The following is a 49,625-nucleotide window of genomic DNA, read 5'->3' as shown; positions in this document are numbered from 1 at the left end:
GGACCGGGTCTCCGGCGGGCGCGCCGTCTGCGGGGTCGGCGCCGGATGGTACGAGCCGGGAGGCGACGGCTCGTCGCACCGACAGCGACACCGGCTCCGGCTCGGTGGCGTCGCACGGCGGGTAGTGCGGCGACACCCGCCGTTCGGTGACGTCGATGTAGTCGCGCAGGGCCTCGCGGGAGCGGCTGAGCGTGTCGATCCGCTCGTCCAGCCCGTACAGGCGGGCTCGCAGGGTGTCCAGGAGCTCGGGGCAGGGCTCCAGGTCGGGGGCCGGACCGGTGACACAGGGCAGCAGGTACGCGATCTGCCGGCTCGACAGGCCCGCCTGGAGCAGCTTCCTGATCTGGGTCACGGTCAGGACGGCGTCGTCGCCGTACTCGCGGTAACCGCTGGAGGCACGCTCCGGCTCCAGCAGTCCCTGCGCCTCGTAGTAGCGCAGTTGATGCGTGTGGACACCGGTCCGCCGGCTCAGCTCCCCGATCAGCATGACCGCTCCCCCTTGACCTTCACACCGGTATGAACGTTGAGGATTCTGCCATGAGCACCGATTCTCCCCACTCTGCCACCTCCCCCACCTCCCCCGCGAAGAAGCACGCGACCCAGGATCGCGACGACGCCCCCCCTCCCGTGACGGTCCTCGGCCTGGGACTGATGGGACGGGCGCTGGCCGAGGCGTTCCTGCGCGCGGGGCACCCCACGACCGTGTGGAACCGCACCGCGGCGAAGGCCGAGCCCGTCGTCGCCCAGGGCGCGAAGCTCGCCGGCTCACCCGGCGACGCCGTCGCGGCCGCCCCGCTCGTGATCGTCTGCGTCGCGAACCACGACGCCGTACGGGAGATCCTCGATTCCCTCGGTGACGTCCTCGACGGCCGGGTCCTGGTGAACCTGACCTCCGGCACGTCGCGGACGGCCCGCGAGACCGCGGAACGGGTGGAGCGGAAGGGCGGCGCCTATCTCGACGGCGCGGTCCTGGCCGCCCCGCCGGGCATCGGCGCCGAGGCCGTCATCCTCTGCAGCGGGCCGCGATCGGCCTTCGACCCGCACGAGCCGGCCCTGAAAGTTCTCGGCACGGGCATGACGTACCTCGGTGAGGACCACACCCTGTCGTCGCTGTACGACGTGGCCGTGCTGGGACTGATGTGGGGCATCCTGAACGGTTTCCTGCAGGGTGCCGCCCTGCTCGGCGCCGCGGGTGTGAAGGCCACGGCGTTCGCCCCGATCGCGACGACCGGGATCGCCACCGTGGCGGACTGGGTGGCCGGGTACGCGCGGCAGATCGACGACGGCACGTACCCGGCCCCCGACGCCACCATCGGCACCCACCTGACCGCGATGGAGCACCTCGTCCACGAGAGCGAGTCCCTCGGTGTCAGCACCGAGTTCCCCCGGCTGGTCAAGGACCTGGCCGAGCGGGCCGTGGCCGACGGGCGCGGTGGCGACGGCTACGCGGCGATGATCGAGCAGTTCCGCCCGCCCGCGGCGGCGCGGTCGTGAACGGCCGGTGATCATCTACGCTGGGGCATCGTCGATTCCCCCACCCCGTTCGAGAGGCTCCCATGTCCGGGCCGTACAAGACCGAGCCGATGCCGCAGGAAGTCAGGACGGCTCGGGTGATCATGTGGATTCAGATGGCGATGCCGCTCCTGGGGTTCGCGGTTCTCCTCATCTTCCTCGGCGGCACGATCGACATCGGTGACGCGGGGAGGCTCCCCCTCCTCGTTCTCGGCGTCGGTGTCACGGTGCTGATCGGCGTGCTCGCCGCCTGCTGCCGCACGCGCAGGAAATGGGTCCGTATCACCGCGTTCGCGGTCGAGGGCCTCGTGATCCTCGAAGAGGGGTACGCCTTCGTGGCCGGCTCCAGCGTCAACGGCCTGATCAGCCTGTTCCTGGCCGTGGTCGTCGTGTTCCAGCTCTCGCGTCCCGCCGCTTCGGCCTGGTTCGACCGTTAGACCGGATCATTCCTTGAGGTGCAGGGCGATCTGGATCCGGTCACGGAGGCCCAGCTTGCGCAGGACGCTGGAGACGTGGTTCTTGACCGTGCCCTCGGTGATGAACAGCCGGGCCGCGATCTCCCGGTTGACGGCTCCCTGGGCGACCATCCTGGCCACCTCGATCTCGCGGGCGGAGAGCAGCTCCTGCCCGCGGAAACGGGTGGAGAGCAGGTCCTCCGCCCGCGATCCGCCGCCGGCCGCGGGGGAGTGCCGGATCTCGGCGACCAGCCTGGCGGCCACGGGGGCGCCGAGCACCGTCTCCCCCCGGCCGACCCGGTGGACGGCCGAGACCAGCTCCTCGGGAGAGCAGTCCTTGAGCAGGTAGCCCAAGGCGCCGCCGCGTAGCGCACCGAAGATGTAGTCGTCCTCGTCGAAGGTGCTGAGCACGATCGCGGCCACCCTCGGGTGTTCCGCGGAGAGCCGGACGATCAGCTCCACCCCGTCCATCCCGGGCATGCGCGCGTCCACGAGGGCGACGTCCGGATCGGTCTCCCTCACCACCCGCAGCGCCTCCAGGCCGTCGGCCGCCTCCCCCACCACCTCGATCCCGGGCTCGACCTCCAGCAGCTTGCGCAGCCCCTGGCGCATCAGCTCCTGGTCGTCGACCAGGATGATCCTGATCGAGCTCATCATCGCCTCCCCACTCCAACCGGCGCGACCGGCAGCTCCGCCCGTAACGCGAACCCGCCCTCCGGGGCGTTGCCGCCGGTCAGCGTACCGCCGAGGGCCCGGGCCCGTTCGGTCAGCGACGTCAGCCCGAAGCCTCGCCTGGAGCGTTCGTCGGCGCCCTTGCCGTCGTCGGTGACCACGAGCACGGTCCGCCCGTCGTCGAAGACGAGTCTGACGGTCACGTGCAGCGCCTGGGAATGCCTCAGCGCGTTGGTCAGCCCTTCCTGCAGCACCCGGTACAGCACCAGCTCGGCGTCGGCCTCCAGCCGGTGCTCGGTGCCCTCGATCTCGAAGGCGACCGTGATGCCCGTGCCGTCGAACGAGGCGGCCAGCCGTTCCAGCGCCGCGCTGCCGACCCGGCCGTCCAGCGCCAGCGGACGCAGCGCGCGCACCCAGCGCCGGGCGTCGGCCAGCGCCTCGACGGTCAGCTCCTTGGCCTGGCGCACCTCGGCCCAGGCCGCCTCCGGTCGGCGCTCGCGGAAGCGTTCGGCGTTCTCCAGGTCCATTTTGATGACGGTCAGGTGGTGCCCGATCGAGTCGTGCATCTCCGCGGCCATCCTCGCCCGTTCCTCCGCGACCGCGAGCTCCCTGATCCGCCCCAGCAGACGCCGCGTCTCCTCGCGGCTGCGCCGCGCCGTCAGCGTGGAGGAGGCCAGGCCCAGCACGAACGCGGAGAACATCGCCATCTTCGTGACCTGGGCGAGCCCGTCGAGGACGGGCTTGCCGAAGAACAGCGGGACGGCCGCGAACAGGCACACCGCCAGCGACGTCAGGATGACCGACGCGGCGCGCATGCCGTACAGGAAGGCGAGGTTGGCGACGGCGATGAGGGGGAGCAGCGTGTGGGTGCCGTTGGAACCGGTGATCCCCAGCAGCAGGGTGGCCACCAGGAACATCGGGGCCACGAAACGGCGGCCTCGCGACAGGTCCCAGGGCAGCACCAGCCAGAGGCCGGCGACCAGCGCGAGGTTCAGCCCGATCAGCACGCGGGCGAGCGGGCCGCTGGGGGAGAAGGCGTGGGCGACGGCGGTGGTGACGAGCACCCCCCAGAACAGGACGCTGAACAGGAAAGGCCGATCGTCGTCGCGTAACCAGTCCAAACGCAGCATGCCACGACCCTAGGCCGCCGGCCCCCCGCGGGTGATCCCCCCAAAGGCACCATGACCACGGTCATGGTCGTTTCTATCCGTCGCTCGATGCGCCACGCGGTGCCCGTTTCTAGGGTTGTCCTCCATGAGAGCCACCCGCCCCGTCTGGGCCGTGCCGATAACGATGGCCGCCATGCTCGTCCAGGTCATGATCGGGACGTTGCCCGTCGTGTTGCTCATGGACCGGACGAATCCGTTCTACAGGCCGCTGGGCATGCTCGGCACCACGGTCGCCTCGATCGTCCTGGTGTACGCGATCCGTCGCTACCTGGGTCACCAGAGCTGGTCGGGGGTGCGGCTGACGCGGTCGTGGTCGGCCGCGTGGCATGTGCCGGCCGGCCTGCTCATCGGCGCCGTGCCGGTGATCGCCGGGAACGCGCTCTCGGTGACACTGGACGTTGCCACCTGGACCTCGTGGCAGGAGGCGGTGGCCCCCTCGCTGCCCTACCTGGCGCTCACGGTCGCGTTCGTCGTGCTCGGACAGGCGTTCCCCGAGGAGTTGCTCTGGCGGGGGCACCTGTTCGACACGCTCTCGGACCGCCTCTCGCCGCGCATGGTCCTGTTCGTCGTGTCGGCGGGTTTCGGCGTCATGCACATCGTCTCCCAGAGCTCGGCCGACAGCCCCGTCGAGAAACTGCTCTATGTCGTGCAGGCGACCGCCCTGGGCTTCGCCTGCACGGCGGCACGGGTGCGCAGCGGCGCGGTCTGGATGGCGGTCGGCGTGCACACCGGCTTCCACGTCGGCAACATGCTGACGCCCACCAAGGATCTTCGCTACGACCTGCAGCTCATCCTGCTGACCTGCGTCCTTTTCCTGGTCGGGTTGGCCGTCCTGCCCCGATCGGGCAAGAGCCCGCGCCGGGCCGACGCGGAACTCCCCTCCCGCCTGTGACGGTCCCGCGTGTGACGGCCCTCGGGGTAACGGCCCTGGGTGTGACGACCCTCGGAGTAACGCCCCTCTGAGGTGGCGGCCCTCCGGGGTGGTGGCCCTCCGGGGTGTCGGCCCTCCGAGGTGTCGGCCCTCGGGGGAAGGGCCCTCCGGCGTCCGCGCCGCCGCTCGCCGGTCCTGGGTCCCGCGACGGTTCGCGCGACCCGGGACCGGCGAGAAAGGCAGGGAAAGGTCAGCTCACCCGTTCCCGGACGGCCCTGGCCACTCCCGGGTCGTCGGCGAAGACGCCGTCCAGGCCGAGGCCGTAGAGCTTCTCCAGCCAGCCCATCACGTCTCCGGTGGCTCGCGGGAAGGCCGGGCTGGCCGGGTTGCCGAGCCGGAAGTCCACCGGAAGCTGCGCGTTCTCGTTCCTGACCGTCCAGGTGTGGACCTTCAGGCCGGCGCGGTGAGCGTCCCTGACGAGCGTGGTGGGCTGCAGGAGCCTGCCGTCCGGGCCGACGGGCACGAGGCGCCGGGTGTCGACGCCGATACCGGCCGCGTAACCGGCGATCTCACGCAGTCCGGCGGGGGTGACCATGGTGTCGTAGGTGCGCGGGTCACCGGCCGCGATCCAGTCGTACGGGGCACCGGTGGCGGTGATCAGCTGGATCAGCGGCACCCGGGTCTTCCTGCTCAGCTCACGCAGGTTGGCGGTCTCGAACGACTGGATGAAGACCGGGGCGCGCCGCCCGTTCCAGCCGTGCCGGCCGAGCACCTCCAGCAGCGGCTCCTCCAGGGAGAGGCCGATGGAGTCGAAGTAGCTCGGGTGCTTGGTCTCGGGATAGACGCCCACGCCGTGGTGCCGCGCGAGCCGGACGACCTCGTCGAAGGTGGGGATCTGCGCGAGGCCGTCGAAGGCGGTGTTGCCGGGGCGCAGGTCGGGGATGCGCTCCTCGGCCCGGAGGGTCCTCAGCTCGGCGAGCGTGAAGTCCTCGGTGAACCAGCCGGTGACCGGGACGCCGTCGATGGTCTTGGTGGTGCGGCGACCGGCGAACTCGGGGTGGTTCTCGACGTCCGTGGTGCCGCCGATCTCGTTCTCGTGCCTGGCGACGAGCACGTGGTCCTTGGTCGAGACGAGATCGGGTTCGATGTAGTCGGCGCCGAGCGCGATGGCGGCCTCGTACGAGAGCAGCGTGTGCTCGGGCCGGTGCGCGCTGGCGCCGCGGTGGCCGATGACGAGGGGGGCACGTCCGCGCAGGTCGGCGGAGGCGGGTTCGGGTCGTTGCAGCACAACGGCGACGGTACCGGTCGTGAGGACCGCCAGCGCCGCGGCCAGAAGCCTACGGATCATGTTCAGGACGGTAGAAGACTCAGGTGGCCGGGGGGACAACGACGCGCGAAGAAAGCGGGTCGTCCGGGACGGGCACCGTGACCGGGCGGCCCGCCGCGAATCCGGCTGCCAGTTGCAGGCCGCACGCGGCCAGACCGGCCAGCAGCGGCAGGGTCCAGCCGCCCGAGCTCTCGCGCAGCGCGCCGACCAGGAGCGGGCCGAGGGCGGCCAGCGTGTACCCGAAGGACTGGGCGACGGCCGACAGCGCGGTCACCGAGACCGGGTCGGGGGCGCGCAGCGTGATGATGAGCAGGGCCAGCGCGATCGAGGCGCCCTGCCCCACCCCCAGGATGATCATCCAGAGCCACGGCAGGGTGGCCGGGGCGACGAGTACGCCGAGGTACCCGGCCACGGTCAGCACGGTCGCGGCCGTGACGTAGACCACCTGCGAGCGCGCCCGGCCCGCCAGGACGGGAACGGTGAGGGTGGCCGCCACCTGGGCCAGATTGGTGAGGCTGAGCAGGTATCCGGCCTGGTCGGCGGGCAGCCCCGCCTCCTGGAAGATCGTCGGCAGCCAGGCCAGCATGATGTAGAAGGTCAGCGACTGCAGGCCCATGTAGGCGGTGACGTACCAGGTAACCCGGGTGCGCAGCAGCAGGGCGAACGGCCGGGGGGCGGTCTCGGGGCGGACGGGGCGGCGCAGCGCCTGGGGCAGCCAGAGCGCCGCCGCCGCCAGCGCCGGGATCGCGGCCATGGCGGTCACCTCGCGCCAGCCGTACCCGGTGGCACGCTCCAGCGGGACCGCCAGCCCGGACGCGGCGGCGGCACCCAGTACCAGACCGGAGACGTAGACCGCGGTGAACGGCCCGACCCGGCCGGGAAAGTGCTGCTTGACCACGCCGGGCATCACGACGTTCATGACGGCGATGGCCGTACCGGCGACGGCCGCGCCCGCGTACAGGGCGGGCACGCTTCCCGTGCCGCGCAGGATCACCCCGGCGGCCACGAGCAGCAGTCCGGCCAGGAGCGTGCGGTCCAGGCCGAAGCGGCGCGCGAGCAGCGGCGCGAGCGGGCCGAGCACGCCCAGGCAGACCACCATGACCGTGGTGATCGCCCCTCCCCCGGCGGCGCTCAGCCCGAGATCGCCCATGATCTCGTCCAGCACCGGGGAGATCCCCGCCAGCGCGGGCCGCAGATTGAGCGAGGCCAGTACGAAGCCCGCGACGAGTACCGGCCACGACAGCCAAGACATGCGTGACATTTGCGACAAAACGCCCCCCTCCTCCGGCACCGCCCCACCCTCCCACAGCGCGCCGACCGGCCCGGAGAAGGGTGGGGTTGATGCTCAGACCGGCGTCGCGGCGCACTCGCGGCCGATCAGGACCGTACGTCGAACGGGTCGACGACGGCCTCCCGGGTCCGGTTGACCGTCCGAAGTCGGCCCGGATATGTTCGATGGAAGAACATACGTACGCATGGCGAACAAGGAGGGACGATGGCCACGGTGGTTCCGCTCGCCGAGGCGGTGGCCGAGCTCGTGCACGACGGCGACAGCGTGGCCATGGAGGGGTTCACCCACCTCATCCCCTACGCGGCCGGTCACGAGATCATCAGGCAGGGGCGCCGTGACCTGACGCTGATCAGGATGACCCCCGACCTGATCTACGACCAGCTCATCGGGATGGGATGCGCCCGCAGGCTGGTCTTCTCCTGGGGCGGCAACCCCGGGGTGGGGTCGCTGCACCGCTTCCGTGACGCCGTGCAGAACCGCTGGCCCGGCCCGCTGGAGATCGAGGAGCACAGCCACGCCGGCATCGCCAACGCCTACGTCGCCGGGGCCTCCGGGCTCCCCTTCGCGGTGCTGCGCGGCTATCGGGGCACCGACCTGCCCGGCAGGACCGCCAACATCAAGCCCATCACCTGCCCGTTCACCGGCGAGGAACTGACCGCCGTCCCCGCGATCAACCCCGACGTGGCGGTGGTGCACGCCCAGCGCGCCGACCGGCGGGGCAACGTGCAGTTGTGGGGCATCACGGGTGTGCAGAAGGAGGCCGTCCTGGCCGCCCGCCGCTCGCTGGTCACCGTGGAGGAGGTCGTCGAGGAGCTGGAGCCGCGGCCGGGCGCGATCGTGCTGCCGGGCTGGGCGATCACCCGCGTCTGCCGGGTCCCGGGCGGCTCGCACCCGTCCTACAGCGCCGGCTACTCCAGCCGCGACAACGACTTCTACCTCGCCTGGGACGAGATCAGCCGCGACCGGGAGACCTTCGCGGCCTGGATGAGGGAGCACATCCTGTGACGACCGCCCCCGCCCGCGACGACCACGACCACGACGATCGCGACGGCGGCCGCGACGGACGGGCCGCCGGCGCGCCCCCCTCCGGCGAGACCGCGTACACCTCCGACGAGATGATGACGGTGGCCGCGGCCCGGCGCCTGGACGACGGGGCGTGCTGCTTCGTCGGCATCGGCCTGCCCAGCACCGCCGCCAACCTCGCCCGCCGCACGCACGCCCCCGGCCTGGTCCTGATCTACGAGTCCGGAACCATCGGCGCGAAGCCGGACCGGCCGCCGCTGTCCATCGGGGACGGCGTGCTGGCCGAGACCGCCGACGCCGTCGTCAGCGTCCCGGAGATCTTCAACTACTGGCTCCAGCCGGGCCGCATCGACGTCGGTTTCCTGGGCGCCGCCCAGATCGACCGGTTCGCCAACATCAACACGACCGTGATCGGCCCGTACGACGACCCCCGGGTCCGTCTACCCGGCGCGGGCGGCGCCCCGGAGATCGCCGCCTCCTGCCGCGAGGTGACGGTGATCGTGCGGCAGAGCCGGCGCGCGTTCGTCACCTCGGTGGACTTCGTCACCTCCGTGGGCTTCGGCTCGGGGCCCGGAGACCGCGAGCGCCTGGGCCTGCGCGGCGGCGGCCCGCGTACGGTCATCACCGACCTGGGCATCCTGGAGCCCGACCCGGACACCTGCGAGCTGGTCCTCACCCACCTGCACCCCGGCGTCACGCTGGAGGCGGCCCGCGCCGCGACCGGCTGGGACCTGCGGGCCGCCCCCCGCCCGCGCGAGACCGAGGCCCCGTCCGCCGCGGAACTCGCCGCCCTGCGCGAGCTCACCGAACGACGTCCCCCGGACAGGAGTGCCCGATCATGAACGATGTCCACATCCTCGACGCGGTCCGCACCCCGATCGGCCGGCACGGCGGCGCGCTGTCCGGCGTGCGCCCCGACGACCTGGCCGCGCACGTCGTCCGGGCGCTCGCGGACCGCTCCCCCTCCCTGGACCCCGCCGCGATCGAGGACGTGTTCTTCGGCGCGGCCAACGGCGCGGGCGAGGACAACCGCGACGTCGCGCGGATGGCGGTGCTGCTCGCCGGGCTGCCGGTGACGGTGCCCGGCACCACCCTCAACCGGCTCTGCGGGTCCGGCATGGAGGCGGCCGTCGCCGCCTGCCGTGCGGTGGCCGTGGGCGACGCGTCCCTGGTGATCGCCGGGGGCTCGGAGTCGATGAGCCGGGCGCCGTGGGTGATGCCCAAGCCGGCCCGCGCCTTCGACCGGGGACCGGCGACCCTGCACGACACGTCCCTGGGCTGGCGCATGGTCAACCCCCGGATGCCGAAGGAGTGGACGGTCGCGCTCGGCGAGGGCGCCGAGATCCTCGCCGACCGCTACGGCATCGGCCGCGAGGCCCAGGACCGGTTCGCGCTGCGCAGCCACCGGCGCGCGGCGGCGGCCTGGGAGCGCGGCGTCCTCGCCGGCGAGGTCGTCCCCCTCGACGCCCTCGACCACGACGAGTCGATCAGGGCCGACTCGACCGAGGAGTCCCTCGCCCGGCTCAAGCCGGTCTTCCGCGCCGGCGGCACCGTCACCGCGGGCAACTCCTCGCCGCTCAACGACGGCGCCACCGCGCTGCTGCTGGGCGACGAGGCCGGGGCGGCACGGGCGGGGCGGGCCCCGCTGGCCAGGATCGTCTCGCGCGCCGTGGTCGGCGTGGAGCCGCACCTGTTCGGCATCGGGCCGGTCGAGGCCGCCCGCACGGCGCTGGATCGGGCCGGTATCGGCTGGGGCGACCTGAGCGTGGTGGAGCTGAACGAGGCGTTCGCCGCCCAGTCGCTGGCCTGCCTGGCCGAGTGGCCCGACCTCGACCCGGGGATCGTCAACGTGAACGGCGGCGCGATCGCGCTCGGCCACCCCCTGGGTTCCTCGGGCGCGCGCATCCTGGGCACCCTCGCCCACGAGCTGCACCGCAGGGGCGGCGGGTACGGGCTGGCCGCCATCTGCATCGGCGTCGGCCAGGGACTGGCCGTGGTCCTGGAGGGGGCCGGGTCCTGAGCGGGTACACGAGCGGCAGGCGCACGACCGGCACCGGAGGGACCGGCGCCGGAGAGCACGCGGAGGTGGACATGGGTCCTCCGGCGGACGACGGGCCGTCCCCCGCGGCATCCCCGGGGGGCGGGCTGTTCTCCGGGACGACCGCCAGGGGCGGGGCCGCGGCGCAGGTGTCGGACGCCGCCTGGCTGGCCGCCATGCTGGACGTCGAGGCCGCGCTGGCCGTCGCGCAGGCGCGGGTCGGTCTGGTCCCCTCCGAGGTGCCCGCGGCGCTGGCGGCCGCCTGCCGTCCCGGGCTCTACGACCTCGCGGAGCTGGGACGCAAGGCCGCACGCACCGGCAACCCCGTCATCCCGCTGGTCGCCGCCCTGCGCGAGCGGGTCGATCCGGACCTGCGGCGGTTCGTCCACCACGGCGCCACCAGCCAGGACGTCAACGACACCGCGGCGATGCTCGTCGCCCGCCGCGCCCTGGAACCGATCCTGGCCGACCTGTCCGCCTGCGCCGGCGCGTGCGCGCGCCTGGCCGCCGGGCACCGCGACACCGTCATGGCCGGGCGGACCGTGCTGCAGCACGCCGTACCGATCACGTTCGGGCTGAAGGCGGCGCTCTGGCTGAGCGCGCTGGACGGTGTCCGGGCCGACCTGGCCCGGACCCCGCTGCCGGCCCAGTACGGCGGCGCGGCCGGCACCCTGTCGGTGCTCGGCGATCGGGGCCACGAGGTGCCGCCGCTGCTCGCGGCCGAGCTCGGACTCGCCGAGGCGGTCGTGCCCTGGCACACCGACCGGAGCCCGGTGGCCCGGCTGGCCTGCGCGCTCGGTGTCTCCGCCGGGACCCTCGCCAAGATCGCGAACGACGTGAAGCTGCTCTCCCAGACCGAGGTGGCGGAGGTGGCCGAACCCACCGGGCCGGGACGGGGCACCTCCAGCGCGATGCCGCACAAGCGCAACCCGGTGGGCTCGATGTCGGTGCTCGCCTGCGTGCAGCGGGTGCCGGGGCTGGTCGCCTCGATCCTCGGCGGCATGGTCGCCGAGCACGAACGCGCGGCCGGCCCCTGGCAGGCCGAGTGGGAGACGCTGGGCGAGCTGCTCCGGCTCACCGGCAGCGCCGCCGCCTGGCTCCGCGAGGTGCTGGAGGGGCTGACCGTGGACGCCGCCCGGATGCGCGCCAACCTCGGCCTGACCCGGGGGCTGCCGATGGCCGAGCAGGTCGTGGTCAGGCTGGGCGGCACCCCGCAGGCCCGGCGCACGGTGGACGCCGCCTGTGCCCGCGCCGTGGACGAGGGACTGTCGCTGCGGGAGGCGCTGCTCGCCGACCCCGCCGTCGCACCGGCCGCCGAGGAGATCGACGCGGCCCTGGACCCGGCGGGCGGCCTCGGGTCCGCCGCCACCTTCGTCGACCGGGCGCTCGCCGCCCACCGCAACGGCACGGGAGCAGGTCCATGAACGCGAGACGGGACACGGGCACCGGTACGGGACCGACCGCCGGCACCGGCACGAGCGGCGGCACGGGTACGAGCGGCGGCACGGGTGCGGGCGGGGACCGGAGCGGGTGGGACGCCGGGGACGCGACGCGACGGGCCGTCCTGGGTGACGAGCACGTGGACCGTGCCGCCGCGGACGGCACGCCGTTCACCGCGGACTTCCAGGAGTTCATCACCGCCTACGCCTGGGGGGAGATCTGGACGCGTCCCGGCCTGGACCGGCGCGTCCGGAGCTGCATCACGCTGGCCATGCTCGCCGCCCTCGGGCACGAGCACGAGCTGGGCCTGCACGTGCGGGCGGCGCTGCGGATCGGCCTGACCGAGGAGGAGATCAAGGAGGTGCTGCTGCAGACCGCGATCTACGCGGGCGTGCCCGCGGCCAACAGGGCGTTCGCGGTCGCGCGGGCGGCGCTGGAGTCCGACCGGGACGAGGAGGACGAGAATGATCGAACCGGTTGACCGCGGCTCCGACCACGTGCAGTCGCTGGCCCGCGGCCTCTCCGTGATCAAGGCGTTCAGCGCCGCGAGCCCCGAGCTGACGCTCAGCGAGGTGGCCCGCGCCACCGGCCTGACCCGGGCGGCGGCCCGTCGCTTCCTGCTGACGCTCGTCGACCTCGGCTATGTCAGGACCGACGGGCGGCTGTTCGCGCTCTCCCCGCGCGTCCTGGACCTCGGGTACGCCTACCTGTCCAGCCTGTCGCTGCCCGAGGTGGCCGAGCCGCATCTGGAACGGCTCGTCGCCGAGGTGCACGAGTCGGCGTCGGTGGCGGTGCTCGACGGCGAGGACGTCGTGTACGTGGCCCGGGTGGCGACGAGCAGGATCATGCGGGTGAGCATCAGCATCGGTACCCGCTTCCCGGCGTACTGCACCTCGATGGGCAGGGTGTTGCTGGCCTGGCTCGCCCCGGACGACCTCGACGCCTACCTCGGGCGCGTCGAGCTCCGCAGGCTCACCGCCAGGACGGTCGCCACCCCCGCCGCCCTGCGGGCGGAGCTGGAGCGGGTCCGCGCCCAGGGGTGGGCCATGGTCGACCAGGAGCTGGAGGAGGGCCTGCGCTCGATCGCGGCACCGGTCAGGGAGCGGTCGGGACGGGTCACCGCCGCGATCAACATCTCCTCCCACGCCAGCCGTACGAGCGCCGACTCGGCACGCCGCCACCTGTTGCCCCCGCTGCTGGCCACCGCCGCGCGGGTGGAGGCCGACCTGCACGCGACGGGCGCCGGGAGAGAGTCGACCGGCCGATGACAACGTTGTCGGCACGGGGAACCTGGGTGATGATCGAAGACGTGACAGAGAGCGCGCGGGGACGTCCCACCATGAAGGACGTCGCGACGGCGGCCGGAGTGGCGCTGAAGACCGTCTCCCGGGTCGTCAACGACGAACCCGGGGTCACCCCGGCCACCGCCGGACGGGTCTCCGCCGCCATCGAGCGGCTCGGCTACCGGCGCAACGAGAGCGCCCGCGTCCTGCGCCGGGGCAGGACGTCGAGCATCGGCCTGGTGATCGAGGACGTGGCGGACCCGTTCTACTCGGGATTCGGCCGCGCGGTCGAGGAGGTGGCACTGGGACACGGCTCGCTGGTGCTGAGCGGCTCCTCCGGGGAGGACCCCGGGCGCGAGCGGGAGCTGATCCTCACCTTCTGCTCCCGCCGGGTGGACGGTCTGATCATCGTGCCCTCCGGGACCGACCACGGTTATCTGCGTCCCGAGCTGGACGCGGGAATCGCCGCGGTCTTCGCCGACCGGCCGGGAGGGCTGGGCACCGATAACGGCACCGGCACCGGCACGGAGACCGGCAGCGGCACGGGCACGGGCCGTGACACCGATTCGTGCGACACCGTCCTGTGCGACAACGCCGGGGGCGCGTACGCCGGGGTGAACCACCTGATCCGGCACGGGCACCGGCGTGTCGCCTTCGTCGGCGACAGGGCGTCCGTCTTCACCTCGGGAGAACGCCTGCGGGGCTACCGCCGCGCCCTTGAGGAGGCCGGCCTGACCTTCGACGGATCACTGGTCTCGAACGGCCCCGCCGAGGAGGCGGGGTCCGCCCTGACCCGGATGCTCCGCGGCGGTGACCCGCCCACCGCGGTCTTCACCGGCAACGGCAGGATCACCGTGGCGGTGCTGCGCGCCGGGCACCGCCAGGCCCTGGTGGGCTTCGACGACTTCGAACTGGCCGACCTGCTGGTACCCGGGGTGACCGTGGTGGCCCAGGACCCGGCCGGGCTCGGCAGGACCGCCGCGGAGCTGCTCTTCCGGCGCCTGGCCGGCGACCGCGGCGCCCCCGAGCGGATCGAGCTGCCGACCAGGCTCATCCCCCGCGGGTCCGGAGAGCTCCCGCCCTGACACCCGCCCGGCCGGGGTCCCGCCCGCATGCGCGCCGGGTGCGCCGGAACCCCTCCCCCGGCCGGGGGAGGCGTTCGCCCGTGGCGGATCCAGCCGGGGGGGCATCGCGCGGCGACCAGTATGAGACGTATGAAAATCACCAAATTCGGACACGCGTGCGTGCGGTTGGAGAAGGACGGGCGGGCCCTGGTCATCGATCCCGGCGCGATGACCCCGGAGGCCGACGCCCTGACCGGCGTGGAGGCCGTGCTCGTCACGCACGAGCACTTCGACCACTTCGAACCCGATCGCCTGCGCGCCGCCGCCACCGCCGACCCGGGTCTGGTCGTGTACACCTGTCCCGGCGTGGCCCGGCATCTGGAGTGGCTCGGCGACCGCCTGCACGTCGCCCAGGAGGGGGACGCGCTGTCGGTCGCGGGCTTCGAGGTGTCGGTCGTGGGGGACAAGCACCACTTCAGCCACCCCGACGTGCCGCCGGTCGACAACATCGGGTTCGTCGTCGACAACGAGGTCTTCCATCCCGGTGACGCGCTGACCGTGATCGAGGTGCCGACACTGCTGCTGCCCGGCCAGGCCCCCTGGATGACGGTGCCGGACATGATCGCCTACCTGCGGGCGATCGCCCCCCGGCGCGCGTACGCGATCCATGACGGGCTGATCAACGAGTGGGGTGTGCAGGTGCTGGAGAGCGTGCTCGCCGCCGAGGCCGAACGCCTGGGCGCCGACGTCCGGCGGCTGGTGCCGGGCGAGAGCGTCGAGATCTGATCGCCGGGGTCCTACAGCGCGGCCGCGATCCTCTCGGCCCCCGGCCCCGACACGCCGGCGAGCCCGGCCGGTCGCCCGGTGGCCAGGAGGAGCAGGTCGCACACCTTCCCTCGTACCTCGTCGGGCCCCTTGCCCGCGGACCACTCCAGGTCGGTGGCCACCAGCCTCGTGCCGGCGAGGCGCTTGCGGGCGCCGTAGAACGGGCTGGCCATGACATGCTCGATCGCCGCGACCGCGGGCCGCACGGGCATCTCCCGTACGCGTCCGAGGGGGCGCGCGATGTCCTGCCCGTGGACCAGTGCGTCGACGAGCGGATCCACCGGGCCGGACAGGACCATCCGGCGGGCCGAGCCCGCCGTCTCGCGGATCTGCGCGACGAGCTCCGCGGGCTCGAAGGCGACCGCCCTCTCCCGTGCCAGGTCGGCCTCCATGCGGTCGAAGTCGCCGCGTGCCCGGATCGCACTCCTGATCGTGCCGAACAGGGTGGCGCGTGTGGACAGCGTCAGGTGCGCGGCCACGTCACGAACGGTCCATCCGGCGCAGAGGGAGGGGGCCGCCCATTCGTGATCGTCGAGGTCGTCGAGCAGGTCGGCGAAGGCGAGCCGTTCGGCCTTCACCCACGCGAGAATGCGGTCGCGGTCCATGTTGTGTCGTTCTCCTCGGTCGGATGCCGTGTCGGGCACGGGTGCGGGTGCGGGTGCGGTGTCGCGTGCGGCGTCGGGTGTGCCTGCGGCGTCGGGTGTGTGTGCGGCGTCGGGCGCGGCGTCGCGTGCGGGTGCGGTGCCGGGGGTGGAGCCGGGTCCGGCCGTGGAGCCGGACATGGGGGTGGCGGTCATGCGGATGACGGCACGCGCCGGTGACGCGGCGGGACGCCCGCCGTCACGGGCCGATCCCGGTGTCCGCGCCGGAGGACTCGATCTCGTCCAGCCTGCGCCGCAGGTGGGCGCGTTCGGGTTCGGTACCCGCCAGGGCGAGCGCCTCCCGGTAGGCCGCGGCGGCCTCGGGAAGCCGGCCGAGCCGTTGCAGCAGGTCGGCCCGTGCCATCGGGTAGGGGTGGTAGCCGCGCAACCGCTCCTCGCCGGCCAGGTTCTCGAGCAGTGCCAGCCCGGCCTCCGGGCCGTCGCGCATCGCCACCGCGGCGGCGTGGTTCAGGGCGACGACCGGGGACGGCGCGAGGGTGAGCAGCACGCCGTAGAGCGCCACGATCTGCGGCCAGTCCGTGGTCGCGAGGTCCGCCGCCTCGTCGTGCAGGGCGGCGATCGCGGCCTGCACGCCGTACGGGCCGGGTGGGCCGCCGGTCAGCGCGACGGGCACCAGGGCGAGCCCCTCCTCGATCATCGTGCGGTCCCATCGGCCGCGGTCCTGGTCCGCGAGCAGCACGAGCTCCTCGTCCGGGCCGGTCCGGGCCTCGCGTCGCGCGTGGACCAGCAGCATGAGCCCGAGCAGCCCGGCGACCTCCCGCTCTGCGGGCAGCAGCCTGCGCAGGATCCGCGCCAGCCGGAGGGCCTCCTCGGCCAGGTCGAGCCGCTGCAACCGGGAACCGGCGCTGGCCGCGTACCCCTCCGTGAAGATCGAGTAGAGGACCTGGAGCACACCCGGCAGACGGCCGGGCAACTCGTCGGCGCCCGGCACCCTGAAGGGGATCCGGGCCTCGCGGATCTTCTTCTTCGCCCGTACGATCCGCTGGGCCATCGTCGCCGGTGGGACGAGGAAGGCGCGTGCGACCTGCTGTGTGGTCAGTCCCGCCAGGCAGCGCAGCGTCAGCGCGTCGCGAGCCTCGGCCGGCAGGGCCGGATGGGCGCAGGTGAAGAACAGTTGCAGCCGCTCGTCCGGGAGGTCGGCGTCCTCACCCGCGGGCGGGACCGCGGGCGCCCGGTCCGCCTCCACCTGCAGGACCGCGAGCCGGGCCGCGTACGCCTGGTCGCGCCGCAGCCGGTCGACGGCCTTGCGCCGGGCCGTCGTCAGCAGCCAGGCACCGGGCCTGTCCGGGACGCCCCGCTCCGGCCAGTGCACCAGCGCGGCCTCGATCGCCTCGGCGGCGACCTCCTCGGCCAGGTCGAGATCACCGAATCGGCGGACGAGGGAGGCGAGCAGCCGGCCGTGCTCCTCGCGGAACACCGACTCCACGGCCCTGTCCGTGCCGGCGCCGGTCTCCCGCTCCGGCATCCCCGGCATCCCCGTCATCTCCGGCATCCCGTCGGGCCCCCGAGGTCCGGCGGATTCGCCAGGCCCCCGAGGTCCGTCGAGCCGCTGAGACCCGCCCGATCCGTCAGGCCCGTCAGGCCCGTCATGCTTCTCAGGCCCCGAAGTCGGCGACCGGCCGTACCACGACCGATCCGCTGCCGCCGGCGCCGGGGCAGCGGGCGGCCCAGTCGAGCGCGGCGTCGAGGTCCGCCACGTCGATGACGTAGAAACCGCCGAGCACCTCGCGGGTCTCGGCGAACGGCCCGTCGGTGACGGTCCGCTCGCCCCCGGCCCCCACCCGGACCGTCGTGGCGGTGACCAGATCCGCCAGCGACTCCCCCGACACGTAGATCCCCGCGTCCCGCACGGCCTTGTCGTAGGCCGTCCAGTCCTCGACGCTGCACTCCGCGGCCCCGCCGTTCGCGTCGGTCGCACCACTGTTGATCAGCAGCATGTACTTCATGGCCGGCTCCTCCGGATCTGTGGTCTCCTCGCGCGGCGGGTCACCGCACACCATGACGACGAACGGGATGCGACCCCATCGACAGCACCCCCGTGATTTTCCTCCTCAGGTGGGCCGTTGCCCGCCGACCCTGAGCGACCGGTGGAGGAGGAGCGAGCACACGAGGGTCGCCACCCCCGCGACGACGACGGCCATCGGCGGAGAGGTCAGCTCGGCGGCCACGCCGACCAGGGCGGCGCCCATGGCCTGACCGGTCATCATCCCCGCCGACGCCAGGCCGAAGGACTGCCCCCTGACCGGTTCCGGCACCGCCTCCACGAACCACCGCTGCAACCCCAGCTCGAAGGCCGCCAGGGCGGCCGTGGCGAGCAGCACGAGCAGGGCGGCCCCCAGGAGTCCCGGCCGGAGGGCGAACGCCAGGAGGGGAAGGCCCGTCACCACCGCGAGAGGGAACGCCAGCCGCTCCCTGCCCGCGGGCGAGACCAACCGGCCGGCGGCGAAGCTCCCGAGCGCCATGCCCACCGAGGCGGCGGCGAGCGCGAACCCGGCCTTGTTCCCCAGATAGGGAATCAGCATCGCCTCGGCGCCGGCCACGAGCGAGACCGGCAGCCACTGCGCGAACAGCAGGCCGCGCACCCGCGCGTCCGCCAGCAGGAGCCGGTTGACCCGCAGCGTCTCCCGCACGGCGCCGCCCCTCACGGGCGCACCCACCCGCTCGTCGCCGTCCGCGACTCCCCCGGGCAGGTCGGCGTCCCCGGCGTCCCCGGCGTCCCCGGCGTTCCCGGCGTTCCCGGCAGGCAGGTCGGCGTTCCCGGTCTTCCCTGCGGACGGGTCACCGTCCCCGCGCGTACGCCTTCGGGCGGGGCCGGCGTTCCGGGCGGGGAAGTCGGGCATGCCGTAACGCAGCACCACGGCGGCCACGACGGACAGCGCGGCGGTGACGGCCAGCGCCCCGGCGGGCCCGGTGACGGCGAGGATGGCGCCGCCCGCGGCCAGGCCGCCGATCTGGGCGCCTGCGGACGTCACGTTCAGCACGGACCTGCCCAGCACGAACGCGTCGCCGGGCAGCAGGTCGGGCAGCAGCGCCGTCCGCGCCGCTCCGAAGACCGGGGAGAACAGTCCCGTGACGAGGACCAGGGTCAGCATCGCCCAGACGGGCATCCCGGTGAAGGCGAGCAGCAGGCAGGTCACGGCCCTGACCCACTCACCGGCGACCATCAGGGCGCGTGGCCGGATCCGGTCGGCCAGCGAGAGCAGGAACGTCCCGCCGACGATGTAGGGCAGGAACCCCAGCATGTACGCCGCCGCCGACAGCCCCGGCGAGCCGGTCCGCGCGTAGACCAGCGCCGACAGGGCCAGCATCTTGATCTGGTCCCCCGCGACCAGCAGGGTGAAGCCGCCGAAGAGGATACGGAACTCCCGGCTCGCGAAGACCTCCGTGTAGGTCGCGCCGCGTTCTTCCGCCGTCGTCGCGTCACGTTCTTCCACTGTCATGGACACGATGGTGGAAGGCCCTCGCCCGCCTGGCTAATCTTTCGGATATACCCGAAAGGTCAACCATGGTCTTCCGCATCGAGGTCACCCCGCAGGACATCATGGCCAGCAGGTTCGCCATCTCCCCGCTCATCGTGACCAAGCACGCGCTCTGGATCCTGTCCGGCAAGAGGGAGGTCGGACCGTGGCGGGCGTGGGTGAACCGGGTGCGGGAGCCGTACGAGAGACTGCTGGTCACCCAGCCGGGGCTGGTCCTCATGGTGACGCTGTTCCGCGAGCGGGAGTACAACGCCGACTTCCCCGCCCCGCCGCCGACCGGGGTGAACACCCCCTTCGAGGCGGAGCTCGCGGTGGTGCGCGCCACCCCGGTGGCGCGGGCGCACACCGAGATCGCCAGGAACCTGGAGGGGATGCCGCGCCCTCCGGAACACGTCATGGACCTGTTGTTCTCGCCCGACGTGGTCCGGCTGTTCGCCGACGCGCTCCAGGCGACCTGGGACGAGATCGTCGCCCCGGCCTGGCCGCGCTTCCACGCGATCATGGAGCGGGACGTGATCCAGCGGGCCGGCCGCCTGGCGACCTACGGCTGGGCCGCCGCGCTCGACGACCTCAGCCCCCGGGTCCGCTGGCGTCCCGACGGTGTCATCGAGGTGCTCTCCGAGAGCGCGGACGAGAGCTACCGGCTCGACGGGCGCGGCCTGCTCTTCATCCCGAGCGTGATCCCCGTCGGGGTGGGCTCCTACCTGGAGACCCACTGGCCGTACGCGATCAGCTATCCGGCCCGGGGCACCGCCGTCCCGCCCGAGACGCCGGACGGCCTGGCCGGGCTGATCGGCGGCACCAGGACCCGGGTCCTGCTCGAACTGGCCGCCCCCGCGACGACCACGGGGCTCGTCGCCCTGCTGGGGCTGAGCCTGGGGACCGTGGGCGGCCACATCGCCGCCCTGCGCCGGGCGGGCCTGGTCACCGGCAGCCGCACCGGCCGGGGCGTCCTCTACCACCGCACCGCGCTGGGCGACGCGCTCGTGAACCCCGGCCAGGGAACATGATCACTTGCCTGCGTGCGGTCGTTCCCCGTCGGCCCCGGTGACACACGACCTCACGGGGAACCGTCGTACCCGGCCCCGCGCAACCGCTCGGCGATGCCCGCCAGGCCACAGGGATCGGCCCAGCGGGAGGCGGGGACGACGTCCTCCCTGCCGCCGACGACCCTCAGCCCCTGTTCGAACAGCACTCCCTGGGGATGGGTCGCGTAGAGCACCGTCCCGGCCGGAAGGCGCGCCCGATCCTTGATCGTGGGCCACGCGTGGTCGGGATCGGGGGAGCGGACCCGCGGGTGGAGGAACAGCAGGACCCTGGTGCCCCTGGGCACGGCCCGCCGGAAGTCGGCCACCGAGTGGACCGGGACCCGGTTCTTCCACGTGCCCCCCTGGAAGAACCTCACGTGGACCAGGCCGCCGGAGATCCGTCCCTTGAACCGCTCGGTCACCCGCACCGGCATCAGGACGTGGTGCGTACGGTCGCCGGGAAGCCCCTCCTCGATGACCGGTCCGGGCCGGAAGTCCTCGGTGGTGCCCGCGACGACCAGCGGGACCTTCGCGGCGAGTTCCTCCGGGGAGCCGAGGGGGTCGTAGTCGAAGGCCTCCTGCCGGATCAGGGTGACGTCCAGCCTCCTCGCCGGGCGCCTGACGCACCCGGGCACGGACGTCGCCGACGCCCCCGGGGAGGGAGACGCCCCCGTCCGCGTCCCGTCCGCGGCCGAAGGCACGCCCGAAGACGGGGACACCACCGGGGACGCGACCGGAGGGGCAGGCACGCCCGAGGGCGGGGACGTGCCCGGGGTCGCCTTCGCGGTCGGGGAGGCGGGCGCGCCGCAGGCGGTGAGCAGGACCAGGAGGGGGAGCACGGCCGATCTCATGATCATGAGACGTCGGCGGCCCCCGCACGGTTCACCCCTCAGGTCCTCCCTCCTGGTTCAGCCCTTGAGGGCACCGGCCATGAGGCCGCGCATGAAGAAGCGGCCGAGGAGGACGTAAATGATCATTGTGGGGATGGAGGCGAGCAGGGCGGCGGCCATCTGCTGGCTGTAGGGGACGGTCTGGGCCCCGGCGATGTTGTTGAGCATGACCGTGGTGGGCCAGCTCTGCGGCCCGGTGAGGAAGACGGCGAACAGGAAGTCGTTCCACATCGAGGTGAACTGCCAGATGATCACCACCGCGAAGGCCGGGCCGGAGACCGGCAGCACCACCGACCAGTAGGTCCGCAGCATTCCCGCGCCGTCCACCCTGGAGGCCTCGATCAGCTCGTCCGGGATGGTGACGTAGTAGTTGCGGAAGATCAGCGTGCAGATCGGGATCCCGTAGACCACGTGGGCCAGCAGCAGCCCGGGGATCGCACCGTAGAAGACCCCCGGCACCCCGGTGACCGCCAGCGTGACCTCGTTCAGCTTCACCAGGAGCTGGACCAGCGGGATCATGACGCCCTGGTACGGGATGAACATGCCGAACAGGAAGAGCGTGAACAGCACGTCGGAGCCGGGGAAGCGCCACTTCGACAGCACGTAGCCGTTCATGGAGCCGAGCACCGCCGAGATCAGCGAGCCGGGCACCGCGAGCAGCACGCTGTTCCAGATGCCGGGGGCGAGCTTCTCCCAGGCCACCCGCCACGGCTCGACCGTCCACACCTCGGGCAGCGCCCACGCCCGGCCGGGGTCGGCCTCGGTCAGCGGCTTGAAGCTGGTGACCAGCAGCACGTAGATCGGGATCAGGAAGACGAGCAGGAAGGCGACCAGCAGCACCAGCCTGACACCGCGCGACAGCCGCGCCCGCCGCCTGGCCCGGTCACCGGGGTCGCCCGCGCCGCCGCCCCGCGCGGGGGCGGCGCCGGTGCCGGTCGCGGTGGTCGTCATCGAGTGCCTCCGAGGTTGGTGGCCGTCGCGGCTCCGGAGCGGCGGACCGCCACGGTTCCGGAGCGAGAGGGCGTCACGGTTCCGGCGGGGAAGGTCACGAGCGCCTCTCCCTGCGGAGTGTCCAGACCAGGTACGGGATGACGAAGACGCTGACCGCGAGCACGATGTAGGACGCGATGGTCGCGCCCTTGGCCGGGTCGTGGGAGTCGAAGACCGCCACCCACATGAACACGGCGGGCACGTCGGTGATGATCTGCTTGCCGGAGACCGCGACGATCAGGTCGAAGACCTTGAGCGAGATGTGCCCCAGGATGATCAGCGCGGACAGGGTGACCGGGCGGAGCAGCGGCAGCACGATGTGCCGGTAGACCTGCCATTCGCCACAGCCGTCGACCCGGGCCGCCTCCCTGAGGTCCTCGGGCACCCCGCGGAACCCCGCCAAGAACAAAGCCATGACATATCCGGACATCTGCCAGATCGCGGGGATGGCCATGGCCGCCATCCCCCAGTCCGGGTCCCGGAACCACTGCCACTGCAGGAACTCGAGCCCCAGGGTGTCGAACAGCCGGTTCAGCCCGACCGCCCGCTCGCCCTGGGAGGAGTTCATCAGCCAGCGCCAGACGACCCCGGTCGCGACGAAGGAGACCGCCATCGGGAACAGGTAGACCGCCCGGAAGGTCCCCTCCCCCCTGATCCCCTTCTCCATGAGGAACGCCAGCAGCCAGCCGAGCACCAGCGCCCCGAACACGAAGACCGCCGTGAAGACGATCGCGTGCTCCACCGAGATGCCCCAGCGCTTCTGGTCCCAGAGCGTGACGAAGTTCTCCAGGCCGACGAAGTTTCCCTCGGACACCTCGTCGTGCTTGTCGGTCATGGCCAGCCGGAAGTTCCAGCCGAGCATGCCGTACACGAAGACCGCGATCGCGACGATCGACGGCGTGACCAGCAACAGGCCCGGCAGCCACCTGCGCATCCGCGTCGCCGGCCTCACGCGTGTCAGCCGCGTCGGCGTCGGCGGCGGTGTCGGCGGCTCCGTCGGTGTGGTCGGTGTCGTCGGTGTCACCGGCACCCCTTCCGCGAGGTACGGCCCGCGTCACCGCGGGCCGTACCGAGAGATCACTGCCCGGAGTTCTTGGCGGCCTCGGCCAGCGCCGTCTGGAACGCGGTCACGTCCTTGTCGCCGTGGAACACGCCGACCGCCTCGTTGATCGAGACGCGCCAGGCGTCGTTCACGACCACGCCGTGCTGGATGGAACCGGCGAGCTCGTCGGAACCCCAGTCCTTGAGCGCGTCCGCGAGGTAGTCGGTGTAGAGGGCGGTGTCGGCGTCCTTGCGGGCCGGGATGGAGCCCTTCTTCGGGTTGAAGGCGTCCTGGCCCTCCTTGCTCGCGGCCACCTTCAGCCAGGCCACGGCGCCGTCGCGGTTGGGCGCGCCCTTGGGCAGGGTGAAGCTGTCCGACAGCCACATGAACGTGCCGGCGGTACCGGGCGAGGGCGCCCAGTCGAAGTCGGTCTTGGACGTCTTGCCCAGGCCGCCGTCCGGCGGGTTGTGGAAGTAGCCGTACGCCCAGTCGCCCATGATGTTGAAGGCGGCCTGACCGTCGGCCACCTGCTTGGCCGCGGGCTGCCAGTCGTCGGCCGGGTCACCGGCGTAGGACAGGATCGTCTTGAAGTCGTTCAGCGCCTTGGTCATCGCCGGGCCGGACCAGTCGGAGCCGGCGGTCCAGAGCCTGTTGTAGGCGTCGGTGCCGAGCGAGCCGAGCAGCACGCTCTCCAGCAGGTGGACCATCGTCCACTCCGAGCCGATCGAGAGCGGGATCTTGCCCTTCTGCTTGACCTTCTCCAGCGCCGCGACGAAGTCCGGGATCGTCTTCGGCACCTCGGCGACGCCGGCCTCCTTCAGGACCCCGGGGTTGAACCACATCACGTTGGAGCGGTGGATGTTGACCGGGACCGAGTAGATCTGCCCCTGGACGCTGATCTGGTCGACGAGCTGCTGCGGGAACGCCTCCTTGAGCTTGAGCTCGTCGTAGAGGAAGTTCAGCGGTTCGAGCTGCCCCGACTTGATGTAGCCCTGCAACTCGGCGCCCGCGTGCCCCTGGAAGGTGTCCGGCGGGGTCTGCGCCTGCAGCTTGGTGGTCAGCAGGGCCCGCGCCTTGTCCCCGGAACCGCCCGCCACGGCGGCGTCGAAGAACTCCAGCCCGGTGTTCTGCTTCTGGAAGATCTCCTTCATGGCCTTCAGCCCGTCGGCCTCGCCGGGGCCCGTCCACCAGGAGAAGACCTCGACCTTCTTCTTCGCGTCGATCTGCGGGCCCGGCGTGGAACCGCCGTCACCACACGCGGTCAGGGCGAGCAGGCCCGCCATGGTGGCCGCGACGGCCGCCATCAACTGTCGTCGCACAGCTCTCCGTCCCTTCGGGGTCGAGGTTGCACAGGCGTCCTCCCCCGAGAACATGACAACGTTGTCAGTACGTGCAATCAAGCCATTCCGTACCGAGCGCCGTCAAGATTGCGCGGGTAACAGCTACGCATCCCGACCTGTGAGGATCTCCGGCCGTCGTCCGCGCCGCCGGGACGTCCGCGACGCCGGGACCTGGCGCCACCGGGACCTGGCGACGCCGTCAGGACCGGTGCCGTGTCGACACGCGCACCGGCATGAACGCCGGCGCGTCCCGCCTGACACGCGCCAGTACACCGGATCGCGCGAGTGCGCCGGGGCATGTGATGCCGGCCGTCCGTCTCAGACGCGCTGGACGGCCCCGTCGGGAAGCGCCACGACGGTGACGCCGAAGTCGTGAATGGTCGTCGACAACTCCCGGGACGAGAGACCGGGGGCCACCACGACCAGGGAGCCGCGCATCAGCGCCAGGCCGATCAGGATCGTCAGGGCCATGCTGCACCGCAGGGGCCAGGTGATCAGAAGCACGTCGGACTTGCCGAGGTCCGCTCCCCGGTCGAGCGCGTTCATCCGCGTGATCAGATCCTGGTGGGTCAGCACGCCCCCGTCCTCGACCAGCAGGGCGGGCTGCACCGCCGGGTCGAGGAAGGGCAGCGGAACGGGTTCGAGCAGCAGCAGGTCGGCGAAGTCGACGGTGTCGCGGGCCTGGCCGAACGCGATCACCTGCCGGACCCGGGAGTCCTCCACGGCCCGCAGCGACGCGGCCGCCAGCCCCGGGGTGGTGATGAGCAGCCGGGCGTCCCACTCGGCCAGCAGGTCGGCCATCTCCTCGCACCCCGAGGTGATGGGCGCCGCCACCCCGCCGGCCGCGATGACCGTGTGCACCGCCAGCGTCTGCGTCACCGCGCTGTCCACGTGGATCCCGGCGACCTGACGCCGCCTCGCCCCTCGCCGCACCAGGCCCGAGGCTCCTCGCGTCACCTCCGCCGCCAGGCGGCGGTAGCCGTACACCGTGCCGGCGTCGAGGTCTATCAGTGCGGGCCGATCACCTCGCCCGTGCGCGTAGCCGAACACCGCCTCGGTGAGGGTGCAGCTTGTGGACGGAGAGGTCGGTCTCATTCCGCCGACGCTAGGGGCGGGCCGTCCACGCGGGCATCGACAGATGTATGTAGATGGCTGTGTATTCGGCCTTCCGCGCGCTCCCGGCCACCCGTCCGTAAGTACACCCGATCCGCGAGACACCCGGATCGGTGATACACCCGGATCGGTGAGACAGCCGACTCGTGAGGCGGCCGGATCCGCCAGGCAGCCGGCTCGTGAGGCACCCGGATCCGCCAGGCGCCGATCGCCCGGAGGAGGGGGCGGCGGGGCCGCGACGGGAACGCCGGACGGCGAGGGGAACGATGACGGGCGGGCCCGGGCCCTGCGCGACCCGAGCCCGCTGTCACATGCCCCATGACCTGGTCCCCACCCCTCCGAGGAGACCCCGGCCGTCGGCAGGGGCATGCGACGTCCGCGACGTGCCCGACCGAGACGCCCGGGTTGGTGTGGACCCCCCTCCCGTACCGGAGTTTCGGCCGGTGCGGTGCGGAAGGCTGGACGTCATCGGTCGAACACCAGGAAAACGTACGGCCCGGCACGGGCGCACCGCATGCTCCGGAGTGCGTATCCCGGGATGTATCTTCGACGCCGCACATGTGTAGCTCACAGGTGCGGACCTTCGGGACCGGAGGTCACCCGCCGGCCCGGCGGCGAGACGGATCGAGGATCGACGGGACCGGCCGGGCGGAGCGAAGACCGGCGGGACGGGGCGGGCGGGACGGAGACCGCCGGGACGGGGCGGGCGGGTCGCCGGGTGGGACGAGGTCAGGGGCGGTTCTGCTCGACCACCCAGGTGGCGACCTGGGTGCGGGAGGAGAACCCGAGCTTGGCCAGGATGTTGGCGACGTGCCGGGCGGCGGTGGCGGGGCTGATCACCAGGTCGTCGGCGATGGCCCTGTTGCTCATGCCCCGGGCGACGAGCTCGGCGATCTCCCACTCCCGGCAGGTGAGGGTGGTCACCGGAGCGACCGCCGGGGGCTTGCCGAGCAGTATGGGCGTCTCGTACGGCTCCTCGACCTGGAGCGCGTAGCGGACCGCCTGCTCCTGGGACATCTCCTGGCCGTGCGCCCACAACTGGGCGACCAGGGTCTCGCCGAGGCGCAGCCGGGCGGGCTGGAGCAGTTCCTCCATCCGCGCCCCGAATCCGGGCGGGAGCACGGCACCGCTCATCGCGCTCCTGATCGCGGCGGAGGCCCCGGCCAGGCGTACCGCCCGGTGGTCGTCCTCCTCGGCGAGGGCGAGCTGGGCGAGCGTCTCGATCCGGCGTGCCACGCCGAGTCGCTGGCCGGTCCCGATGCAGAGCCGCAGGCTCTCGATGAGCCTGACCCGCGCGGTGGCGAGATCGCCCTGGGCGAGGGCGATCCGGCCCAGCCCGGACAGGCACGTGACGACCTGCCAGTGGGCGGTGATGTCCTGGAGCATGTCGAGGGCGCGCTCGTAGCGGGTGCGGGCCTCGGCCAGGTCGCCGCGGAGCCAGGCGACCTGGGCCAGGCCGATCAGCGCGACCGGCGCCGCCCAGTGGTTGTCGAGCTCGTGCGCGATCGCCAGCGCGGCCTCGAAGGAGCGCTGCGACTCCTTCGCCCTGCCCTCGGAGAGGGCGAACGTACCCTCCATGGAGCGGACGACCGTCTCGTGCCAGGGGTCGTCGACCGTGCGCACGACCTCCAGCGCCTCGTCCAGCAGGGCCCTGGCCCGCTCGGGGCGGCGCTGGTAGATCGCCACCCAGGCCAGGACGGCCAGCGCGCCGCTGAGCGGGCCGCGCAGCCCCGCCCGCCGGCACAGGTCGACCGCGGCGGTGCAGGCGATCTGGGCGGAGTCGGGGTCGCCCTGCCCGAAGGCCACCTGTCCGCGCAGCGCGAGGGCGTCGCCGCGCACGTGGGGTGCCAGCTCCTCCGGGGCGGTGTCCAGGAGGCGGTCGAGCCACTTGTCGGCCGGGGTGAACCTGCCTCCGGCGATGAGCGGCCAGCGCAGCAGGACGAGCAGGCGCAGCGCGCTCTCCTGGTCGCCGTCGACCTCGGCCGACCAGCGCACCGCCGCCCACACGTTGGCCTGGAGCTCGTCCAGCATGACCAGCATCGGGCAGATCTCCGCCCAGGTGGGGCGGGGCCACCGGACGATCGTCCCGTGCATCCGGGCGGCGACCTCGATCATGTGGTCGCGGTGCAGCCTGCGGAACTCGGGTTCCTCGCCGGAGGCGTCCAGCTGCTCGGCCGCGTACTCGCGGATCGTCTCCAGCATCCGGTAGCGCGTCTCGCCGGCCACCGCCGTCTCGGCCAGCACCAGCGACTTGTCGACCAGCACGCACAGGACCCTCAGGACGTCCTCGGCCCACAGGGCGCCGCCCGCGCAGACCCGTTCGGCCATGTCGAGCGTCCAGCCGCCGGTGAAGACCGCCAGCCGCCGCAGCAGGATCCGCTCCGGCTCGTCCAGTTGCTGGTAGCTCCAGTCGACGGTCGCCCTGAGCGTCTGCTGCCTGGCCGGGGCCGTCCTGTCGCCCGCCGACAGCAGCCGGAACCGGTCCCTGATGCGGGCGTTGATCTGCCCCACGGTCAGCACCCGGCACAGGGCGGCGGCGAGCTCGATGGCGAGCGGCATCCCGTCGAGCGCCTCGCAGAGGTCGGCGATGTCGGCCTCGTTCTGCTCGGTGACAGCGAACTCCCGGGAGGTGGCGGTGGCACGGTCGACGAAGAGCCGCACCGCCTCGCTGTCGCCGGGGTCGTGGCCGCCGCCGCGGGGCAGGCTGAGCGGGGGCACCCGCCACACGGTCTCCCCTGCCACCCGCAGCGGTTCGCGGCTGGTCGTGAGCACGCGCACCTCGGGGCAGACCGTGAGGACCGCGCGGCAGAACCTGGCGGACTCCTCGATGAGCGACTCGCAGTTGTCCATGACCAGCAGCAGCCGCCGGTCGCCGAGCGCGTCGATCAGCGTCTCGGCCAGCGCGCGGGAGGGTTCGGCCTTGACCCCGAGCACGGCGGCGACCTTGGGCTCGAGCTGGTCGCCGCGCACCGCGTCGGCCAGCTCGACCAGCCAGACACCCCCGGGGAAGCGCGCCGCCGCCTGGGAGGCCACGCGGACCGCCAGCCTGCTCTTGCCGATGCCGCCCGCCCCGCAGAGCGTCACCACCCGGGTGACGCCCAGCAGATCGACGAGTTCTTCCACATCGGTCTCACGCCCCACGAAGCCGTTCGGTTCGAGGGGCAGGTTGCCGGCGGTGAGGGAGGCGTGCGCGGTGTCCTGGGTCATCGGCTCTTAGGGAGGTCGGGTAGAACCGTCACAGAAAGTGTGACATCAATTACCGAACCATGCCCGGTCTTAGCTCTTTTCCGGGTGACGCGGGTCCCGTGCGGATCCGGCGCGGGTCCCACGCGGATCCGGCGCTGACCGTGACCGGCCATCCGATGGCCATCGCCGGTACGGCCGCTCACACTGCTTCCATGACCGACTCCCCCGCCCCTCGCCCCCCCGGCCCGCCCCCCGGCCCGCCCTCCGACACGTCCGGTGAACAGGCCACGGCCTCCGACGCCTCCCCCGACCCGCCCGGCGACCGCGCCACGCCCCCCGATCCCGATCCCGCCCCGCCCGGTGACCGCGCCACGCCCTCCGACGCCTCCCTCGCGTTCGGCGAGCTGAGCCTCTCCGAGTGGTACGCGCACGCCGACACGATGGCGAAGGTCGGGTTCCTCACGATCGCCCGCAGGCTTCCGGCCCTGGTCTCGCAGGCCGTCAGGCTGGCGTGGCTGGCCAGCCGCCGCGACACCGCCGTCGCGGTCTCGCTGAGCCTGCTGGCCGGCGTGTTCACCGCGTTCGGGCTGCTCGCCACCACCGAGGTGCTGTCGGCGCTGTTCCAGGCCGGTCCGACCCCCGAGCGGGTGCGGGCCGCCCTGCCCGGCCTGATCATGGTGGGGGTGGCCGCGGCCCTGCGTACCGTCATGCAGGCGGGCGCGGGCTGGGCGCAGTCACGGCTGGAGCCCCAGGTCGGCCGGATCGCCGAGGAGCGCCTGTACGGGCTGACCAGCAAGGTCGATCTCGCGGCCTTCGACGACTCCGACTTCCACGACGCACTCCAGCGGGCCAGGACGCGCGGGGTCTCCATGGCCGACGTGGTGGTGAGCACGACCGTCAACGTACTGACCGCGGCCATCGGCATCATCGCCGCCGCGGGCGTGCTGGGGGTGCTTCACCCCGTGCTGCTGCCGCTGCTGGTGCTGGCGGTGCTGCCCGACGCGTGGGCGGCGGTCCGCTCGGCGCGGATGCGGTACACGACCATGTACGCGCTGATCCCGGCCGCCCGCCGCAAGTGGATCATCTCGGATCTGCTCGCGCAGCGGGACCCGGCCGCCGAGGTGCGCTCGTTCACCATGCGCGGCTTCCTGCTGCGGATGTACGACGCGGTCGCCACGGCCGAGCAGACCATCATGCTCAGCCTGGCGCGGCGGCAGATGGTCGCCAGGATCGTCGGTGAGACGCTGGGCGGGGTCGGCACCGCCCTGGTGTACGTGGCGCTGGGGGTGCTGCTGGCGGTGGGCGCGGTCCCGCTGGCGGTGGCGGGCACCGCCGTGCTGGCGATCCGCTCGGGCCAGACGTACCTGGCCAACCTGATGTACGCCACGAACCGCCTGTACGAGGAGGGTCTGTACTTCACCGACTTCCTGGACTTCTGCGCCGAGGCGGAGGCGAAACTGCCCGCCGGACGCGAGGGGACCGTCCCGGAGAGCTTCGCGCGGATCGTCGCCGAGGACGTCGTCTTCACCTATCCGGGTTCCGCCTCGCCGGCGCTGCGGGGACTGACCGTGCGCCTGGAGCGGGGCGAGGTGATCGCGCTCGTCGGGGAGAACGGGTCGGGCAAGACCACGCTGGCCAAGATCCTGTCCGGGCTGTACGAGCCGGACACCGGCCGGGTCCTGTGGGACGACACCGATCTGTCCACCGTCGACCCCGACGCGCTGAGGCGCCGTATCGCCGTCATCGCCCAGGACCACACCCGCTGGCCGCTGGCCGCCCGCTACAACATCACCATGGGCACCGACAAGGGAGAGCCGGCGCTCGTCGCGGCGGCCGAGGTCGCCGGCGCCGACCAGGTCGTGGCCGAGCTGCCGCACGGTTACGACACCCTGCTCGACCGGCGCTTCAAGGACGGCCACGAGCTGTCCGGCGGGCAGTGGCAGCGGATCGCGGTGGCCCGGGGCTTCCACCGGGACGCCCCGCTGCTGATCTGCGACGAGCCCACCGCGGCCCTCGACGCCCGCGCCGAGCACGCCCTGTTCGAACGCATCCGGCGGCACGCAGACGGGCGCACCGTCCTGCTGATCACCCACCGGCTGGCCAGCGTCCGCTACGCCGACCGGATCTACGTGCTGGACCACGGCAACGTCATCGAGCACGGCACCCACGACGAGCTCATCGGTCTCGACGGCCTCTACGCCGACCTGTACGGGCTCCAGGCCGCCGCCTACTCGACCTGACCGGCCGGTGCGCCACCGGCCCCCGGCCTGACCGACCGGTACGTGTTCCGGCCCCCGCCCTGCTCGACGTTGGCCGGCCCGCGCGGATGCCCGACGTGGCCGACCCGCACGGGTCCCGGACCCCGCCCTACTCGACCTGGCCGACCAGGGCGGCCTCGATGACGGCCCTGGCGATGGGGGCCGCCACCCGCCCGCCCTCCCCGCCCCCCTCGACCAGCACGCCCACCGCGACCCGGGGGGCGGCGGCGGGCGCGAAGCCCGTGAAGAGCGCGTGGTCCACGGCGAGGGGGGCGTTCTCCGCCGAACCGGTCACGGCGGCGACCTTCACGCCGGGGACGGCCGCGGCGGTGCCCGTCCCTCCCGGCCCGGTGACGGCGACCATCATCTCGGTGAGCCGTCCGGCCTCCTCGACGCCGAACACCCGGCGGTAGGGCGACGGCTCGGCGCGCTCGATCACGGTGTCGTCGGCGAGACGGACGTCCTCGACCAGGTGGGGGCGCATGAGCAGGCCGTCGTTGGCCACCGCCGCCGCGATCATCGCCGTCATCAGCGGGGTGACCCGGACGCCGGCCCCGCCCAGCGCCGACAGCGCGGTGCGCGCGTCGTCCTGCGGCGCCGGGTAGACGCTCCTGGTCACCGGCATGGGTATCTCCAGGTCGTCGGTGTCGAACCCGAACGCCTCGGCGCGCTCGCGCAGCGCGTCGGGGCCGAGCTCGATGCCGAGCTTGGCGAAGGGGGTGTCGCAGGACGAGCGGAACGCCTCCAGCAGGCCGGTCCCGGCCGCGCCGCACGCGGCGCCCGCCCGGTCGCGCAGGTAGGTCCTCGTGCCGGGGAGGCGGAGCGAGGCCGGGACGTTGACGGTGACGCCGGGGTCGTACCGCCCGGAGGCGAGCGCGGCGGCACCGGTGACGATCTTGAAGGTGGAACCCGAGGGGTAGGTCCGCTGGATCGACCGGTTCACCAGCGGGTCGTCGGGATCGCCCCGGAACCTCTTGTCCGCCCGGTCGAGCCGTGCCGCGTTGAAGCTCGCGTAGCGGTTCGGGTTGTACGAGGGCAGGGAGACCATCGCCAGGACGGCGCCGGTGCGGGGGTCGATCGCGACGACGGCGCCCGGCAGGCCGGTGGCGCGCAGGCCGTCGTAGGCGGCCCGCTGGGCGTCGCGGTCGACGGTGAGCCTGAGGGTGGCGCCGCCGCGGGTGCCGTCGACCAGCCCGCGCACCCGCACCCGGGGGTCGTTCCCGGACAGCAGGTCGTCCTCGGCCTGTTCGAGGCCGCCGGCGCCGTAGAGCGAGAAGTGGCCGGTGAGCGGCGCGTAGAGCGGGCCGCCGGGGTAGGCCCGCCGGTAGCGGTAGGTGTCGCTCCGGGACCTGCGGCTGGTCGCGATGACCGTGCCGTCGCGGAGCAGGATCCTGCCCCGGGGGTCCTCGAAGCGAGCGATCATCGTCCGCCGGTTGCGCGGGTCCTCGTTGAGCCGCTCGGAGTCCAGCGCCTGGAGGTAGGTCACGTTGGCCAGGAGGGCGAACAGCATGCCCCCGCACATCAGGGTGACGTGTCGCAGCGGAATGTTGATCCGGCGTGCCCGCGGTGCGATCATGACCCCTCCCGGACCCCGGCCCCGATACCGGTTTAACAGCCGGACCGAAAAGCGCGTCCCGAGCGGGGGCAAAGCCGCCGTACGGCTTGGGCCACGACGTGCCGGCCGGCTAGCCGACCACCGAGTGGTAATAGTTGATCTTGTTCCGGATCGCCACCTGCTGCTCGCGCAGGTGGTCGACCTGCTCCTCCACCCGCCGGTCATGGGCCTCCAGCAGCTCGATCCGCTCACGGACCGTGTGGTCGCCCGCCCTGGTCAGCTCCGCGAAACGGAGCATCTCCGCGATCGGCATGCCGGTGCCGCGCAGGCAGCGGAGCATGCCGAGCCAGCCGACGTCCTGCTGGGTGAACCTGCGCTGCCCGGCCGCGTTGCGGCCGATCGGTTCGAGCAGCCCGATCCGCTCGTAGTAGCGGAGGGTGTCGAGACTGAAGCCGGTCTCCTCGACCACCTGCCCCGGTGTGTACACGCTCACGCCCGTGGACCCCATCAGATAACCGCCTAACCGAGAGCCGCCCCTGCCGGCCCGTCCCCGCCGGCGGCCCGGCACGACCGGGAACCGGTCCCGCACCGGTGCCGCGCACCCGTTCACGGCCCGGCCGTCGTTCGGACCCGGCCGTCGTTCGGAAAGGACAGGGGGACAGACCTCCGCACAACCCTACCGAGTGACACCCGCCTTCCAAAGGGCACGCGCTCGCGCTTACCCGACAGGTCCCGGCGCGCCGGGAACGGCCGGGCTTGACCTGGAGTGAACTCCAGGCTGCAGGGTGAGGTCCATGACGCGCATCCCCTTCGCCCTCGGCACGATCCCCTTCGGCACGGCCGTCGACGACACGGCCACGTTCGCGATCCTCGACCGGTTCGCCGAGGCCGGCGGTTCCATGCTGGACACCGCGAACAACTACCCCTTCTGGAACGAGGGCGCCACCGGCGACGAGAGCGAGCTGGCCATCGGCCGCTGGCTGGCCGCCCGCGGCAACCGCGACCGGATGGTGCTGGGCACCAAGTGCGGCGCCCGGCCGACCGTTCCCGGCGACCGTACCCTCGACTTCGCCGAGGGCCTGTCCGCCCCGGCGATCGCCGCGGCCGCCGAGGGCAGCCTCCGGCGGCTGGGCACCGACCACGTCGACGTGTACTGGGCGCACATCGAGGACCGCTCCGTCCCGCTGGAGGAGACCCTGGGCGCCTTCGGCGAGCTGGTACGGGCGGGCAAGGTGGGTGAGATCGGCGCGAGCAACGTGCCGGCCTGGCGCCTGGAGCGCGCCCGGAACCTCTCCAGGGCCTCGGGCCTCCCGCCCTACACCCACGTGCAGCTCCGCCACACCTACCTGCGGCCCCGGCCGGGGACCAGGCTCCCCGAGGGGGGCCACGTCCTGGTGCAGGACGACATGCTCGACTACCTGCGCTCGGAGAGGGACCTGACGCTGTGGGCGTACAACACGCTCATGTTCGGCGCCTACACCCGCGAGGACCGCCCGGTCCCGGACGTCTACGACCACCCCGGCACCGTCCGCGGGCTCGCCGTGCTGCGGGAGATCGCCGGCGAGCTGGGCGTGAGCGTCAACCAGGTGGTGCTGGCGTGGCTGATCGGCGGCGACGTCCGCACGGTACCGATCGTCGGCGTGAGCTCCCCGGCCCAGTTGGAGGAGGCCCTGGGGGCGCTGGACGTCAAGCTCGACGACGAGCACCGCGCCCGCCTGGAGGCCGCCCGCTGACCCGCGGCCACCCGAAGGCCGCCCGCCGGCGGCACTCGACGACGCCCGATGGTGGTGCCTGCCGGCGGCGCTCGACGGCGCGACCGTCGGCGGCCACCGACGGCGGCCACCGACGGCGGCCCGCGCGTCAGCCGGCGGGCAGGTGCGCCGCGAGGTAGCGCCGGACCAGGTGCTTGCACTCGGCGATCAGCTCGGGGTCGCCGTCCGGGTGGGAGCGGAAGGCGAGCTTGAGGACCGCGTCGGCGGCCTCGACCGCGACGAAGAGCATCCGGTCCAGGTCGGGGCCGATCGGGGCGCCCAGCAGTTCGACGGTGAGGTCCCGGAGCCGGTCGGCCACGACGACGTTGTTCTCCAGCGCGGCGTCGAGCAGCCGCTCGGTGCCCTCGACCACCGAACCGCCCGGCCCGGCGAGCACCTGCCCGAAGTCGACGACCGCGAAGCCCGGTGTGGAGCGTCTCATCGCGACGAACTCGTCGATCGCGAGGTCGACCATCTCCGTCCAGTCGGCCAGGCGCACCTGCGCGAGCCTGGCGGTGATCCGGCCCAGGAACGCCTCCAGGTTGCGCATGGCCAGCGCCCGGACCAGCCCCTTCTTGTCCGGGAAGAACTGGTAGAAGGTGCCGATCGGCACCTCCGCGCGGCGGGCCACCTCCTTGGTGGTCATCGCCTCGTAGCCGACCTCGTCCAGCAGGCGCGCGCACTCGTCCAGCATGCGCTCCACCCTCTCGAGACTGCGACGCTGGGCGGGGCGGCGGCGAAGCGTTCCCCCGGAGGCGTTCGTCATCTCCCCATCATCCCCCACGGAAGGGATCCTCCCCCCCGAGCGGGCGGGGAGTTACCATGATCCGAAATCAGGCGGGCTGGAGGCCGAAAATGTTCCTGTGGGGTACGGCGACCGCGTCCTACCAGATCGAGGGCGCCGTCACCGAGGACGGACGCGGCGCCTCGATCTGGGACACCTTCTCCCACGAGCCCGGCCGGGTCCGGGACGGTGACACCGGTGACGTGGCGTGCGACCACTATCACCGCTGGCGGGAGGACGTCGCGCTGATGTCCGCGCTGGGGGTGAACTCCTACCGCTTCTCCATCGCCTGGCCCCGCGTCCAGCCGGACGGCAAGGGCGCGATCAACCAGGCGGGGCTGGACTTCTACGACCGGCTGACCGACGCGCTCGTCGAGCGGGGCATCGTCCCGGCGGCCACGCTCTTCCACTGGGACCTGCCCCAGGCGCTGGAGGACGAGGGCGGCTGGCTGAACCGCGACACCGCCCACCGCTTCGCCGAGTACGCCGCGGCCGTGGCCGACCGGCTCGCCGACCGGATCCCCATGTGGATCACCCTGAACGAGCCCTTCGTCCACATGGTCTACGGGTACGCGCTGGGCACCCACGCCCCCGGCAGGACCCTGGTCCTGGACGCGCTGCCCGTCGCCCACCACCAGCTGCTCGGGCACGGCCTGGCCGTGGGCGAGCTGCGGGCGCGCGGCGCGGAGAAGGTGCTGATCACCAACAACTGCACCCCGGTCCGGCCCGCCTCCGGCGATCCGGCCGACGTGGCCGCCGCCGACGCCTACGACACGCTGCACAACCGCCTGTTCAACGACCCGGTGCTGCTGGGCTCCTACCCCGACCTGTCCGCGTACGGGACGGTCATGGAGGGGGTGCGTGACGGCGACCTGGAGCTGATCTCCGCCCCCCTCGACGGCATCGGCATCAACTACTACAACCCCACCCGGATCGCCGCCCCCGTCGGGGAGGGGCTGCCGTTCCACGACGCGGGGGTCACCGGCCACCCCGTCACGGGCTTCGGCTGGCCCGTCGTCCCCGACGGCCTGCGCGAGCTCCTCGTCGGCCTCAGGGCCCGCTACGGCGACGCCCTCCCCCCGGTGTACGTCACCGAGAACGGCTGTTCCCAGCCCGACGAGCCCGGCCCTGACGGGGCGGTCGACGACCAGTCCAGGATCGACTTCCTCGACGGCCACATCGACGCCATGGAGCGGGCGCGGGCCGAGGGGGTGGACGTGCGCGGCTACTACGTCTGGTCCCTGCTGGACAACTTCGAGTGGGCCGAGGGCTACAGCCAGCGCTTCGGGCTCGTCCACGTCGACTTCCCCACCGGCGCCCGCACGCCGAAGGCCTCCTACGACTGGCTGCGCCGGCGCATCGCCCGGCGGTGAACCCCGGCGGGGCCCCCGGGCGGGCGGCTCAGCCGTTGAAGTCGTCGGGGTCCGGGCCGGTGCGGGTGCCCGCGTCCAGCTCGGCGATCCGCGCCATGTCCTCGTCGGTGAGGGCGAAGCCGGAGACGTCGAGGTTCTCCCTGATCCTCGACGGCGTGACCGACTTGGGGATCACCACGTTCCCCAGTTCCAGGTGCCAGCGCAGCACGACCTGGGCCGGGGTCCTGCCGTACCGCCCGGCGATGTCGACGATCACCGGGTCGTCCAGCACGTCTCCCCGCGCCAGCGGGCTCCACGCCTCGGTGACGATGCCGTGCCGGGCGTGGAAGGCGCGCAGCTCGGCCTGCTGCAGCGCGGGGTGCAGCTCGATCTGGTTGACCGCGGGGACGAGGCCGGTCTCGTCGATGACGCGCGTCAGGTGGGCCGGCTGGAAGTTGGACACCCCGACGGCGCGGATCCGGCCGTCGGCGTACAGCTTCGCCAGCGCCTTCCAGGAATCCAGGTAGAGGTCCCTGGCCGGGGCGGGCCAGTGGATGAGGTAGAGGTCGAGCCGGTCCAGGCCCAGCCGCTCCATGCTCGTCTCGAAGGCGGCCAGGGCGGAGTCGTAGCCCTGGTCGTCGTTCCACAGCTTGGTCGTGACGAACACGTCGTCGCGGGGCAGGTCCGAGGCGGCCAGCGCCTCGCCCACCTCGCGCTCGTTGCCGTACACCTTGGCGGTGTCGATGCTCCGGTACCCCGTCTCCAGCGCGGTGGTCACGGCCCGCACGGTCTCGGCCGGCGGGATCTGGAACACGCCGAAACCGAGCCGGGGCATGGACACCCCGTTGTTCAAAGTGATCATCTCTGGTTCTCTCCTCAGGAGGTCGCGAACGACCCGGGACCGCCGTTGCCGCGGTCCGACGCGGACGGGCGCGCCGCCGGCGGGCGCCCGTCATCGGAACGCGCCACCGCGACGGACGCCTGGACAGGGTCCATACCCACCCTCGCGCCCGTACGCCCCGGCGGGCCGTAGTCCCAAAGGTGTACGGGTGTTCTCGACGTCGCGCAGGAGGCCACGGCCCCTCCCACGGTGGAGGATCGAACAGGACGGTGGCCACATCCCGATCGAGCGCCCCGCCCCCGCCTTCCCTCCCACCACCTCCCCTCCCCCGATTCCGCCCCCACGTCCGCCGTGGTCACGGCCGCGGCCCCACGGAGCGGAACCGGCCCGACGTCACCGACGGAGAACGACGTTGACCACGACCCTGTTGCTCACCCTCGGCGCCCTGGCCCTCCTCGACAGCATGAGCTTCGGGACGCTGGGCGTCCCCCTCTACCTGCTGCTCTCCTCGGACCGGTCACCCGCGAGCCGGCTGACGGTCTACCTGGCCACGGTCACGGTCTTCTACTTCGGGGTCGGCGTCGCCCTGATGCTCGGGCTGACCGCGGCGCTGGCCACCTTCGACGAGGCCCTGCACAGCCGCACCGCCTACTGGGTGCAGCTCGTCATCGGCGTGGGACTGTTCCTGCTCAGCTTCCGGTTCGACCCCAAGAGGCGCAAGGACCGCCCGGAGCGGTGGGAGCCCCGCCTGGGCGGTCCCGGGTCGATGATCCTTCTGGGGCTGACCGCCGCCCTGCTGGAGGTCGCGACGATGCTGCCCTACCTCGGCGCGATCGGCTTCATGACCGCCGCGGACCTGCCCGCCGCGCAGTGGGTGCCGCTGCTGGCGGGCTACGTGATCGTCATGATCCTTCCCGCGCTCGCGCTGTTCGCCCTGTGGTCCGTCGCCCGGCGGCGGCTGGAGCCCCCGCTGCGACGGCTGCGTGACTGGATGCGCAGGCACTCGGCCTCCACGATCGGCTGGACCCTGGGCATCGTCGGGTTCCTCCTCGCCCGCGACGCCGCGGCCCACCTGTTCGTCTCCTGACCTCGCTCACCCCGCTCCCGGCCTCGCTCGCCCCCGCGCGAAAACCCGTTGAACACAAGCGAGACGAGTCGTATCGTCTAACGCCATGTGCCTTCATTCCACCCTCACGGCGTACGGCTACGTGATCCGTCCCCGCGGCGACCGGCCCCTGGCCCGCTAGGGACGCGTCACCCCCTTCGTTCCGCCACGCGTCCCCGATGCGCGCCCCCGGGCCCTCCGAGACCTCTTTCTCCTCGGACCCGAAAGGGCGGAAGCCGTGGCGCACTTCTTCGCGCACCGAGATCACCCATCCACCCCACGAAAGGCGGAGGACAACCGCGGCCGGGCCAGGCGCGCCCTGTCGCAGAACTTCCTCGTCGATCCGCACGCCGTACGCCGCATGGCCGAGGCGGCCGGATCGCACGAACTGCTGCTGGAGCCCGGGGCGGGCCGGGGTGCCCTGACCTTCGCGCTCGCCGGCAACTGCGCCAGGGTCGTGGCGTACGAGATCGATCCGCTGCACGCGGGCAGGCTCGCGGCCCGCGCTCGCGGCGTCCGCGGGATCGAGGTGGTCAGGGGCGACTTCCTGGCCGCGCCGGCCCCGCGCGAGCCGTTCGCGGTCGCCGGGAACATCCCGTACTCGATCACCTCCGGGATCGTCGGCTGGTGCCTGCGCGCCCCCGCGCTCACCTCGGCGACCCTGCTCACCCAGCGGGAGTACGCGCGCAAGCGCTCCGGGGACTTCGGTCGCTGGAGCAGGCTGACCGTGCTGACCTGGCCGGTTCGCTCGTGGGAACTGGGCGGTCGCGTCGGCCGGGCGGCCTTCCGGCCGATGCCCGCCGTCGACTCGGCGATCCTGCGGATCACGACGCGGCCCGTCCCGCTGCTCCCCGGCGAGGCGCACGCCGCCTGGCGCGCGTTCGTCGAGGAGGGTTTCACCGGACGGGGCGGCTCGCTGCACGCCTCGCTGCGCGGGCCGTACCCGCCCCGGCGGGTCGACGCCGCCTTCGCCCGGGCGGGGGTGGACCGCGACGCGGTGGTGGCGTTCGTCCACCCCGACCGGTGGCTGACGCTGTTCGAGCTGCTCCACTGAGCTCCGGGCGGTGAGACGGCGGGACGGGTGACACCCGCCCCGCCGTCTCACACCGCTCTTTCAAACGATTTTATTCGTGGCGGAGGCGGCCCCGGCGGAAGGTCACCCACCCGTGAGCTGGGGAAATCGCCGACGGCACCGGCCGACGGGGGCGCCGGCGGACGGGGGGCGACCCGCGCCACTCTTGACGCACCCTCACCGGAGCACTGAAACTCGCTCAAAGCCGACGTCGGTCTTTCCTGTGTTAACGATAACAATCACGATCCCTGTTCTTCGTCGGCCCACGAGCCGGGCGGTTCCGCACCGTCCGGCCCGCGCTCATCACCGTCCGGCCCGCGCTCACCGCACACGAGGAGAACCTGGAACGCGGCCCCCCTCACCCGTCTGTAGCTCCGTCCGGCCGCGCCACCGGAAAGGCGCGGCCCCCGCTCCCATGGAGACCACAGTGGACGACACTCCATCACCCCCCTCCCCGATCAGCCGGCGGAGCCTCCTGGGCGGAACCCTCGCCCTGGGCCTCCTCGGCTCCGGCTGTTCCATCCCCGTGGACCTGGGCTCCTCCCGGACCCGGGTCAAGTACTGGCACTTCCTCGGCGCGAGCGACGGAGTGATCATGAACGGCATGGTCGGCGCGTTCGCCAAGGAGAACCCCGACCTGTTCGTCGAGGAGAACGTGCTCCAGTGGGGCGAGCCCTACTACACCAAGATCGCGATGGCGGGTTCCGGGGGCCGCTCCCCCGACGTCGCCACCTTCCACCTCGCCCGGCTGCCCGGCATCGGCCCCGGCCAGATCCTCGACCCGATCAACCTCGACCTGCTCGCCGAGAACGGCCTGCGTCCCGAGGACTTCAGCCCGCCCATCTGGGAACGCGCCCACATCGACGGCGTGCTGTACGCGGTGCCGTTCGACGCCCACCCCATGGTCCAGTACTACAACACCGACATCTGCGGCAAGGCCGGGTTGCTCGGCGACGACGGGAAGCTGCTCCCCACCAGGGGCAAGGACGAACTGCTGGCGGCGCTGCGCAAGGCCAAGGAGGCCCTCGGCGGCAAGCCCCCGCTGGTCTTCGACACACTCGGCCTCGGGACCGTCGGCCCCTGGCGGGTCTGGTGGTCGCTGTACCCGCAGAGCGGCGGCACCCTCCTCTCGGAGGACGGCACGCGGATCACGATCGACGACGCCAAGGCACTGGAGGCGCTGACCTTCATGCGCACGCTGGGCGAGGAGGGGCTGTGCGACACCACCCTCGACTACCCCGCGTCGGTCGCCGCCTTCCAGAGCGGCATCGCGGCCTTCCTGTGGAACGGCGACTGGGAGACCACCACCTTCAAGCTGGCCAAGATGCCGTTCAGCATGGCGCGCTTCCCGTCGGTGTTCGGCGGTGACTCGGCGCAGGCCGACTGTCACGTCTTCGTGGTGCCCCACCAGCGCGACCGCGACCCCGAAGTCGAACGGGCGACCTACCGGCTCATCGCCGCCATGGTGAAGAACAGCGCCGACTGGGCGGTCGCCGGTCACGTCCCGGCGTACCTGCCGGCGCTGGAGAGGCCGGAGTATCTCGCGCTGAACCCGCAGTCGGAGTACCGCTCGGTCATCACCGACGTGGCCCTCGACCCGCAGGTGTGGTTCGCCGGGTCGGCCTCCCGGCTGTGGATCGAGTTCGGCGGGGCGTTCTCCTCGGTGATCAGCGGCGGGCGCACGCCCGAGCAGGGCCTGGCCGTGGCCAAGGACGCGCTGCGCCGTCTGATGACGACCCCGAACCCCTTCCCCGAGGAGCCCCGATGACGACCACCGTCACCGCTCCCGCCACCGCCGCGCCGGTCGGGGCGGCCAGGGCGGGCCGCCGCTGGACCCAGCACGGACTGCTGTTCGTCGCGCCCTTCCTGGTCGTCTACCTGGCCTTCCTCGTCTGGCCGCTGCTGCTGGGCCTGAGGATGAGCCTGACCAGCGTCAACATCGCCGGGTCCAACGACCGGTTCGTCGGCTTCGCCAACTACGCCGAGGCGTTCGGCGACCCCCGGATGTGGAACTCGCTGTGGAACACGGTGCTGTTCACCGTGCTGAGCACCGTCCCGCTGGTCCTGCTGGGGCTGGTCCTCGCCCTGCTGGTGCACAACCTGCGCTTCGTGCGGTGGCTGTGGCGGCTGTCGTTCTTCGCGCCGTTCCTGCTGCCCTCGGCCGTGGTGTCGCTGCTGTGGATGTACATGATCTACCAGCCGAGCTTCGGCCTGCTGAACAACGCCCTCGGGACCGAGGTGCTCTGGCTCGGCGACCCGGGCGTGGCGATGTGGTCGATCGTGCTGACCACCGTGTGGTGGACGGTCGGCTTCAACTTCCTGCTCTACCTGGCCGCGCTGCAGAGCATCCCCGAGCACCTGTACGAGGCCGCCTCCATCGACGGCGCCTCGGCCTGGGACAAGCTGCGCTCGATCACGCTGCCGATGCTCCGCCGCACCACCGGGCTCATCGTGGTACTGCAGTTGCTGGCCTCGCTCAAGGTCTTCGACCAGATCTACCTGATGACCGGCGGCGGCCCGGACGACTCCACCCGCCCGATCATCGAGTACGCCTACGACATGGGCTTCACCGGCTACCGCATCGGCTACGCCTCGGCCGTGTCCTACATCCTCTTCGTCCTGATCGTGATCGTCTCCCTGGTCCAGCTCCGGCTGTTCCGCAAGCGCGAGGAGTCCCGCCGATGACCAGACGCTTCAGCCGGGGACAGCTCGTCCTGCTGGTGATCACCGGGGCGCTCGCCCTGCTCTGGCTCATCCCCATCGCCTGGGCCGTCGCCACCTCCCTCAAACCCGAGGGCGACACCACCGCCGTCCCGCTGCGCTGGTTCGGCGACGAGGTGACCCTGGAGGCCTACAGCCTGGTCCTGGGCACCGGCGGCATCGTGAAATGGGCGATCAACTCCACCGTCATCGCGGTCGCCGTGACGTTCCTGACCGTGCTGTTCTCGGCGATGGCCGCCTACGGCTTCGCTCGCACCCGGTTCCGGGGACAGCGGGTGCTGCTCGCGGTGATCCTGGCCGGGATCATGGTGCCCCCGCAGGTGCTGATCGCCCCGCTCTTCGCCGAGATGGTGGCGCTCGGCCTGGTCGACACCTGGTGGGGCGTCATCCTGCCGCAGGTCGCGGCGCCGGTCATCGTCTACATCCTCTACAAGTTCTTCCAGGGGGTGCCGCCGGAGCTGGAGCAGGCCGCGTTCGTCGACGGGGCGGGCCGCTGGCGGGTGTTCTTCACGATCGTGCTCCCGCTCTCCCGCCCGGTCCTCGCCGCGGTGTCGATCTTCACGTTCATCACCACCTGGAACAACTTCCTGTGGCCGTTCCTGGTCTCCACCGACCCCAACACGATGACCCTGCCGGTGGGACTGGCCAACGTGGTGCAGGGCACCTTCGGCGTCCGGTACGCGCAGATCATGGCCTCGGTGGTGCTGGCCGGCCTGCCACTGCTCGTGATCTTCGTCCTCTTCCAGCGCCAGATCGTCCGCGGCGTCGCCCACACCGGCCTGGCCGGGGAGTGACGCGGCGTTCTCAACCGAAGGCCGGGACGGCCCGGATGATCCGGGCCGTCTCGGCGGGCACGCTGTAGTTCAGGGTGTGCGCCGCTCCGGGCACCTCCACCAGCTTCCCCTGGGGCAGCAGGCCGGCGAACCGCCGTGACCACTCCCGCGACACGATGAGGTCCCTCTGGCCGCGCACCACCGTGACCGGGACCCGCACGTCGCCCAGCTTGTCCTCGACCCGGTCGTCGAGGGCGGCGCGCAGCGTGGCGAAGTAGCGGCGCGGGCCGCAGGCGAGGTAGTCGCGCCCCAGCAGCGGCACGATCCCGGGCCGCTCGAACGCGGTGTTCCCCGCCAGCCGCGCCGCCAGCCGCCACGCGGACCGCGCGCCGGCGTCCATGGTGGGGCCGATGAGGACCATCGGCCCCACCAGCTCGGGGGCGTGCGTCGCCAGGTCGACGACGACCTGGCAGCCGACGGAGTTGGCCACCAGCGGCGCGCCGCCGCGCCCGGTGGCGCGCAGCCATCCGGCCAGCGCCAGCGACAGGCCGCGGATGTCCAGCGCCTCGCGCGGGCCGGGTGTGCGGCCGAACCCGGGCAGGTCGACGGCGACCGTCCGCGTCCGCGGCGCGAGGCACCGCGCCAGGGGGAGGAAGTAGCGGTGCGAGCAGCCCAGGCCGTGCACGCACACCACCTCGGGAGCCGAGGCGGGTCCCAGCACCGCGGCGTGCACGGGCGTGCCCGCCACGACGGTGACCTCGTGCTCCCGCCAGCGGGTCAACGCGTCAGCAGACGATGCGCGCCCACGACGGCACCGGCCAGGGTCGCCGCCACGGCGATCCTGCGCACCGCGGTCTTGCGCCCTCCGTGCCAGCCCCCGGTCACCGACCCCGGTCCGGGCGTCGGCTCGTACAGGTTGCCCGGGGTGTCGGCCGCCTGCTTCCTGCGGGACAGGTGGGTGCGGTCGACCTGGGTGGCCATCGCCCGCTCGGTACGCCCCGGGGCCTTCTTGGCCTGCCGCAGCATGGCGCGCCCGGCGGGGCCGACGACGACCTCCCTGCGCGGGGACCGCACCACCTTGACGATCGCCTTCGCGACCCGCTGCGGCGTGTACACCGGCGGCATCGCCACCGGCCTGCGCCCGGTGTAGTTGGCCGCGTGGTCGAACAGCGGCGTGTCGACGGCAGCCGGCATCACCGTGCACACGTGGATCTTCCGGGCACCCTCCAGCGCCAGCTCCTGCCGCAGGCTGGTGCCCAGCGCGCGGACCGCGAACTTCGACATGCCGTACGCGTGCGTGTAGGGCTGGGCCACCACGCCGGCGACGGACGCCACGTTCACCAGAACCCCGGCCCCCTGCTCCCGCAGGTAGGGCAGGGCCGCGCGCGCCCCGTGCACGTACCCCATCACGTTGACGTCCATCACCCGCCGGAAGTCCTCCAGCGGCACGTCGCCGAACGGCCCGAAGATCATCACCGCGGCGCAGTTCACCCAGACGTCGATGCGCCCGAACCGTTCGGCCGCCAGCCGCGCCAGTTCCCGTACGGCGTGCTCGTCGGTCACGTCGGTCACCACCACGAGCGCCCGCCCGCCGGCGGCCTCACACTCCCCGGCGACCTCCTTGAGCGCCTCCTCGCGCCGCGCGGCCAGCACCACCGACGCCCCCTCGGCCGCGAACGCCAGCGCGGTCGCCCGCCCGATACCGCTCGACGCGCCGGTGACGACGACGACCTTGTCTTTCACCTTCATGCCGATGTCTCCCCGAAGTAGAGGTCCATGAGCCGATGACGGCCCGCCCTCCCCCTCCCCGGAGGACCTCCGCCGAAACAGGACCGGTCCGCGCCGGCCCCCACCGCGCGGTCCCCGCGCGACTCCCGTGTGACGCCCGGCCGATCCCGGGCGGTCCCCGGGCGGTCCCCGAGCGGTCCCCCGGGCGGTCCCGGTCGGCGTCCGGGACCGTGCGACGGCCTCCGTGACGGCGCCGTCCCTGTTCGTGCCGGTAGGACGTCCGTGTTCTCGGCTTCTTGGCAGCCCGGCGGGACGCGTATTACGGTGTGATCCATTGACGGCGAGCCGGTCGGCAGGGGTCGCGAGTGCCGGCGCGGAGGGGGCTTCCACGTACCGCGACCTCGCGTGAAGGAGAGCTCATGGACCCCCGGCCGACCTCGACCGCCCCCGAGCCGGACAAGGGCCTCCGGCCGCGCTCGCAGTGGGGGACGATCGTCGTCGTCTACCTCGCCGGGGTCGTCGCGGCGATGGGCCTGGGCAAGTTCGCCTCGGTGGGGCCGGTGATCGCGGACCAGCTCGGGCTGTCGCTGTCGCAACTGGGCTGGGTCATCTCGGCGGTCGTCGGCGTGGGAGCCGTCGCCGGCCTGCCCGCCGGGTACCTGGTCCGTCGTTTCGGCGCGGACAGGTCGCTGGTCTCCGGCCTGGTCCTGATCGCGGTGGCGAGCGCGGCGAGCATGGCGGCGGGTGACTTCACCTGGCTGCTCGTCATCCGGGGCCTCGAAGGCGTCGGATACCTCCTGGTCACCATCGCCTGCCCGGCACTGATCCTCCGGCTCGCCCAGGGACGCGACCGTGGCGCGGCCCTGTCGCTGTGGGCCACGTTCGTCCCGGTGGGGCTCGGGGTGAGCACGCTGGCCGGGGGCGCGCTCGGTTCCGCCCTGGGCTGGCGCGGCTGGATCGGGCTGATCGCCGGCCTGACGTTCGCGATGGCGCTGGCCGTCCGGGCGCGGCTGCCCCGCGGGGCCGGGCGGTGGGTGGCGGCGGGCCCCGTCCCCCGGGCCGGGGCGCTGATCTGGCCGGTGGTGCTCGCCGTGTCCTTCTGCCTGAGCGCGATGGTGACCATTCCGGTGATCGTGCTCCTGCCCACCCTCCTCATCGAGGAGTACGGGCGTTCGGCCGCCGCCACGGGCGCCCTGACCTCGGTGGTGTCGGTGCTCGGCGTGCTCGGCGGGCTGGCCGTGGGGGTGCTGCTCCGCCGGGGCGTGCCGGTGGGCGTCCTGGCGCTGCCCGGCCTCCTCGTCGTACCGGCCGCCTGGTTCATGTACGGCGGCGGCTCGCAGGTCGCCGCGCTGACCGGAGCGGGGGTCGTCTCCGTCGCGAACGGCTTCCTGGCGGCCCTCGTCTTCGCCGCCCTCCCCCTGGTGCTGAGGCACCTCGACCACGCCGACGTCGGCAACGGCGTGGTCGCCCAGGCGGGCAGCGTCGGCTCGCTGGTCGGTCCCCCGCTGTTCGGCATGGTGGCGGACGGGCCCGGTTTCCCGGCCCTCGTACCGGTCATCGCCGCGGGGATCGTCGTCTCGGTCGGCGCGCTGCTGCTGGCCGGCCGCCGGGCCGCCCGGCACCTGCCGGACGGCGGCTGACGCCCGGACGGCCGCCCGGCTCACCGGTCGCGGAGCAGTCCCTCGGTGTAGGCGGCCAGGCGGGCGGCGTCGCCGGGATCGAGCGTCCTCAGGGACATCGCGACCGGCCGTCCCCTGTCGATCGCGGAGAGCGGGGCGGCGGGCGGGTCGTCGATCCATCCGACGATCGGCCGGACCGCGTCGGCCACCGGGCGGGCGAAGGTGTGTTCCAGCCCGTGCCGCCCGCCGTCGAGTACGGCCTGACCCCGCTCGGGACGACCCTGCTCGAACCGCTTTCGGCGATGGCCGACCGGGCGGTCCGCCACGCGCCGGAGACAGGCGAGGCCCGTTCCCGCCGAGCCCCGGCCCGCGAGGACCTCGACCGGGTGCCGCGCGGCACCCGCGACGGTTCCGGGCGGGCCTGAGACGGACAGGGATCGCCGGGCCTCGCTCGGCCGCCCCGCGCAGAAGGTGAGCGCCCCGTCCGTTCCCGCCGCGAAAGGCGGGTCTCACGGCGACGTGATACCCACCTCGGCGACAGTTGCGCGTTCCTCCTCGCCCCGTATCGTCCCTAACGGTGGTCCTGGCCGGGCGAGGGAGGATCGGCATGACCGACGACGTGGTGCGACGCGTTTTCCAGGTGGTCGACTCGTTCGACCCCGAAGGGTTCGTGCGGTTGCTGGCCGAGGACGCCACGCTGGTGTTCGGCAACGCGGAGCCGATGACGGGACGTGAGACCATCGCCGCCGGGCTGCGGGCGTTCTTCGCCACCATCGGCGGCCTGCGGCACCGGATCGTCAGGAACTGGCAGGTGGGCGACGACGTCATCGCCGAGACCGAGGTGACCTACCGGCGGCTCGACGGCGGGGAGGCCAGCGTCGTGGCCGTGTCGATCTGGCGCGCCCGGGAGGACGGCCTGATCACGGACTACCGCATCTTCGTCGACCTCGCCCCCGTCTACACGGTCTAGAGGTCGGCCGGCTCGTCCCGGGCCACGTCATGGGCGGTCATGAGTCTCATCCGATCGGACGCCGGTGACATCTCAGGCGGCGGCGAACGCGTCCGTCAGTACCGGTCGCCGGTGGGCGGGACCGGGTTGGCGGGATCGCTGTCCCAGGTCAGCCGCTGGTCGGAGCCGACCTCCATGGCCTCGAGCTCCTCGTCGGCCACCAGTGCCGCGACGCACGCCTCGCCGCCGCCGACGTAGGTGGTCATCAGGTCCACGTCGGTGGCGACGCACCACGCGCGATCGTGCGGCCACCACAGACCGGCCCGCTGGTCACACCACGGTGTCGCCGCGAGCGAGGTGGTGGCCGCCCGCAGCGGTCCCGTGAGGAGCAGCATCGAGCGGGCCGGCATCTCGACCCTGGCGATCCCGCTCCCCACCGGAAGGCCGAGGTCGCCGAACCCCTCCCAGACGGCGAACCAGCACCGCTCGGGGGTGGTGGTGTACGCCGAGAGCAGGTGAACGAGGCGCGCGGCCTGCCGCATCGGCAGCGACCCCACCGCCGGAAGGTCGTCCCATATGCCCGGCTGACCGTCCTCGCGCAGGAATCGCCAGGAACCGGTGATGGACGGCCACTGCATCGCCGGGTGCGGGGTACGCCCGTTGGCGCGGGCCACCTCCGTCCACGTCACCTCCTGCTCGGCGCCTTCGGCGTCCCCGGTTCTTCCGGAACCTTCGGCTTTCCCGGAACCCTCTGTTCTCCCAGCGCCTTCGACGGTCCGCCGCGCCGGGTGGAACACCCGCGCGTAGGCGCCGAAGACCGGCGGTACCAGGCAGCCCACGACGTGGTCCTCGAAGTCGCGTACCGCCGCCACCACCCAGTCCGCGGGACGCGCATCGGTCTGCAGGGTCAGCTCGTTCACGCTGACGGGCTCGTCCATCCCGCGAGTAGACCAGCCGGCCCGCCGGACGGACAACCCGAGCCGTGTACGTCGGACACGCCGTCTCGGTGATCACGCGAGTGTGCCGTGGGATCGGACGATCGACCACGGCACGGCGGGGGCCCGATCCATGGGCCGGGGTTCAGCGGACACCGGGTACGGCGGCGCCGAGGACGGGACGGCGAAGGTGCCGCGGGGTGATCACGACGCCGGTGACGCGGCCGGCGAGCGGTGACGCCGGGTGGGGCGGCAGGCGCTGGCAGGTCGGGCGATGGCGCCATGGCCGGGTGGATCGGGCGTACGTCATCGGCGAGAACCTGTGGGTCGTCGAGAATGCGAACACGTTCCCCGCGGCCGGTCACGCCGGGTGGAAGGCGCGGTCCACGCTGCGGCGCCCGGCCGGGTCGGTGTGGCGCAGGGTCGGCACTCCGATCGTGGTCAAGGGACTCGACGGCAAGTGGGCGGCGGGCTCGGTGGGGGCAGGGCGGCTCTGGCCCGCTGGACCGGCGCGGCCTGGCGTGCGGTCGCGCTTCCCGCGATTCCGTCCGCACGCCCGGGTCAGATCTCGGAGTTGACCGACGTCGCGGTCGACGGCGAGACCGGCCGGTTGATGGCCGTCGGCTGGGTCGCCTGGCCGTGCGGCGGTGCGAGGCGCCGGCGATCCGACTCCCCCCGGCACCGAGCACACGGCACGAGATCGGCACCGGGGAGACGTGAGGGCTTACCGCAAATCCACGGTCACGTCGGGACGAGCGTCAGACGGCCGTGCGCGACCACTGCTGGTTGGCGCCGGTGTTGCACGGGTACTGCTTGAGGATCACGCCGTCCGCGGTCGACGCGGACGGTACGTCCACGCACTTGCCGCTGTGTCGTGCCTGGAGCTGGAAGTAGCCGCCGACCGCGACCATCTGGAACTGCTGGTTGGTGCCGGCGCCGCAGGTGTACTGGATGAGTTCCGCGCCGTCGGCGGTCGAGGCGCTCGCCACGGCGAGGCACTTTCCGCTGTGGCGACTGTAGATGCGCACGTAGCCGCCACCGACGTCGTCGAACCCCCACTGCTGCCATGCGTTGCCGCTGTAGGTGTACTGGTCGACGCGCGCGCTGTCGTTGGTGCTCGCTTGTTGGACGTTCATGGCCTTGCCGCTGTGGCGCGCGTTGATCCTGTACGCCGGCGGAGGGGTGGAGTCGCCGACGGTGTCGCCCCAGGCATACCGGAGCCGGTTCGCGCCGTGGCCGTTGCGGACGGTCAGGCTGAGATTGGTGCCGCTGCCGCTCAGGGCGTACATCGAGTACCAGTCGTAGCCGATGGTGCCCGGCTTGCCGCCGAGGGCGGGCCAGTAGGTGCCGCCCATCCGGTTGTCACGCATGACCTGGGCCACGGCGCGGAAGTAGCGCACGAAGTTGTCGGTGCTGTTCGGGTTGCCGTAGTCGAGGCCGGTGGACATCGGCGCGCCGAACTCGGTCGCGACCGCGCGGGAG

At 72.6% G+C, this 49,625-nt stretch carries 47 protein-coding genes; 23 read left to right on the top strand and 24 right to left on the bottom strand.

Features of this window, described 5'->3' with window-relative positions; all coding sequences use genetic code 11:
* Positions 1 to 487, bottom strand: a 487-nt coding sequence (locus tag AB0G16_RS30630) for a MerR family transcriptional regulator (protein ID WP_362812703.1), incomplete at its 3' end; no start/stop codon positions are given.
* A gap of 50 nt (positions 488 to 537) precedes the next feature.
* Between AB0G16_RS30630 and AB0G16_RS30625 the strand changes: the two genes are divergently transcribed.
* Together AB0G16_RS30625 and AB0G16_RS30620 are read left to right on the top strand one after the other, a co-directional pair.
* Positions 538 to 1,494, top strand: a complete 957-nt coding sequence (locus AB0G16_RS30625; RefSeq protein WP_362812700.1) for an NAD(P)-dependent oxidoreductase — start codon at positions 538 to 540, stop codon at positions 1,492 to 1,494.
* A 116-nt stretch (positions 1,495 to 1,610) separates the two neighbouring features.
* Positions 1,611 to 1,949, top strand: a complete 339-nt coding sequence (locus AB0G16_RS30620; RefSeq protein WP_362812697.1) for a hypothetical protein — start codon at positions 1,611 to 1,613, stop codon at positions 1,947 to 1,949.
* A 6-nt stretch (positions 1,950 to 1,955) separates the two neighbouring features.
* Here the strand turns inward: AB0G16_RS30620 and AB0G16_RS30615 are convergent, their stop codons facing one another.
* Together AB0G16_RS30615 and AB0G16_RS30610 are read right to left on the bottom strand one after the other, a co-directional pair.
* Complete coding sequence (locus AB0G16_RS30615; RefSeq protein ID WP_362812693.1) at positions 1,956 to 2,621, bottom strand: response regulator transcription factor; 666 nt, start codon at positions 2,619 to 2,621, stop codon at positions 1,956 to 1,958.
* Complete coding sequence (locus AB0G16_RS30610; RefSeq protein ID WP_362812690.1) at positions 2,621 to 3,769, bottom strand: sensor histidine kinase; 1,149 nt, start codon at positions 3,767 to 3,769, stop codon at positions 2,621 to 2,623. The genes AB0G16_RS30615 and AB0G16_RS30610 overlap by 1 nt, the downstream gene beginning before the upstream one ends.
* 124 nt (positions 3,770 to 3,893) lie before the next feature.
* On the opposite strand from AB0G16_RS30610, the gene AB0G16_RS30605 reads away from it, so the two are divergent.
* Complete coding sequence (locus tag AB0G16_RS30605) at positions 3,894 to 4,700, top strand: type II CAAX endopeptidase family protein (RefSeq protein WP_362812687.1); 807 nt, start codon at positions 3,894 to 3,896, stop codon at positions 4,698 to 4,700.
* Positions 4,701 to 4,929: 229 nt separating this feature from the next.
* Here the strand turns inward: AB0G16_RS30605 and AB0G16_RS30600 are convergent, their stop codons facing one another.
* The gene (locus AB0G16_RS30600) at positions 4,930 to 6,027 is read right to left on the bottom strand and encodes a glycerophosphodiester phosphodiesterase (RefSeq protein ID WP_362812684.1); all 1,098 of its coding nucleotides are present in this window, start codon (positions 6,025 to 6,027) and stop codon (positions 4,930 to 4,932) included.
* A gap of 19 nt (positions 6,028 to 6,046) precedes the next feature.
* The gene (locus tag AB0G16_RS30595; protein WP_362812681.1) at positions 6,047 to 7,258 is read right to left on the bottom strand and encodes an MFS transporter; all 1,212 of its coding nucleotides are present in this window, start codon (positions 7,256 to 7,258) and stop codon (positions 6,047 to 6,049) included.
* Between the two features lie 243 nt (positions 7,259 to 7,501).
* Here AB0G16_RS30595 and AB0G16_RS30590 point away from each other — a divergent pair, with 243 nt between their 5' ends.
* The 8 genes from AB0G16_RS30590 (at position 7,502) to AB0G16_RS30555 (ending at position 14,931) form a co-directional block, all read left to right on the top strand.
* The gene (locus tag AB0G16_RS30590) at positions 7,502 to 8,302 is read left to right on the top strand and encodes a CoA-transferase (RefSeq protein WP_362812678.1); all 801 of its coding nucleotides are present in this window, start codon (positions 7,502 to 7,504) and stop codon (positions 8,300 to 8,302) included.
* 110 nt (positions 8,303 to 8,412) lie between these two features.
* On the top strand, positions 8,413 to 9,162 hold the full coding sequence (locus AB0G16_RS30585) for a CoA-transferase (protein ID WP_362812712.1): 750 nt from the start codon (positions 8,413 to 8,415) through the stop codon (positions 9,160 to 9,162).
* A complete protein-coding gene (locus AB0G16_RS30580; protein ID WP_362812675.1) occupies positions 9,159 to 10,340 on the top strand; it encodes an acetyl-CoA C-acyltransferase in 1,182 nt (393 codons plus the stop codon). Before AB0G16_RS30585 ends, AB0G16_RS30580 begins: the two co-directional genes overlap by 4 nt.
* A gap of 71 nt (positions 10,341 to 10,411) precedes the next feature.
* Positions 10,412 to 11,782 (top strand): 3-carboxy-cis,cis-muconate cycloisomerase, encoded by a 1,371-nt coding sequence (pcaB, locus tag AB0G16_RS30575; RefSeq protein WP_362812672.1) that lies wholly within the window; start codon positions 10,412 to 10,414, stop codon positions 11,780 to 11,782.
* A complete protein-coding gene (pcaC, locus tag AB0G16_RS30570; protein WP_362812669.1) occupies positions 11,779 to 12,279 on the top strand; it encodes a 4-carboxymuconolactone decarboxylase in 501 nt (166 codons plus the stop codon). Before pcaB ends, pcaC begins: the two co-directional genes overlap by 4 nt.
* Positions 12,263 to 13,066 (top strand): IclR family transcriptional regulator C-terminal domain-containing protein, encoded by an 804-nt coding sequence (locus tag AB0G16_RS30565; RefSeq protein ID WP_362812666.1) that lies wholly within the window; start codon positions 12,263 to 12,265, stop codon positions 13,064 to 13,066. The genes pcaC and AB0G16_RS30565 overlap by 17 nt, the downstream gene beginning before the upstream one ends.
* 41 nt (positions 13,067 to 13,107) lie before the next feature.
* The gene (locus AB0G16_RS30560) at positions 13,108 to 14,166 is read left to right on the top strand and encodes a LacI family DNA-binding transcriptional regulator (RefSeq protein ID WP_362812663.1); all 1,059 of its coding nucleotides are present in this window, start codon (positions 13,108 to 13,110) and stop codon (positions 14,164 to 14,166) included.
* 129 nt (positions 14,167 to 14,295) lie between these two features.
* The gene (locus tag AB0G16_RS30555) at positions 14,296 to 14,931 is read left to right on the top strand and encodes an MBL fold metallo-hydrolase (protein WP_362812660.1); all 636 of its coding nucleotides are present in this window, start codon (positions 14,296 to 14,298) and stop codon (positions 14,929 to 14,931) included.
* 11 nt (positions 14,932 to 14,942) lie between these two features.
* On the opposite strand, the gene AB0G16_RS30550 is transcribed toward AB0G16_RS30555, so the two are convergent.
* The 4 genes from AB0G16_RS30550 to AB0G16_RS30535 form a co-directional block, all read right to left on the bottom strand.
* On the bottom strand, positions 14,943 to 15,575 hold the full coding sequence (locus AB0G16_RS30550) for a maleylpyruvate isomerase family mycothiol-dependent enzyme (protein WP_362812657.1): 633 nt from the start codon (positions 15,573 to 15,575) through the stop codon (positions 14,943 to 14,945).
* A gap of 235 nt (positions 15,576 to 15,810) precedes the next feature.
* The gene (locus AB0G16_RS30545) at positions 15,811 to 17,115 is read right to left on the bottom strand and encodes a sigma-70 family RNA polymerase sigma factor (protein ID WP_362812654.1); all 1,305 of its coding nucleotides are present in this window, start codon (positions 17,113 to 17,115) and stop codon (positions 15,811 to 15,813) included.
* Positions 17,116 to 17,227: 112 nt separating this feature from the next.
* The gene (locus tag AB0G16_RS30540; RefSeq protein ID WP_362812651.1) at positions 17,228 to 17,578 is read right to left on the bottom strand and encodes a YciI family protein; all 351 of its coding nucleotides are present in this window, start codon (positions 17,576 to 17,578) and stop codon (positions 17,228 to 17,230) included.
* Between the two features lie 105 nt (positions 17,579 to 17,683).
* The gene (locus AB0G16_RS30535; RefSeq protein WP_362812647.1) at positions 17,684 to 19,072 is read right to left on the bottom strand and encodes an MFS transporter; all 1,389 of its coding nucleotides are present in this window, start codon (positions 19,070 to 19,072) and stop codon (positions 17,684 to 17,686) included.
* Between the two features lie 65 nt (positions 19,073 to 19,137).
* Here AB0G16_RS30535 and AB0G16_RS30530 point away from each other — a divergent pair, with 65 nt between their 5' ends.
* Positions 19,138 to 20,121 carry an ArsR family transcriptional regulator gene (locus tag AB0G16_RS30530; protein WP_362812644.1) on the top strand — a complete coding sequence of 328 codons (984 nt, stop codon included), beginning with the start codon at positions 19,138 to 19,140 and terminating at the stop codon, positions 20,119 to 20,121.
* Positions 20,122 to 20,171: 50 nt separating this feature from the next.
* Here the strand turns inward: AB0G16_RS30530 and AB0G16_RS30525 are convergent, their stop codons facing one another.
* The 6 genes from AB0G16_RS30525 to AB0G16_RS30500 form a co-directional block, all read right to left on the bottom strand.
* Entirely contained in the window at positions 20,172 to 20,774 is a 603-nt protein-coding gene (locus tag AB0G16_RS30525; RefSeq protein WP_362812641.1) for a hypothetical protein, read from the bottom strand.
* Between the two features lie 273 nt (positions 20,775 to 21,047).
* Complete coding sequence (locus AB0G16_RS30520) at positions 21,048 to 21,980, bottom strand: carbohydrate ABC transporter permease (protein ID WP_362812638.1); 933 nt, start codon at positions 21,978 to 21,980, stop codon at positions 21,048 to 21,050.
* A 94-nt stretch (positions 21,981 to 22,074) separates the two neighbouring features.
* Positions 22,075 to 22,953 carry a sugar ABC transporter permease gene (locus AB0G16_RS30515; protein WP_362812709.1) on the bottom strand — a complete coding sequence of 293 codons (879 nt, stop codon included), beginning with the start codon at positions 22,951 to 22,953 and terminating at the stop codon, positions 22,075 to 22,077.
* A gap of 143 nt (positions 22,954 to 23,096) precedes the next feature.
* Positions 23,097 to 24,380 (bottom strand): ABC transporter substrate-binding protein, encoded by a 1,284-nt coding sequence (locus tag AB0G16_RS30510; protein ID WP_362812635.1) that lies wholly within the window; start codon positions 24,378 to 24,380, stop codon positions 23,097 to 23,099.
* Positions 24,381 to 24,719: 339 nt separating this feature from the next.
* Positions 24,720 to 25,496: an AMP-binding protein gene (locus tag AB0G16_RS30505; protein ID WP_362812631.1), complete on the bottom strand. Its 777-nt coding sequence runs from the start codon at positions 25,494 to 25,496 to the stop codon at positions 24,720 to 24,722.
* Positions 25,497 to 26,243: 747 nt separating this feature from the next.
* On the bottom strand, positions 26,244 to 28,721 hold the full coding sequence (locus AB0G16_RS30500) for a tetratricopeptide repeat protein (RefSeq protein ID WP_362812627.1): 2,478 nt from the start codon (positions 28,719 to 28,721) through the stop codon (positions 26,244 to 26,246).
* 191 nt (positions 28,722 to 28,912) lie between these two features.
* Between AB0G16_RS30500 and AB0G16_RS30495 the strand changes: the two genes are divergently transcribed.
* Entirely contained in the window at positions 28,913 to 30,940 is a 2,028-nt protein-coding gene (locus tag AB0G16_RS30495; RefSeq protein ID WP_362812624.1) for an ABC transporter ATP-binding protein, read from the top strand.
* Between the two features lie 127 nt (positions 30,941 to 31,067).
* On the opposite strand, the gene AB0G16_RS30490 is transcribed toward AB0G16_RS30495, so the two are convergent.
* Complete coding sequence (locus tag AB0G16_RS30490) at positions 31,068 to 32,534, bottom strand: penicillin-binding transpeptidase domain-containing protein (RefSeq protein ID WP_362812621.1); 1,467 nt, start codon at positions 32,532 to 32,534, stop codon at positions 31,068 to 31,070.
* A gap of 109 nt (positions 32,535 to 32,643) precedes the next feature.
* Entirely contained in the window at positions 32,644 to 33,006 is a 363-nt protein-coding gene (locus tag AB0G16_RS30485; RefSeq protein ID WP_362812618.1) for a MerR family transcriptional regulator, read from the bottom strand.
* Between the two features lie 301 nt (positions 33,007 to 33,307).
* Here AB0G16_RS30485 and AB0G16_RS30480 point away from each other — a divergent pair, with 301 nt between their 5' ends.
* Complete coding sequence (locus tag AB0G16_RS30480) at positions 33,308 to 34,246, top strand: aldo/keto reductase (protein ID WP_362812615.1); 939 nt, start codon at positions 33,308 to 33,310, stop codon at positions 34,244 to 34,246.
* 127 nt (positions 34,247 to 34,373) lie between these two features.
* On the opposite strand, the gene AB0G16_RS30475 is transcribed toward AB0G16_RS30480, so the two are convergent.
* Positions 34,374 to 35,030: a TetR/AcrR family transcriptional regulator gene (locus AB0G16_RS30475; protein ID WP_362812612.1), complete on the bottom strand. Its 657-nt coding sequence runs from the start codon at positions 35,028 to 35,030 to the stop codon at positions 34,374 to 34,376.
* 89 nt (positions 35,031 to 35,119) lie between these two features.
* Between AB0G16_RS30475 and AB0G16_RS30470 the strand changes: the two genes are divergently transcribed.
* On the top strand, positions 35,120 to 36,421 hold the full coding sequence (locus AB0G16_RS30470; RefSeq protein WP_362812706.1) for a GH1 family beta-glucosidase: 1,302 nt from the start codon (positions 35,120 to 35,122) through the stop codon (positions 36,419 to 36,421).
* A gap of 28 nt (positions 36,422 to 36,449) precedes the next feature.
* On the opposite strand, the gene AB0G16_RS30465 is transcribed toward AB0G16_RS30470, so the two are convergent.
* The gene (locus AB0G16_RS30465) at positions 36,450 to 37,262 is read right to left on the bottom strand and encodes an aldo/keto reductase (protein ID WP_362812609.1); all 813 of its coding nucleotides are present in this window, start codon (positions 37,260 to 37,262) and stop codon (positions 36,450 to 36,452) included.
* A 391-nt stretch (positions 37,263 to 37,653) separates the two neighbouring features.
* On the opposite strand from AB0G16_RS30465, the gene AB0G16_RS30460 reads away from it, so the two are divergent.
* From AB0G16_RS30460 to AB0G16_RS30440, 5 genes are all read left to right on the top strand, one after another.
* On the top strand, positions 37,654 to 38,328 hold the full coding sequence (locus tag AB0G16_RS30460) for a GAP family protein (protein ID WP_362812606.1): 675 nt from the start codon (positions 37,654 to 37,656) through the stop codon (positions 38,326 to 38,328).
* Positions 38,329 to 38,584: 256 nt separating this feature from the next.
* Positions 38,585 to 39,400 (top strand): ErmE/ErmH/ErmO/ErmR family 23S rRNA (adenine(2058)-N(6))-methyltransferase, encoded by an 816-nt coding sequence (gene erm / locus AB0G16_RS30455; RefSeq protein ID WP_362812603.1) that lies wholly within the window; start codon positions 38,585 to 38,587, stop codon positions 39,398 to 39,400.
* 445 nt (positions 39,401 to 39,845) lie between these two features.
* Positions 39,846 to 41,186 (top strand): extracellular solute-binding protein, encoded by a 1,341-nt coding sequence (locus AB0G16_RS30450; RefSeq protein WP_362812600.1) that lies wholly within the window; start codon positions 39,846 to 39,848, stop codon positions 41,184 to 41,186.
* A complete protein-coding gene (locus AB0G16_RS30445; protein ID WP_362812597.1) occupies positions 41,183 to 42,103 on the top strand; it encodes a sugar ABC transporter permease in 921 nt (306 codons plus the stop codon). The genes AB0G16_RS30450 and AB0G16_RS30445 overlap by 4 nt, the downstream gene beginning before the upstream one ends.
* Positions 42,100 to 42,933, top strand: coding sequence for a carbohydrate ABC transporter permease (locus AB0G16_RS30440; protein WP_362812594.1), 834 nt, complete (start codon positions 42,100 to 42,102; stop codon positions 42,931 to 42,933). Before AB0G16_RS30445 ends, AB0G16_RS30440 begins: the two co-directional genes overlap by 4 nt.
* 10 nt (positions 42,934 to 42,943) lie before the next feature.
* Here AB0G16_RS30440 and AB0G16_RS30435 read toward each other — a convergent pair whose 3' ends face one another.
* Both AB0G16_RS30435 and AB0G16_RS30430 read right to left on the bottom strand, forming a co-directional pair.
* Positions 42,944 to 43,693: an alpha/beta hydrolase gene (locus tag AB0G16_RS30435; protein WP_362812591.1), complete on the bottom strand. Its 750-nt coding sequence runs from the start codon at positions 43,691 to 43,693 to the stop codon at positions 42,944 to 42,946.
* Positions 43,690 to 44,661, bottom strand: a complete 972-nt coding sequence (locus AB0G16_RS30430) for an SDR family oxidoreductase (RefSeq protein WP_362812588.1) — start codon at positions 44,659 to 44,661, stop codon at positions 43,690 to 43,692. The genes AB0G16_RS30435 and AB0G16_RS30430 overlap by 4 nt, the downstream gene beginning before the upstream one ends.
* A 398-nt stretch (positions 44,662 to 45,059) precedes the next feature.
* Between AB0G16_RS30430 and AB0G16_RS30425 the strand changes: the two genes are divergently transcribed.
* Positions 45,060 to 46,280, top strand: a complete 1,221-nt coding sequence (locus AB0G16_RS30425; protein WP_362812585.1) for an MFS transporter — start codon at positions 45,060 to 45,062, stop codon at positions 46,278 to 46,280.
* A 20-nt stretch (positions 46,281 to 46,300) separates the two neighbouring features.
* Here AB0G16_RS30425 and AB0G16_RS30420 read toward each other — a convergent pair whose 3' ends face one another.
* The gene (locus AB0G16_RS30420) at positions 46,301 to 46,468 is read right to left on the bottom strand and encodes a hypothetical protein (RefSeq protein WP_362812582.1); all 168 of its coding nucleotides are present in this window, start codon (positions 46,466 to 46,468) and stop codon (positions 46,301 to 46,303) included.
* 15 nt (positions 46,469 to 46,483) lie between these two features.
* Between AB0G16_RS30420 and AB0G16_RS30415 the strand changes: the two genes are divergently transcribed.
* Both AB0G16_RS30415 and AB0G16_RS30410 read left to right on the top strand, forming a co-directional pair.
* Positions 46,484 to 46,684 (top strand): hypothetical protein, encoded by a 201-nt coding sequence (locus AB0G16_RS30415; RefSeq protein WP_362812579.1) that lies wholly within the window; start codon positions 46,484 to 46,486, stop codon positions 46,682 to 46,684.
* Positions 46,685 to 46,866: 182 nt separating this feature from the next.
* Positions 46,867 to 47,229: a nuclear transport factor 2 family protein gene (locus AB0G16_RS30410; protein ID WP_362812576.1), complete on the top strand. Its 363-nt coding sequence runs from the start codon at positions 46,867 to 46,869 to the stop codon at positions 47,227 to 47,229.
* A 95-nt stretch (positions 47,230 to 47,324) separates the two neighbouring features.
* Here the strand turns inward: AB0G16_RS30410 and AB0G16_RS30405 are convergent, their stop codons facing one another.
* Positions 47,325 to 48,146, bottom strand: a complete 822-nt coding sequence (locus AB0G16_RS30405) for a hypothetical protein (RefSeq protein WP_362812573.1) — start codon at positions 48,144 to 48,146, stop codon at positions 47,325 to 47,327.
* 755 nt (positions 48,147 to 48,901) lie between these two features.
* On the bottom strand, positions 48,902 to 49,625 hold a 724-nt coding region (locus AB0G16_RS30400), incomplete at its 5' end, for an RICIN domain-containing protein (RefSeq protein WP_362812570.1).

The organism is Streptosporangium sp. NPDC023615 (assembly GCF_040640155.1).
Classification (GTDB): domain Bacteria; phylum Actinomycetota; class Actinomycetes; order Streptosporangiales; family Streptosporangiaceae; genus Streptosporangium.
Note: the sequence above shows the minus strand (reverse complement) of the source record. Positions and strands in the feature narration are given on the sequence as shown.

What these genes read in the sequence shown, in the direction of transcription:
- AB0G16_RS30625 (WP_362812700.1), top strand. Translation starts at nt 538, where the DNA reads ATGAGCACCGATTCTCCCCACTCTGCCACCTCCCCCACCTCCCCCGCG.
- AB0G16_RS30615 (WP_362812693.1), bottom strand. Translation starts at nt 2,621, where the DNA reads ATGAGCTCGATCAGGATCATCCTGGTCGACGACCAGGAGCTGATGCGC.
- AB0G16_RS30610 (WP_362812690.1), bottom strand. Translation starts at nt 3,769, where the DNA reads ATGCTGCGTTTGGACTGGTTACGCGACGACGATCGGCCTTTCCTGTTC.
- AB0G16_RS30605 (WP_362812687.1), top strand. Translation starts at nt 3,894, where the DNA reads ATGAGAGCCACCCGCCCCGTCTGGGCCGTGCCGATAACGATGGCCGCC.
- AB0G16_RS30600 (WP_362812684.1), bottom strand. Translation starts at nt 6,027, where the DNA reads ATGATCCGTAGGCTTCTGGCCGCGGCGCTGGCGGTCCTCACGACCGGT.
- AB0G16_RS30595 (WP_362812681.1), bottom strand. Translation starts at nt 7,258, where the DNA reads ATGTCTTGGCTGTCGTGGCCGGTACTCGTCGCGGGCTTCGTACTGGCC.
- AB0G16_RS30590 (WP_362812678.1), top strand. Translation starts at nt 7,502, where the DNA reads ATGGCCACGGTGGTTCCGCTCGCCGAGGCGGTGGCCGAGCTCGTGCAC.
- AB0G16_RS30585 (WP_362812712.1), top strand. Translation starts at nt 8,413, where the DNA reads ATGATGACGGTGGCCGCGGCCCGGCGCCTGGACGACGGGGCGTGCTGC.
- AB0G16_RS30580 (WP_362812675.1), top strand. Translation starts at nt 9,159, where the DNA reads ATGAACGATGTCCACATCCTCGACGCGGTCCGCACCCCGATCGGCCGG.
- pcaB (WP_362812672.1), top strand. Translation starts at nt 10,412, where the DNA reads ATGGGTCCTCCGGCGGACGACGGGCCGTCCCCCGCGGCATCCCCGGGG.
- pcaC (WP_362812669.1), top strand. Translation starts at nt 11,779, where the DNA reads ATGAACGCGAGACGGGACACGGGCACCGGTACGGGACCGACCGCCGGC.
- AB0G16_RS30565 (WP_362812666.1), top strand. Translation starts at nt 12,263, where the DNA reads ATGATCGAACCGGTTGACCGCGGCTCCGACCACGTGCAGTCGCTGGCC.
- AB0G16_RS30555 (WP_362812660.1), top strand. Translation starts at nt 14,296, where the DNA reads ATGAAAATCACCAAATTCGGACACGCGTGCGTGCGGTTGGAGAAGGAC.
- AB0G16_RS30550 (WP_362812657.1), bottom strand. Translation starts at nt 15,575, where the DNA reads ATGGACCGCGACCGCATTCTCGCGTGGGTGAAGGCCGAACGGCTCGCC.
- AB0G16_RS30545 (WP_362812654.1), bottom strand. Translation starts at nt 17,115, where the DNA reads ATGACGGGGATGCCGGGGATGCCGGAGCGGGAGACCGGCGCCGGCACG.
- AB0G16_RS30540 (WP_362812651.1), bottom strand. Translation starts at nt 17,578, where the DNA reads ATGAAGTACATGCTGCTGATCAACAGTGGTGCGACCGACGCGAACGGC.
- AB0G16_RS30535 (WP_362812647.1), bottom strand. Translation starts at nt 19,072, where the DNA reads ATGACAGTGGAAGAACGTGACGCGACGACGGCGGAAGAACGCGGCGCG.
- AB0G16_RS30530 (WP_362812644.1), top strand. Translation starts at nt 19,138, where the DNA reads ATGGTCTTCCGCATCGAGGTCACCCCGCAGGACATCATGGCCAGCAGG.
- AB0G16_RS30520 (WP_362812638.1), bottom strand. Translation starts at nt 21,980, where the DNA reads ATGACGACCACCGCGACCGGCACCGGCGCCGCCCCCGCGCGGGGCGGC.
- AB0G16_RS30515 (WP_362812709.1), bottom strand. Translation starts at nt 22,953, where the DNA reads ATGCGCAGGTGGCTGCCGGGCCTGTTGCTGGTCACGCCGTCGATCGTC.
- AB0G16_RS30505 (WP_362812631.1), bottom strand. Translation starts at nt 25,496, where the DNA reads ATGAGACCGACCTCTCCGTCCACAAGCTGCACCCTCACCGAGGCGGTG.
- AB0G16_RS30500 (WP_362812627.1), bottom strand. Translation starts at nt 28,721, where the DNA reads ATGACCCAGGACACCGCGCACGCCTCCCTCACCGCCGGCAACCTGCCC.
- AB0G16_RS30495 (WP_362812624.1), top strand. Translation starts at nt 28,913, where the DNA reads ATGACCGACTCCCCCGCCCCTCGCCCCCCCGGCCCGCCCCCCGGCCCG.
- AB0G16_RS30490 (WP_362812621.1), bottom strand. Translation starts at nt 32,534, where the DNA reads ATGATCGCACCGCGGGCACGCCGGATCAACATTCCGCTGCGACACGTC.
- AB0G16_RS30480 (WP_362812615.1), top strand. Translation starts at nt 33,308, where the DNA reads ATGACGCGCATCCCCTTCGCCCTCGGCACGATCCCCTTCGGCACGGCC.
- AB0G16_RS30475 (WP_362812612.1), bottom strand. Translation starts at nt 35,030, where the DNA reads ATGACGAACGCCTCCGGGGGAACGCTTCGCCGCCGCCCCGCCCAGCGT.
- AB0G16_RS30470 (WP_362812706.1), top strand. Translation starts at nt 35,120, where the DNA reads ATGTTCCTGTGGGGTACGGCGACCGCGTCCTACCAGATCGAGGGCGCC.
- AB0G16_RS30465 (WP_362812609.1), bottom strand. Translation starts at nt 37,262, where the DNA reads ATGATCACTTTGAACAACGGGGTGTCCATGCCCCGGCTCGGTTTCGGC.
- AB0G16_RS30445 (WP_362812597.1), top strand. Translation starts at nt 41,183, where the DNA reads ATGACGACCACCGTCACCGCTCCCGCCACCGCCGCGCCGGTCGGGGCG.
- AB0G16_RS30440 (WP_362812594.1), top strand. Translation starts at nt 42,100, where the DNA reads ATGACCAGACGCTTCAGCCGGGGACAGCTCGTCCTGCTGGTGATCACC.
- AB0G16_RS30430 (WP_362812588.1), bottom strand. Translation starts at nt 44,661, where the DNA reads ATGAAGGTGAAAGACAAGGTCGTCGTCGTCACCGGCGCGTCGAGCGGT.
- AB0G16_RS30425 (WP_362812585.1), top strand. Translation starts at nt 45,060, where the DNA reads ATGGACCCCCGGCCGACCTCGACCGCCCCCGAGCCGGACAAGGGCCTC.
- AB0G16_RS30410 (WP_362812576.1), top strand. Translation starts at nt 46,867, where the DNA reads ATGACCGACGACGTGGTGCGACGCGTTTTCCAGGTGGTCGACTCGTTC.
- AB0G16_RS30405 (WP_362812573.1), bottom strand. Translation starts at nt 48,146, where the DNA reads ATGGACGAGCCCGTCAGCGTGAACGAGCTGACCCTGCAGACCGATGCG.